54 protein-coding genes, 1 pseudogene and 1 riboswitch (1 of these 56 only partly in view) are annotated in these 56,685 nt (G+C 55.3%); of the genes and pseudogenes, 26 read left to right on the top strand and 29 right to left on the bottom strand.

The features are described from left to right. From rpoD to rpsU, 3 genes are all read right to left on the bottom strand, one after another. Positions 1-1,390 carry the 5' portion of an RNA polymerase sigma factor RpoD gene (gene rpoD / locus QQZ17_RS10335; protein ID WP_046495899.1) on the bottom strand. Its footprint begins 458 nt before the window's first position, so the window shows 1,390 of its 1,848 coding nt (coding positions 1-1,390); the start codon lies at positions 1,388-1,390; its stop codon lies beyond the left edge, outside the window. Between the two features lie 171 nt (positions 1,391-1,561). After that, positions 1,562-3,307: a DNA primase gene (dnaG, locus tag QQZ17_RS10330; RefSeq protein ID WP_152406073.1), complete on the bottom strand. Its 1,746-nt coding sequence runs from the start codon at positions 3,305-3,307 to the stop codon at positions 1,562-1,564. A gap of 241 nt (positions 3,308-3,548) precedes the next feature. Next, a complete protein-coding gene (gene rpsU, locus QQZ17_RS10325) occupies positions 3,549-3,764 on the bottom strand; it encodes a 30S ribosomal protein S21 (protein ID WP_001144069.1) in 216 nt (71 codons plus the stop codon). A 227-nt stretch (positions 3,765-3,991) separates the two neighbouring features. On the opposite strand from rpsU, the gene tsaD reads away from it, so the two are divergent. Then, complete coding sequence (tsaD, locus tag QQZ17_RS10320; protein ID WP_042324318.1) at positions 3,992-5,005, top strand: tRNA (adenosine(37)-N6)-threonylcarbamoyltransferase complex transferase subunit TsaD; 1,014 nt, start codon at positions 3,992-3,994, stop codon at positions 5,003-5,005. 133 nt (positions 5,006-5,138) lie between these two features. Here the strand turns inward: tsaD and ureG are convergent, their stop codons facing one another. The 10 genes from ureG to ttdA form a co-directional block, all read right to left on the bottom strand. Then, complete coding sequence (gene ureG, locus QQZ17_RS10315; protein ID WP_152406072.1) at positions 5,139-5,756, bottom strand: urease accessory protein UreG; 618 nt, start codon at positions 5,754-5,756, stop codon at positions 5,139-5,141. A 9-nt stretch (positions 5,757-5,765) separates the two neighbouring features. Beyond that, positions 5,766-6,440 carry an urease accessory protein UreF gene (locus tag QQZ17_RS10310; RefSeq protein ID WP_152406071.1) on the bottom strand — a complete coding sequence of 225 codons (675 nt, stop codon included), beginning with the start codon at positions 6,438-6,440 and terminating at the stop codon, positions 5,766-5,768. Continuing rightward, positions 6,440-6,898 (bottom strand): urease accessory protein UreE, encoded by a 459-nt coding sequence (ureE, locus tag QQZ17_RS10305; RefSeq protein WP_152406070.1) that lies wholly within the window; start codon positions 6,896-6,898, stop codon positions 6,440-6,442. Before ureE ends, QQZ17_RS10310 begins: the two co-directional genes overlap by 1 nt. Positions 6,899-6,907: 9 nt before the next feature. Further along, positions 6,908-8,611: an urease subunit alpha gene (ureC, locus tag QQZ17_RS10300; RefSeq protein ID WP_152406069.1), complete on the bottom strand. Its 1,704-nt coding sequence runs from the start codon at positions 8,609-8,611 to the stop codon at positions 6,908-6,910. Then, positions 8,604-8,924, bottom strand: a complete 321-nt coding sequence (locus tag QQZ17_RS10295) for an urease subunit beta (protein ID WP_152406068.1) — start codon at positions 8,922-8,924, stop codon at positions 8,604-8,606. The genes ureC and QQZ17_RS10295 overlap by 8 nt, the downstream gene beginning before the upstream one ends. Positions 8,925-8,933: 9 nt before the next feature. Further along, complete coding sequence (locus QQZ17_RS10290; RefSeq protein WP_152406067.1) at positions 8,934-9,236, bottom strand: urease subunit gamma; 303 nt, start codon at positions 9,234-9,236, stop codon at positions 8,934-8,936. Positions 9,237-9,246: 10 nt separating this feature from the next. Continuing rightward, positions 9,247-10,071, bottom strand: a complete 825-nt coding sequence (locus tag QQZ17_RS10285; RefSeq protein WP_152754587.1) for an urease accessory protein UreD — start codon at positions 10,069-10,071, stop codon at positions 9,247-9,249. A 123-nt stretch (positions 10,072-10,194) separates the two neighbouring features. Continuing rightward, positions 10,195-11,658, bottom strand: coding sequence for an anion permease (locus QQZ17_RS10280; protein WP_152406065.1), 1,464 nt, complete (start codon positions 11,656-11,658; stop codon positions 10,195-10,197). 48 nt (positions 11,659-11,706) lie between these two features. Further along, positions 11,707-12,312: a L(+)-tartrate dehydratase subunit beta gene (gene ttdB / locus QQZ17_RS10275; RefSeq protein ID WP_042324302.1), complete on the bottom strand. Its 606-nt coding sequence runs from the start codon at positions 12,310-12,312 to the stop codon at positions 11,707-11,709. Continuing rightward, positions 12,309-13,220, bottom strand: a complete 912-nt coding sequence (ttdA, locus tag QQZ17_RS10270; RefSeq protein ID WP_094464815.1) for a L(+)-tartrate dehydratase subunit alpha — start codon at positions 13,218-13,220, stop codon at positions 12,309-12,311. Before ttdA ends, ttdB begins: the two co-directional genes overlap by 4 nt. Positions 13,221-13,431: 211 nt before the next feature. Between ttdA and ttdR the strand changes: the two genes are divergently transcribed. After that, positions 13,432-14,364 carry an L-tartrate utilization transcriptional activator TtdR gene (gene ttdR, locus QQZ17_RS10265; protein ID WP_152406064.1) on the top strand — a complete coding sequence of 311 codons (933 nt, stop codon included), beginning with the start codon at positions 13,432-13,434 and terminating at the stop codon, positions 14,362-14,364. A 33-nt stretch (positions 14,365-14,397) separates the two neighbouring features. Here the strand turns inward: ttdR and plsY are convergent, their stop codons facing one another. Continuing rightward, entirely contained in the window at positions 14,398-15,015 is a 618-nt protein-coding gene (gene plsY / locus QQZ17_RS10260; protein WP_042324298.1) for a glycerol-3-phosphate 1-O-acyltransferase PlsY, read from the bottom strand. 106 nt (positions 15,016-15,121) lie between these two features. On the opposite strand from plsY, the gene folB reads away from it, so the two are divergent. Together folB and bacA are read left to right on the top strand one after the other, a co-directional pair. Continuing rightward, entirely contained in the window at positions 15,122-15,487 is a 366-nt protein-coding gene (gene folB, locus QQZ17_RS10255) for a bifunctional dihydroneopterin aldolase/7,8-dihydroneopterin epimerase (RefSeq protein WP_042324296.1), read from the top strand. A 231-nt stretch (positions 15,488-15,718) separates the two neighbouring features. Beyond that, complete coding sequence (gene bacA, locus QQZ17_RS10250; RefSeq protein ID WP_042998185.1) at positions 15,719-16,540, top strand: undecaprenyl-diphosphate phosphatase; 822 nt, start codon at positions 15,719-15,721, stop codon at positions 16,538-16,540. Between the two features lie 104 nt (positions 16,541-16,644). Here bacA and QQZ17_RS10245 read toward each other — a convergent pair whose 3' ends face one another. Beyond that, positions 16,645-17,886 (bottom strand): multifunctional CCA addition/repair protein, encoded by a 1,242-nt coding sequence (locus QQZ17_RS10245; RefSeq protein WP_152406063.1) that lies wholly within the window; start codon positions 17,884-17,886, stop codon positions 16,645-16,647. 65 nt (positions 17,887-17,951) lie between these two features. Continuing rightward, the gene (locus QQZ17_RS10240; RefSeq protein ID WP_152406062.1) at positions 17,952-18,572 is read right to left on the bottom strand and encodes a TIGR04211 family SH3 domain-containing protein; all 621 of its coding nucleotides are present in this window, start codon (positions 18,570-18,572) and stop codon (positions 17,952-17,954) included. A gap of 241 nt (positions 18,573-18,813) precedes the next feature. Here QQZ17_RS10240 and QQZ17_RS10235 point away from each other — a divergent pair, with 241 nt between their 5' ends. The 4 genes from QQZ17_RS10235 (at position 18,814) to glgS (ending at position 24,918) form a co-directional block, all read left to right on the top strand. Continuing rightward, positions 18,814-20,115: a CYTH domain-containing protein gene (locus QQZ17_RS10235; RefSeq protein ID WP_152406061.1), complete on the top strand. Its 1,302-nt coding sequence runs from the start codon at positions 18,814-18,816 to the stop codon at positions 20,113-20,115. Between the two features lie 109 nt (positions 20,116-20,224). Beyond that, positions 20,225-23,062, top strand: coding sequence for a bifunctional [glutamate--ammonia ligase]-adenylyl-L-tyrosine phosphorylase/[glutamate--ammonia-ligase] adenylyltransferase (gene glnE / locus QQZ17_RS10230; protein ID WP_152406060.1), 2,838 nt, complete (start codon positions 20,225-20,227; stop codon positions 23,060-23,062). Between the two features lie 51 nt (positions 23,063-23,113). Continuing rightward, complete coding sequence (gene hldE / locus QQZ17_RS10225; protein ID WP_152406059.1) at positions 23,114-24,547, top strand: bifunctional D-glycero-beta-D-manno-heptose-7-phosphate kinase/D-glycero-beta-D-manno-heptose 1-phosphate adenylyltransferase HldE; 1,434 nt, start codon at positions 23,114-23,116, stop codon at positions 24,545-24,547. A gap of 164 nt (positions 24,548-24,711) precedes the next feature. Beyond that, positions 24,712-24,918 (top strand): cell surface composition regulator GlgS, encoded by a 207-nt coding sequence (gene glgS / locus QQZ17_RS10220; RefSeq protein WP_080343280.1) that lies wholly within the window; start codon positions 24,712-24,714, stop codon positions 24,916-24,918. A gap of 33 nt (positions 24,919-24,951) precedes the next feature. Here the strand turns inward: glgS and ubiK are convergent, their stop codons facing one another. Continuing rightward, positions 24,952-25,248, bottom strand: coding sequence for a ubiquinone biosynthesis accessory factor UbiK (gene ubiK, locus QQZ17_RS10215; RefSeq protein WP_152406058.1), 297 nt, complete (start codon positions 25,246-25,248; stop codon positions 24,952-24,954). 132 nt (positions 25,249-25,380) lie between these two features. Then, a riboswitch (FMN riboswitch) is annotated at positions 25,381-25,530 on the top strand. A gap of 105 nt (positions 25,531-25,635) precedes the next feature. On the opposite strand from ubiK, the gene ribB reads away from it, so the two are divergent. Together ribB and QQZ17_RS10205 are read left to right on the top strand one after the other, a co-directional pair. Continuing rightward, positions 25,636-26,289 (top strand): 3,4-dihydroxy-2-butanone-4-phosphate synthase, encoded by a 654-nt coding sequence (gene ribB, locus QQZ17_RS10210; protein ID WP_046496857.1) that lies wholly within the window; start codon positions 25,636-25,638, stop codon positions 26,287-26,289. Positions 26,290-26,501: 212 nt separating this feature from the next. Then, the gene (locus tag QQZ17_RS10205; RefSeq protein ID WP_178824522.1) at positions 26,502-26,678 is read left to right on the top strand and encodes a hypothetical protein; all 177 of its coding nucleotides are present in this window, start codon (positions 26,502-26,504) and stop codon (positions 26,676-26,678) included. Positions 26,679-26,697: 19 nt separating this feature from the next. On the opposite strand, the gene zupT is transcribed toward QQZ17_RS10205, so the two are convergent. Then, on the bottom strand, positions 26,698-27,471 hold the full coding sequence (gene zupT / locus QQZ17_RS10200) for a zinc transporter ZupT (RefSeq protein ID WP_152406057.1): 774 nt from the start codon (positions 27,469-27,471) through the stop codon (positions 26,698-26,700). A gap of 132 nt (positions 27,472-27,603) precedes the next feature. Between zupT and ygiD the strand changes: the two genes are divergently transcribed. After that, positions 27,604-28,392, top strand: a complete 789-nt coding sequence (gene ygiD, locus QQZ17_RS10195; protein ID WP_152406056.1) for a 4,5-DOPA-extradiol-dioxygenase — start codon at positions 27,604-27,606, stop codon at positions 28,390-28,392. Positions 28,393-28,426: 34 nt separating this feature from the next. Here ygiD and QQZ17_RS10190 read toward each other — a convergent pair whose 3' ends face one another. From QQZ17_RS10190 to tolC, 3 genes are all read right to left on the bottom strand, one after another. After that, positions 28,427-29,587 carry a glutathionylspermidine synthase family protein gene (locus QQZ17_RS10190; protein ID WP_152406055.1) on the bottom strand — a complete coding sequence of 387 codons (1,161 nt, stop codon included), beginning with the start codon at positions 29,585-29,587 and terminating at the stop codon, positions 28,427-28,429. Between the two features lie 5 nt (positions 29,588-29,592). Continuing rightward, positions 29,593-30,258: a DUF1190 family protein gene (locus QQZ17_RS10185; RefSeq protein WP_046496880.1), complete on the bottom strand. Its 666-nt coding sequence runs from the start codon at positions 30,256-30,258 to the stop codon at positions 29,593-29,595. Positions 30,259-30,407: 149 nt separating this feature from the next. Beyond that, positions 30,408-31,889 (bottom strand): outer membrane channel protein TolC, encoded by a 1,482-nt coding sequence (gene tolC / locus QQZ17_RS10180; RefSeq protein WP_187696665.1) that lies wholly within the window; start codon positions 31,887-31,889, stop codon positions 30,408-30,410. A 205-nt stretch (positions 31,890-32,094) separates the two neighbouring features. Here tolC and nudF point away from each other — a divergent pair, with 205 nt between their 5' ends. Genes nudF through parE form a run of 5 tightly spaced genes read left to right on the top strand, consistent with a single transcriptional unit; the run spans position 32,095 to position 36,499 of the window. Next, on the top strand, positions 32,095-32,727 hold the full coding sequence (gene nudF / locus QQZ17_RS10175) for an ADP-ribose diphosphatase (protein WP_046496890.1): 633 nt from the start codon (positions 32,095-32,097) through the stop codon (positions 32,725-32,727). After that, positions 32,724-33,146, top strand: coding sequence for a DUF1249 family protein (locus QQZ17_RS10170; RefSeq protein WP_152406053.1), 423 nt, complete (start codon positions 32,724-32,726; stop codon positions 33,144-33,146). The genes nudF and QQZ17_RS10170 overlap by 4 nt, the downstream gene beginning before the upstream one ends. A gap of 24 nt (positions 33,147-33,170) precedes the next feature. Next, positions 33,171-33,998 (top strand): 3',5'-cyclic-AMP phosphodiesterase, encoded by an 828-nt coding sequence (gene cpdA, locus QQZ17_RS10165; protein WP_152406052.1) that lies wholly within the window; start codon positions 33,171-33,173, stop codon positions 33,996-33,998. After that, on the top strand, positions 33,998-34,579 hold the full coding sequence (gene yqiA, locus QQZ17_RS10160; protein ID WP_042324257.1) for an esterase YqiA: 582 nt from the start codon (positions 33,998-34,000) through the stop codon (positions 34,577-34,579). The genes cpdA and yqiA overlap by 1 nt, the downstream gene beginning before the upstream one ends. A 27-nt stretch (positions 34,580-34,606) precedes the next feature. Next, positions 34,607-36,499, top strand: a complete 1,893-nt coding sequence (parE, locus tag QQZ17_RS10155) for a DNA topoisomerase IV subunit B (RefSeq protein WP_152406051.1) — start codon at positions 34,607-34,609, stop codon at positions 36,497-36,499. Between the two features lie 47 nt (positions 36,500-36,546). Here parE and QQZ17_RS10150 read toward each other — a convergent pair whose 3' ends face one another. Next, positions 36,547-37,395, bottom strand: coding sequence for a helix-turn-helix transcriptional regulator (locus QQZ17_RS10150; RefSeq protein WP_371306115.1), 849 nt, complete (start codon positions 37,393-37,395; stop codon positions 36,547-36,549). A gap of 171 nt (positions 37,396-37,566) precedes the next feature. Here QQZ17_RS10150 and QQZ17_RS10145 point away from each other — a divergent pair, with 171 nt between their 5' ends. The 4 genes from QQZ17_RS10145 to QQZ17_RS10130 all read left to right on the top strand — a co-directional run bounded on the left by QQZ17_RS10145 (position 37,567) and on the right by QQZ17_RS10130 (position 43,241). Then, positions 37,567-39,387 carry a DUF2264 domain-containing protein gene (locus QQZ17_RS10145; RefSeq protein WP_152406049.1) on the top strand — a complete coding sequence of 607 codons (1,821 nt, stop codon included), beginning with the start codon at positions 37,567-37,569 and terminating at the stop codon, positions 39,385-39,387. Positions 39,388-39,397: 10 nt separating this feature from the next. After that, positions 39,398-40,666 (top strand): oligosaccharide MFS transporter, encoded by a 1,269-nt coding sequence (locus QQZ17_RS10140; RefSeq protein ID WP_152406048.1) that lies wholly within the window; start codon positions 39,398-39,400, stop codon positions 40,664-40,666. A 23-nt stretch (positions 40,667-40,689) separates the two neighbouring features. Continuing rightward, the gene (locus tag QQZ17_RS10135) at positions 40,690-41,880 is read left to right on the top strand and encodes a glycoside hydrolase family 88 protein (RefSeq protein ID WP_152406047.1); all 1,191 of its coding nucleotides are present in this window, start codon (positions 40,690-40,692) and stop codon (positions 41,878-41,880) included. Between the two features lie 176 nt (positions 41,881-42,056). After that, the gene (locus tag QQZ17_RS10130) at positions 42,057-43,241 is read left to right on the top strand and encodes an aminotransferase-like domain-containing protein (protein WP_152406046.1); all 1,185 of its coding nucleotides are present in this window, start codon (positions 42,057-42,059) and stop codon (positions 43,239-43,241) included. Positions 43,242-43,295: 54 nt separating this feature from the next. On the opposite strand, the gene QQZ17_RS10125 is transcribed toward QQZ17_RS10130, so the two are convergent. From QQZ17_RS10125 to qseB, 4 genes are all read right to left on the bottom strand, one after another. Further along, positions 43,296-43,610 (bottom strand): putative quinol monooxygenase, encoded by a 315-nt coding sequence (locus tag QQZ17_RS10125; protein ID WP_046496927.1) that lies wholly within the window; start codon positions 43,608-43,610, stop codon positions 43,296-43,298. Positions 43,611-43,640: 30 nt separating this feature from the next. Further along, positions 43,641-44,222, bottom strand: a complete 582-nt coding sequence (locus tag QQZ17_RS10120; RefSeq protein WP_152406045.1) for an NAD(P)H-dependent oxidoreductase — start codon at positions 44,220-44,222, stop codon at positions 43,641-43,643. A gap of 108 nt (positions 44,223-44,330) precedes the next feature. Continuing rightward, positions 44,331-45,680 (bottom strand): quorum sensing histidine kinase QseC, encoded by a 1,350-nt coding sequence (qseC, locus tag QQZ17_RS10115; RefSeq protein ID WP_152406044.1) that lies wholly within the window; start codon positions 45,678-45,680, stop codon positions 44,331-44,333. After that, positions 45,671-46,336 carry a quorum sensing response regulator transcription factor QseB gene (gene qseB, locus QQZ17_RS10110; protein ID WP_152406043.1) on the bottom strand — a complete coding sequence of 222 codons (666 nt, stop codon included), beginning with the start codon at positions 46,334-46,336 and terminating at the stop codon, positions 45,671-45,673. The genes qseC and qseB overlap by 10 nt, the downstream gene beginning before the upstream one ends. Before the next feature lie 152 nt (positions 46,337-46,488). Between qseB and QQZ17_RS10105 the strand changes: the two genes are divergently transcribed. From QQZ17_RS10105 to QQZ17_RS10080, 6 genes are all read left to right on the top strand, one after another. Continuing rightward, a complete protein-coding gene (locus QQZ17_RS10105; RefSeq protein WP_152406042.1) occupies positions 46,489-46,881 on the top strand; it encodes a YgiW/YdeI family stress tolerance OB fold protein in 393 nt (130 codons plus the stop codon). Positions 46,882-47,011: 130 nt separating this feature from the next. Continuing rightward, entirely contained in the window at positions 47,012-49,270 is a 2,259-nt protein-coding gene (gene parC, locus QQZ17_RS10100) for a DNA topoisomerase IV subunit A (RefSeq protein WP_152406041.1), read from the top strand. A gap of 267 nt (positions 49,271-49,537) precedes the next feature. Further along, positions 49,538-50,275: a 1-acylglycerol-3-phosphate O-acyltransferase gene (gene plsC / locus QQZ17_RS10095; protein WP_042324229.1), complete on the top strand. Its 738-nt coding sequence runs from the start codon at positions 49,538-49,540 to the stop codon at positions 50,273-50,275. Between the two features lie 122 nt (positions 50,276-50,397). After that, complete coding sequence (ftsP, locus tag QQZ17_RS10090) at positions 50,398-51,810, top strand: cell division protein FtsP (protein ID WP_152406040.1); 1,413 nt, start codon at positions 50,398-50,400, stop codon at positions 51,808-51,810. 109 nt (positions 51,811-51,919) lie between these two features. Next, on the top strand, positions 51,920-54,091 hold the full coding sequence (locus tag QQZ17_RS10085) for a YgiQ family radical SAM protein (protein ID WP_152406039.1): 2,172 nt from the start codon (positions 51,920-51,922) through the stop codon (positions 54,089-54,091). Between the two features lie 120 nt (positions 54,092-54,211). Continuing rightward, positions 54,212-54,616 carry a carboxypeptidase-like regulatory domain-containing protein gene (locus QQZ17_RS10080; protein ID WP_152406038.1) on the top strand — a complete coding sequence of 135 codons (405 nt, stop codon included), beginning with the start codon at positions 54,212-54,214 and terminating at the stop codon, positions 54,614-54,616. 47 nt (positions 54,617-54,663) lie between these two features. Here QQZ17_RS10080 and dkgA read toward each other — a convergent pair whose 3' ends face one another. The 3 genes and pseudogenes from dkgA to QQZ17_RS10065 all read right to left on the bottom strand — a co-directional run. Beyond that, positions 54,664-55,491 (bottom strand): 2,5-didehydrogluconate reductase DkgA, encoded by an 828-nt coding sequence (dkgA, locus tag QQZ17_RS10075; RefSeq protein ID WP_152406037.1) that lies wholly within the window; start codon positions 55,489-55,491, stop codon positions 54,664-54,666. A gap of 104 nt (positions 55,492-55,595) precedes the next feature. Beyond that, positions 55,596-56,570: pseudogene (yqhD, locus tag QQZ17_RS10070) on the bottom strand (alcohol dehydrogenase); the annotation flags it as partial. 3 nt (positions 56,571-56,573) lie between these two features. Further along, a partial coding sequence (locus tag QQZ17_RS10065) for an IS1 family transposase (RefSeq protein WP_001691633.1) occupies positions 56,574-56,685 on the bottom strand: 112 nt, incomplete at its 5' end.

The following is a 56,685-nucleotide window of genomic DNA, read 5'->3' as shown; positions in this document are numbered from 1 at the left end:
TGTTGATGGTCTCAATCATATGCACCGGAATACGGATGGTGCGCGCCTGATCCGCGATAGAGCGGGTGATCGCCTGACGGATCCACCAGGTTGCATAGGTGGAGAACTTGTAACCACGACGGTATTCAAACTTATCGACCGCTTTCATCAGACCGATGTTGCCTTCCTGAATCAGATCCAGGAACTGCAGACCACGGTTGGTGTATTTCTTGGCGATAGAGATAACCAGACGTAAGTTTGCTTCAACCATCTCTTTCTTCGCACGACGCGCTTTCGCTTCGCCAATGGACATGCGACGGTTGATGTCTTTGACCTGCTCGATGGTCAGGCCGGTTTCTTCTTCAATCTGACGCAGTTTCTGCAGACCACGGTGAACGTCATCGGCCACATCATGCAGTTTTTCGGACCACGGCTTGTTCATCGCGATAGCCGCATTGAACCAGGTTTCGCTGGTTTCATTGCCGGTGAACAGGGTGATGAAGTTCTTCTTCGGCATTTTGCACTGCTCAACGCAGAGCTTCATGATCAGACGTTCCTGGGTACGAACCCTGTCCATCATGACGCGCATGCTGTTCACAAGGTAGTCAAACTGCTTTGGTACCAGACGGAACTGCTTGAATACTTCAGACAGCTTCAGGATCTCAGTCTGGGCATCGGCGTGGCTACGACCTTTCGCTTTGATGGTGTCACGCGTGACTTCGTACTGCGTACGCAGTTCGCCGAACTTCTCGCGCGCCAGCTCAGGATCGATGCTGTTGTCGTCATCGCTGCTGTCGTCGTCGCTGTCTTCTTCGTCTTCGTCCTCATCGTCATCCATGTCTTCCTGAGATAACTCAGATCCGACGTGAGTGGCGGTAGGGGCCAGATCTTCTTCCGCGTTTGGATCGACAAAACCGGTGATCAGATCGGACAGACGGGCTTCTTCAGCTTCAACGCGATCGTACTGCTCAAGCAGATAGGTAATAGCTTCTGGATATTCGGCAACGGAGCACTGAACCTGGTTGATCCCGTCTTCGATGCGTTTCGCAATATCGATTTCGCCTTCGCGGGTCAACAGTTCAACGGTACCCATTTCACGCATGTACATGCGAACCGGGTCAGTGGTACGACCGATTTCAGACTCTACGCTGGACAGAACTTGCGCAGCCGCTTCTTCCGCGTCTTCGTCGGTACTGGTGGTGTTTTCAGCAAGCAGCAGATCATCGGCATCCGGTGCTTCTTCCATCACCTGAATACCCATGTCGTTGATCATTTGGATGATATCTTCAATTTGATCTGAATCGACGATATCTTCCGGCAGATGGTCATTGACCTCGGCATAGGTCAGATAGCCTTGCTCCTTACCACGGGTGACAAGAAGCTTCAGCTGTGACTGCGGGTTTTGCTCCATAAGACGGTATCCACACTTAATTCGTTTGATTAGAGTCAGCAAGCCGTTGCTGCCAACATTTAAAGCGAGGGCGTACTTATATTTGTGGCCGCTGCCTCTCAGTGCGGCTGTCGGGGGCTTCCCGATCGCTATTCGGCACTTAAGCCGTTAAATACTTTTGTCTGTTTCAATTCATTTCTTCGCCAGTTCCTGGTTCAGTGTCCAGAGCTCCCGGCGTTCTTCGCTGCTTAAACCGTGTGTGCGCTCGCGGGCGATTAGCTCTTCCTGGCGCAGCTCAAGCATCGAATCAAACATATGGTTGAGTGAGTCGGTGAAGGTTTTTTCAGCAATATCCTTATCTGCTATATCGTCCCACGTCGACAATTTTTCAAGGGTGGCCGCATCATTTGTGCCACGATAGTGTTCTAAAAGCTGTCCGGTGGTTAGCCCTGGCTGGGACAAACAAGTGTTGACCAGTTCTGCGAATAAGCCAAGTCCAGGCAGCTTATTCTGGTCCAGGCCGCTTAACGGGGGCACCAGCGGCGCCAGTTCCGGATTTTGCACCAGCAGTCCTATCAGTATACGCATGGTCGTGCGTTTTAGCTGCGGAGCGGGTCGGGAAGTCCCACTTTCGGACAATTTTGGCATTAATCGTTCAAGCTGGCTGTCATCCAGAATGCCAAGCTTGTTGCCCAATTCCTGTCGCAGATAAATGCGTAACGTTTCACCCGGTACCTGAGTGATGAGCGGTAGCGCCAGCGTACTCAACTGCGCTCGACCGTCCGGTGTGCTCAGGTCCACCTGCGGCAGCAGGCTATTAAACAAAAACGCGGAGAGCGGCAGGGCCTGCTCCATCCGGGCTTCGAATGCCGCTTTCCCCTCTTTACGCACCAGCGTATCGGGGTCTTCGCCATCAGGTAAAAACATAAAGCGTAGCTGACGACCATCCGTCATGTACGGCAGTGCGGTTTCCAGCGCGCGCCAGGCGGCGTCTCGTCCTGCACGGTCACCGTCATAACAGCAAATAACGTTGTTCGTGGCGCGGAACAGGAGCTGAATATGATCGGCGGTGGTTGAGGTGCCCAGCGAAGCCACGGCATAGTTAATACCATACTGCGCCAGCGCCACCACATCCATATAGCCTTCCACCACTAACAAACGTTGCGGATCGGCGTTATCCTGCTGCGCTTCATAAAGGCCATACAGTTGGCGGCCCTTATGGAAAATATCGGTTTCCGGGGAGTTGAGGTACTTCGGTAGAGCATCACCCAGCACACGACCGCCAAAACCTATCACCCGACCACGCTTATCGCGGATGGGGAACATCACCCGTTCGCGGAAGCGATCGTAACTGCGTCCCTGATCGTTGGTGACCAACATACCCGCATCCACCAGTGACTGGCGATTTTCGCTATTGCCGCCAAACCGTTTCAGGACGTTGTCCCAACCGGGGGGCGCAAAGCCAATAGCAAAACGCGCGATCACTTCACTACTGAGTCCTCGCTTTTCCAGATACTGGCGCGCAGGGGTAGCGGCGGGTTGCATCAGAGATTGCTGATAAAACGTGTTCAGGCCATCCATCAGTTGATACAGGCTTTGCCGTTGATGGCGCTCTATCTGACTGGGGCCTGTGCCTGCTTCAAACGGGACGTCAAGGTTATGCATAGCCGCCAGTTCTTCGACGGTTTCCACGAACTCGAGCTTGTCGTAGTTCATCAGGAAGTCGATAGCGTTGCCGTGCGCGCCGCATCCAAAGCAGTGATAAAACTGTTTTTCACCGTTTACGGTGAAAGAGGGGGTCTTTTCGTTATGGAACGGACAACACGCGTGATAATTTTTGCCCTGTTTTTTCAGCTTTACCCGCGCGTCGATGAGATCGACGATGTCGGTTCTTGCCAGCAGGTCATTGATAAATACGCGTGGGATTCGTCCAGCCATATGCCCCGTTTATTTTTTATGACTCATATACACAAAATCATTCAGGTTGCATCAAGGCGGCAAGAGAGCGAATCCTCAGGAGCGTACATCAGTACGTGACTGGGGTGAGCGAGCGCAGCCAACGCAGAGGCAGCTTGAATGATGACGTGTATAAACGAAAATAAGCCGCGCATTCCTTTCGGAAGCACGGCCTTACAACTACAACTCGGTCTGAATCGAGAGCCTCAGCCCCCGACAGAGATTAGTACAGACGAGTGCGGCGTGCGTTTTCGCGAGCCAGTTTCTTCGCGTGACGTTTCACAGCAGAAGCTTTGGCGCGTTTGCGTTCGGTAGTCGGTTTTTCATAGAACTCACGACGACGAACTTCCGCCAGAACGCCTGCTTTCTCGCAGGAACGCTTGAAGCGACGCAGTGCTACGTCGAACGGCTCGTTTTCACGTACTTTAATTACCGGCATGTAACTCTCACCTTTGATAAATTCGGTTTGCCGCTGGCATCAGCGCCAGCTTATTTCAAAATGGTGCGGAATTTTACTGCAATTGCTGCTGCTTTGTAAAGCACCGATGCGATTTTGAAAGGGACTTTTATAAGGGGGAAGAGTATACACGAAATCGGGAGTGAGGGTATACATCTACCCGCATTCGACCTACACTGCGCGGTAATAACGTGAGGTAGAAACAAGTCATGCGTGTACTGGGAATTGAAACATCCTGCGATGAAACCGGCATCGCCATTTACGACGACGAAAAAGGTCTGTTAGCCAACCAATTGTATAGTCAGGTGAAATTACATGCTGACTACGGCGGGGTCGTGCCTGAACTGGCCTCCCGCGATCATGTCCGCAAAACGGTGCCGCTGATTCAGGCGGCGCTGAAAGAGGCGGGACTGAGTGCGAAAGAGATTGATGCGGTGGCGTATACCGCAGGACCGGGTCTGGTTGGCGCGCTGCTCGTCGGCGCAACCGTCGGTCGTTCGCTGGCGTTTGCATGGAATGTGCCCGCTATCCCTGTACATCATATGGAAGGGCATCTGCTGGCACCGATGCTGGAAGATAACCCGCCAGAATTCCCCTTTGTGGCGCTGTTGGTATCGGGGGGACATACCCAGCTTATCAGCGTGACGGGCGTTGGGCAGTATGCGTTGCTCGGTGAATCGATTGACGACGCTGCCGGTGAAGCGTTCGATAAAACCGCCAAGCTGCTGGGACTCGACTACCCTGGCGGCCCGATGCTGTCGAAAATGGCGTCGCAGGGCACCGCCGGACGTTTTGTTTTCCCGCGGCCCATGACCGATCGTCCGGGGCTGGATTTCAGCTTCTCCGGGTTGAAAACCTTTGCGGCGAATACGATTCGTAATAACGGCGATGATGATCAAACTCGTGCCGATATCGCCCGGGCGTTTGAAGACGCGGTGGTGGATACGCTAATGATCAAGTGCAAGCGGGCGCTGGATCAGACCGGCTTTACGCGTCTGGTGATGGCGGGCGGCGTCAGCGCCAACCGTACGCTGCGGGCGAAGCTGGCGGAGATGATGCAAAAACGTCGTGGCGACGTGTTCTATGCCCGTCCGGAATTTTGTACCGACAACGGGGCGATGATAGCTTATGCCGGTATGGTGCGCTTTAAAGCGGGGGCCACGGCGGATCTCGGCGTGACCGTACGACCGCGCTGGCCGCTGGCGGAGCTGCCTGCGGCATAAGCGCTTTCTGTCCTGCCCGGTGGCGCTGCGCTTACCGGGCCTGCGAATCTATTCTCTGCGTTTACCGGATCGACAAGACCGTAGGCCGGGTCAGGCGAAGCCGCCACCCGGCAATACACCGCATACACCCGCACTACACCCGCAGCATTCCTCTGTCTTCCAGAAACGCAATAATTGTCGCCAGACCGTCACCCGATTTTAAATTGGTAAACGTCCACGGGCGCTCGCCACGCATACGCAGCGTGTCGCGTTCCATGACCTCCAGCGACGCGCCTACATAGGGAGCGAGATCGGTTTTGTTGATCACCAGGAAATCCGATTTGGTGATCCCCGGTCCGCCTTTTCGCGGGATCTTTTCCCCTTCGGCCACGTCGATCACGTAGATAGTGAGATCCGCCAGTTCCGGGCTGAAGGTGGCGCTCAGGTTGTCGCCGCCGCTCTCAACAAAAATCAGATCCAGATTGCCGAATTTTTCGCTTAACGCGTCCACCGCGGCCAGATTCATCGAGGCATCTTCGCGGATGGCGGTGTGCGGACAGCCGCCGGTTTCCACACCGACAATGCGTTCCGGTGCCAGCGCGCCAGCTTCGGTGAGAATGCGCTGATCCTCTTTGGTGTAGATATCGTTGGTGACCACCGCCAGTTGCCAGCGGTCGCGCATCGCTTTGCATAGCGCTTCCAGCAGGGCGGTTTTACCGGAACCCACCGGGCCGCCTACGCCAACGCGCAGGGGATGTTTGTACTCACTCATTGTCTCTCCTCAGGAGCGAAATAAACGGCAATATTGCGTTTCATGGCGTGCAGAGGCGATGGCTGCCAGCGGTGTGGCGGAACCCAGACCGTCGTCCGGGCACGCCAGCGCCTGCGCCATGCCCTCGGCATACTGCGAGCAAAGCGTAATAATCAGCCGCTGGGCTGCCTGCTGACCAAACGGCACCAGTTTGACACCGGCCATCACCGCACTCTCAATCCAACTGTATCCGAACGTTAAGGCCAGGTCGGGCAGCGGAATGCGCCACTGCACGCCCAGCCAGGCCATACCGCAGAGCTGACTGTCGGCAAATAGCGTGCGCCATGGCTGCGGGCATTCTGGCTGCCAGTCGACGACCAGTCGGGTGAACGCCGCGCCCCGACTGCGCTCTTCTTCCCGTAGCTCACGGGTTTCCCGACAGGCCAGCAGATACGCCGTCCAGCGTCGCGCGGCATCAATATCATCCTGTTCGCAGGCGTGATACAGCCGGGCGAACAGCGGCAGGTCGACGGTGAAAACGCTGTTTTCCATCTGCCGGGTTTGCCAGCGTGCGAAGGTGTCCACGCTGTTCACCCAGCCGGTCTCAACTACCCACTCCAACCCCTGTGACCAGGTAAACGATCCCACCGGCAGACTGCTGCTGGCGAGTTGCAGTAGACGCAACTGCTGCAGTGCATCACGCATCAGTGCGCATGGCTGTGGTGATGACCATGAGATTCACTGGCATACGCCCCGGCCTCAGGTTCAAACGGCAAATGCGCAAACGTCACCTGCAGTTTGAACTGGCGCAGCATCGTATCCAGCACATGATCGTGGTGATAGCGCAGTTCGTCCGGCAGAATTTGTAATGGGACGTGGCGGTTACCGAGGTGATAACAGGCTTTCGCAAGCAGGAACGGATCGGCACAGCGCACCACCGACACCGCCTCGCTGGCGGCGATGATTTCCACCACTTCCGTGCCGTCTTCAGTGCTCAGGCAGTCGCCGCCGCGCAGCAGCAGGCCACGGGGCAGCATCAGCCCCGCCTCGCGCCCGTCATTGAGTTGTACTTTCGCCCGACTCTTCACGCGGATATCAATTGGCAGCGTCAGCGTGGCGGTGACGTGCGCTGGGGTGTCAACGCGTTGCGTCAATAACAGCATCTCGGCTCCTCAAAATAAAAAGTAACGCTGCGCCATTGGCAGAACGTCAGCGGGTTCGCTGGTGATCAGTTCACCGTCGATACGGACCTCATAGGTCTGGGCATCCACGGTGATATTGGGTTGCAGGCTGTTGTGGATCATGTCGGCTTTTTTCACCGTCCGGCAGCCTTTCACCACGGCGGTTTGGCTTTGCAAATTGAGTTGCTGCGCGACGCTGTTTTCCACCGCCGCCTGTGACAGAAAGGTCAGCCGGGAATGATGACGTGCCGCGCCGAGCGCGCCAAACATCATGCGGTAATGCACCGGTTGCGGCGTGGGGATGGAGGCATTGATGTCACCCATCGGCGCGCAGGCGATCATGCCGCCCTTCACGATTGTGGCTGGCTTCACGCCGAAAAAAGCAGGGGACCAGAGCACCAGATCCGCCAGCTTCCCGGCCTCAATCGAACCGACTTCGTGGGCGATGCCGTGAGTCAGCGCCGGGTTAATGGTGTACTTGGCAATGTAGCGCTTCACGCGCAGATTATCGTTATCACCCGTTTCTTCCGCTAACGGGCCACGTTGCACTTTCATCCGGTGCGCCACTTGCCAGGTGCGCAGGATCACTTCCCCCACGCGTCCCATTGCCTGAGAGTCCGATGAGGTCAGCGAAAACGCGCCAATGTCATGCAACACGTCTTCGGCGGCGATGGTCTCCCGACGGATCCGGGATTCGGCAAAGGCGACATCCTCGGCGATATCCGGATCCAGGTGGTGACAAACCATCAGCATGTCGAGATGCTCATCAATGGTGTTGACGGTGTAGGGCAGTGTCGGGTTGGTGGAAGAAGGAAGAATGTTGGCATGTGCGCAGGCAGTGATGATATCCGGAGCATGCCCGCCGCCGGCCCCTTCGGTGTGAAACGTGTGGATGGTGCGATCGCCAATCGCTGCCAGCGTATCTTCGACAAAGCCCGACTCGTTTAATGTATCGCTGTGCAGTGCCACCTGAATGTCCATCTCATCGGCTACGGTCAGCGCGCAGTCGATAGCCGCAGGCGTCGCACCCCAGTCTTCGTGGATTTTCAGGCCGATGGCGCCAGCGGCAACCTGCTCGCGCAGCGCATCGGGATGGGAACCATTGCCTTTGCCCAGCAGGCCGATATTGACGGGCAATGTGTCCGCCGCCTGTAGCATTCGGGCGATATACCACGGTCCCGGCGTGCAGGTGGTGGCATTGGTGCCGGCAGCCGGTCCGGTGCCGCCACCAATCATTGTCGTCACACCGGAGACCAGCGCTTCTTCCGCCTGCTGCGGACAGATCCAGTGAATATGGGTATCCACGCCACCCGCCGTCACGATCTTGCCTTCGCCGGCGATCGCTTCAGTGGCGACGCCGATTGGGATCGTCACGTCAGGCTGAATATCCGGATTCCCGGCTTTGCCAATCGCAAAGATCCTGCCGTCTTTAATGCCGATATCCGCTTTGACGATCCCCCAGTGATCGACGATTAGCGCATTGGTGATCACCAAATCCACGCAATCCTGAGACGGCATCTGCCCCTGGCCCATGCCGTCGCGGATCACTTTGCCGCCCCCGAATTTGACCTCTTCGCCATAGGTGGTGAGATCGTTTTCCACTTCGATCCACAGCTCCGTGTCCGCCAGACGTACTTTATCGCCGGTGGTCGGGCCGAACATGTCGGCGTAAGCCTGTCGGGAAATTTCAGCCATGTTTCACCTCCAGCGCACCCATGACGTCGCCGCGAAAGCCAAAAATACGCTGTGCGCCCGCCACGCGTACCAGCTCGACCTCTCGCTTTTGCCCCGGCTCAAAACGTACCGCTGTCCCCGCCGGAATATTCAGACGAAAACCCAGCGCGGATTCGCGGGCAAAGCGGAGCGCCGGGTTGACCTCGTAAAAGTGGTAGTGCGAACCCACCTGAATAGGGCGATCGCCATGATTCTCCACCACGATCGTGCGCGTTTCACGCCCTGCGTTGATCGCAATGTTTCCTGTCGCGATCCGGTATTCACCTGGAATCATGGTTGCTCCTTAGACGATCGGACTGTGAACGGTGACCAGCTTCGAACCGTCCGGAAAGGTCGCTTCAACCTGGATGTCCGGGATCATCTCCGGAACGCCTTCCATCACCTGTTCACGGTTCAGAACGTGGCGGCCATCCTCCATCAGCGCAGCGACGCTTTTGCCGTCGCGCGCCCCTTCCATGATGAATGCGCTGATGAGCGCCACCGATTCCGGGTAATTCAGCTTCAGCCCGCGCGCCAGTCGGCGCTCCGCGACCAGCGCGGCGGTAAAGAGCAACAGCTTGTCTTTTTCTCTGGGAGTCAGTTCCATAGGGAGTCTCTTAGGTTTGCCAGATGCGCGGCGGGTGCGGTGGCTTTTGGGTTAACAGCGGGCGCAAAAACTGCCAGATTTCACGCATGACGCGCTGAACGATCAGGTTGTCGTCTGCCAGAAAACGGACCGTCAGCAGCCGGTCGGCGAGCGTTGCCCCGGCATAATCACCGAGCGGAGCCAGACGTTCGCGCACGCCGTCCAGCATCTGTTCCGTGGCCGGATAACAGAGCAGGGTGCCGCACCACGGCTGACTGGCGATGGCCGCGAGATCCCCATCACGCAGCGTCAGGCGCTCGATGAGCAGCGGCTGCCCGTCACGCCAGACTTCCAGGCGGTTATGCAATGCGCCGTGGCTGAACGTCTCTTGCATGACCGGTCGCCCGAAGCAGAGCAGATCCCAGCCCAGCAGGCGGCTTTCGGCGGTGAGATGAAATATGGAGCAGAGGCTGGCGTTAGCGCCCGGGAACAGGATCGTATCCTGCGGCAGCCATTCCAGCGTCGCGTTCGGGGCCAGCGTAAACGTCTGGAGCAGTCGTGCCAGCGGACCTGCGCTGCGATAAAACTTGCCCGCACCGGGCATGGTGATTAATACATGGCTGTTTTCGTCCAGCGTGACGGAAATCTGGAGTTCATCACCGCCGACAATTCCGCCGGGAGGATGGAGTAAATAGAGATGGCAAACATCGTCTTGCGGATAAAACGGCCGTTGAACCGTCAGGGGACCGACGTGGTGTGCGCGAGTGAGCACCGTTTTATGCGCGGTATGGCTAAACCGCAGGTCGAGTTCGGCCTGCCAGCCCCGTGTTGGTGTCTTGTGCGCAACGGTATCCAGAGCGTTTCCCTTATCAGCGTGAGGGTGTTTGCATAGTAAAAAGTATGCCTCAGCAGAGGGGGAAAACGGTCATATGAGACGCTTATGGAAAAAGGGGGCGACAGCCCTGCCGCCCCAACGAGGTTAAAGCAAAACGAGAGGCATCCAGAGCAACCCGGTCGCCAGCAGCAGCACCAGGAAAATCAGACCGAAAATTGCCCCCAGCCGCCAGTAATCAACCGTCGGCAGATAACCGCTACCATAGTAGATAGGGCTTGGACCGGTCGCATACGGGGTGAGAATGCTGCCCAGACCAATAGCCGCACCGACCATCAGGCAGAATACCGGTAATGGAATTTCCGGCATCGCCAGCGCGGCAGCGATCATCATTGGTGCCAGCGCGGAAGTGTAGGCCGTTGCACTGGCAAAGAAGTAACGTAACAGCCAGAACACCACGATCAGCGCGATCATCACCAGCACCGGTGAGTAGCCGCTCAACCCGCTGGCCAGCAGCTTGCCAAACCAGGTGATAAAGCCGGTGTTGTTCAGTCCGGTTGCGAGAGTGATGAGCGAGGCCAGCCAGAAGAAGACGTTCCACGCCGATTTATTACTGACGATGTCATCCCAGGAGATGATGCGCAGCACCAGCATCAGAGCGACGACGCTGTAACCGACCATGGCTGCGTCGATATAGTCTCCGCCGAAGATCCACAGCACCAGTGCGCCTACCATCAGCACCAGCATCTTTTTCTCACGCGAGCAGAGCGGCCCCATCTCTTTCAGTTCCGACTCCGCCCAGCGCGGCACCTGATCGCCCGACTTCAGCACGGGTGGATACAGCACATAGGCAAGCCACGGCACCAGCAGAACCAGCAAAATGCTCAGCGGCAGCATGCCTAAGAACCAGTCACCCCAACTGAGCACCGTATGAGAGGCGGTCTTCATCAGGCCAATCAGCAGTAGGTTTGGTGCCATTGCCGTCAGGAAAATGGCGCTGGTCACACAGTCGGCGGTGATCCCCATCCACATAATGTAAGAGCCGATGGAGCGGGCACTGGGATCGTTGGGTTGTGAGTTATAGAGAGGCGGCAGGTTGCGGATAATCGGGTAGATGATCCCTGCGCCGCGTGCGGAGTTAGAGGGGGTAACAGGGGCAAGGATCAGTTCTGAGAACATCACCGCATAGCCGAGAAACAGCGTGCGGTGCCCCATTTTTTTCACCAGCATCAGCGCGATACGCCGACCGAGGCCGGTTTTTTCATACCCGGTGCCGAACATAAAGGCGGCGAAAATCAGCCAGATAACCGAGTTAGAAAAACCAGAAACCGCCCACGAGAGCGCCTTGGAGGTAAATTTGAAGCCGTCCTGGGCGAGCTGTTCCGGGCTGAACAACAGCCACGGCGAGAGGACTGCGATAATCGATATCCCAATCATCGCCACGACTGCGCCGGGTACAGGTTCCAGAATGAGTCCCACGATGACGCCGGTAAAGACCGCAAAGTAGAGCCAGGTGTGGCTCTCAAGACCGGTGGGGACGGGCAAAACAGCAATAATGGCGATGACCACCAGCGGAGCCAGATATCGCCACCAACCAGATAAAGGTGCCATTGTCGTATCCCTGCGAAAGAGGGAGAGGCGCAGGCCTCTCCGGAAGGGTTATTTGATGTAATGCACGTGTTCACAGATTTCGTCGACGATGGGACCGCGACGCTCGGCGAACTGTTTTTTGTTTTCGGCGATCAGGTTGTTGCCGTGGGTGTCGATAGAGACAATCAGCGGACCGAACTCTTTCACCCGACAAACCCACAGCGATTCCGGCATACCGAGCTCCATCCAGTGCACCTCTTCGATCTCTTCCACCTGGGTGGCGGCCAGCACCGCACAACCGGCCGGGAAGATTACGTGCAGCGCCTTGAATTTCTGGCAGCCTTCTTCCGTCAGCGGTCCCATGCCGCCTTTACCCACCACCAGTTTGACGCCTGTCTGCTCAATGAACTCTTTTTCAAAGGCTTCCATACGCATACTGGTGGTCGGGCCGACGGAGACCATCTCCCATTTTTCACCGTTCTTACGTACGATGGGCCCGGCATGGAAAATCGCTTTGCCATTGAGGTCGTAGGGGATCGGGCGCTTCAGTTCGATCAGTCGGCGGTGGCAGACGTCGCGGCAGGTCACCAGCGTACCGGTCAGATAGATCACATCGCCAACGCGGATGTCTTCCAGGTCTTCGGCTTTGATCGGGGTTGTGAGGATCTTTTTCATAACGCGCTCCGGGTGTGAGACAGGTTTTCGAAGGAGAGGTCAGAATGGACCAGCAGCGTGCCGCGGCGGTGCGCCCAGCAGCCGGTGGAGACGGCAACGCCGATGGTTGACGGGTGACGCGCGGCGGATTCGATATGTACGCCCATCACGGAACTGTTGCCGGTGAGCCCTTGCGGACCAATGCCCAGCCGGTTCAGCCCCTCTTCCAGACGCAGCTCAAGCTCTGCCGCTTTTGGATTCGGATGGCGGGAGCCAATCGGGCGCAATACTGCTTTGCGCGACAGTACGGCGGCGGTTTCAACGGAGGTGGCGATACCCACGCCGACCAGCACTGGCGGGCAGGCGTTGACGGCCAGCGTCGAGATGTTTTCAAAGACGAATTTCACTACGCCTTCATAACCTTCGGAAGGCATCAGTACTTTGGAGCGCCCCGGCAGCGTGCAACCACCACCGGCCATATAGACTTCAATTTCCGCGTCATCGCCGTCGGGCACAATATCCCAGGTTACCCACGGTACGCCGCTACCGGTGTTTTTACCGGTATTCACTTCGTCAAAAATTTCTACGGCGTTGTGGCGCAGCGGCGCTTTCACCGTGGCATCTTCCACCGCTTGCTTGAGAATGCTTTGCAACTCACCCAGCAGTGGAAAACGGGAACCGACCTTCACGAAGAACATGATCTCACCGGTGTCCTGACAGGCCGGACGGTTAAGATCAATCGCTTTTTGCATGTTGTCGAACATCGTGTGGTAGATGATTTGCCCCATCTTTGATGTTTCGGCGTCCCGCAGCTGTTTTAATTTGTCCACCACATCGTCGGGCATACGGGTGGATATCATGGCGGTAAAGTTGGCGACTATTTCCGTCAACGTATTAACCGCATTTTGATTATTTTGATTGCTCATCATGTCAACTCCAGTTCTTTTATTTTTCTGGAAATAAATTCTCTTTCACAAACTACCATTAAATGTGTGGTTTTATATTATTTGCCACTGTGTATATGCAATTAACAGTTCGTGAATGATGCTGAAGAAAGATGATGAAAATTGAGCAAAGGCAGAGATTAACCGTAGATTGCGAATTACACTTGAGGTATCAACTTCATGGATAACCCGAAAAATGCTCAAAAACTGGCCCTTAGCCAAAGACCTTCAGGTGCTGGTGGAAATTGTCCATACGGGCAGCTTTAGCGCAGCGGCATGCACCCTCGGACAAACGCCTGCCTTTGTGACGAAGCGGATTCAGATCCTGGAAACCACGCTCGACACCACGCTGCTTAACCGCTCTGCGCGCGGTGTGGCGCTGACGGAAAGTGGCCAACGCTGTTATGAACAGGCGCTGGCGATCCTCACGCAATATCAGCGCCTGATAGATGAAGTGACGCAAATCAAAACGCGACCGGAAGGGATGATTCGTATTGGTTGTAGCTTCGGGTTTGGCCGCAGTCACATTGCGCCTGCCATTACCGAACTGATGCGCAATTATCCTGAGTTACAGGTCCATTTTGAACTCTTCGATCGGCAAATTGATTTGGTTCAGGATAATATCGATCTTGATATTCGCATTAACGATGAAATCCCTGATTATTATATTGCGCATTTGTTAACAAAGAATAAAAGAATATTGTGTGCCTCCCCCGGATATTTACAGAAATATCCTGAGCCAAAAACCTTGCAGGAATTAAGTCACCACGATTGTCTGGTGACAAAAGAGCGTGACATGACTCACGGAATATGGGAACTGGGAAATGGCACGACGAAAAAATCGGTCAAAGTGAGCGGGCATCTCTCTTCCAACAGCGGTGAGGTCGTTCTGCAATGGGCGCTGGAAGGCAAAGGCATCATGTTGCGTTCAGAGTGGGATGTGCAACCGTTTCTGGCGAGCGGCAAACTGGTGCGAGTGTTGCCGGAGTACGCGCAGAGCGCCAACATCTGGGCGGTTTATCAGGAGCCGTTGTATCGCAGCGTGAAGCTCAGGGTCTGCGTGGAGTTTCTGGCGGCATGGTGCCAGCAACGATTAGGCAAGCCGGACGAAGGCTATCAGGTGCTGTAGGCCGGGCTGGACAACGCCATTTTCCGGCCAACCTTACTCGGGATCTTTCTCGCGTCTCTTGCGCAGTTTGGTCCAGATTTTTGTCTCCTGGCGGCGCCACAGACGCTGGATGTTGTCATGATGACGCAGCAAAATCAGGCACGACAGCATGGAGACCGGGAAGGTGAACTGCGGTTTGAACCACCAGACATAAAACGGTGCAATCAGCGCGCTGACAATTGCCCCCAGCGATGAATAGCCGCTCAACAGAACGGTGAGCAACCAGGTGCCCGCCATCACGCCGGTGAGATCCCAACCGATAGGTGCGATAGCGCCAAAGGCCGTCGCCACGCCTTTCCCACCTTTGAAACCGAAGAATACTGGCCAGATATGCCCCAGACAGGCGGCGATAGCGATAAGGCCCAGCCAGAACGGGCTGACGCCCAGCGCATACGCGCCCCAGACGGGCAACATCCCTTTCAGGACATCGAAAATCAGGACCGCTACGGCTGCTCCCTTGCCACCGATTCGTAACACGTTGGTCGCGCCAGGGTTACCGGATCCGCTGCTACGCGGGTCGGGCAAGCCAGCAATGCGGCAGACCAGAATGGCACTGGAAATGGAGCCGCAGAGGTACGCGAAGAGGATCATTCCAGGCGCGATTGCACTCATAAGCTGTTCCGTTTTGAAAATGTCGTGTAAAACGCTACTTCTGTGGATAATACGCATATTTCGCCGGAAGTGGTATCCGGGTTAGCCAAAAAGCAGGCAGGTCGTGATGGATATTGTATTTATAGAGCAACTTTCGGTAATCACCACTATTGGTGTTTACGACTGGGAACAGACGATTGAACAGAAACTGGTGTTCGATATCGAAATGGCGTGGGATAACCGAAAATCAGCAAAAAGTGACGACGTCGCCGACTGCCTGAGCTATGCGGATATCGCCGAGACGATCGTTAGCCATGTTGAAGGTGGGCGTTTTGCGCTGGTGGAACGTGTTGCCGAAGAGGTGGCCGAGCTACTGCTTACGCGCTTTAACTCGCCGTGGGTGCGCATCAAGCTGAGTAAGCCAGGCGCGGTGGCGCGCGCGGCCAATGTGGGCGTAATCATTGAGCGTAGCAATAATCTGAAAGAAAAATAATTATCTTCATATTTGTTAAACCAAACGGATATAAAAGAGTCCTATACCCGTCATACATCAAGTTGCATGTGCGTTGGCTGCTGAGTTACTCGTCTCATCCTGAGACTCGCCCCTTCGGGGCCAGCGCTAGCGCTGTTCAAAGCCCTTTGGGCTTTGTCCCGCAACTCGAATTATTTAGGTATAAAACGCGATCTTTTTGTGCAGTAGATTTTTCTATTTAGGGGTTTATTGATGAGCGATATGCACTCGCTGCTGATTGCGGCAATTTTGGGTGTGGTCGAAGGATTGACGGAGTTTTTGCCAGTTTCCAGTACCGGGCACATGATCATTGTGGGCCATCTGTTGGGATTTGAGGGCGACACGGCAAAGACGTTTGAGGTGGTGATCCAGTTGGGATCCATTCTTGCGGTGGTGGTGATGTTCTGGCGGCGTCTGTTTGGCCTGATCGGCATTCACTTTGGTCGTCCGCTACAGCGTGAAGGGGAAAGTAAAGGTCGTTTAACGCTGATCCACATTCTGCTGGGGATGATCCCGGCCGTGGTGCTGGGACTGGTCTTCCACGATACGATCAAATCGCTGTTTAACCCGGTGAATGTGATGTATGCGCTGGTGGTGGGCGGTTTACTGCTGATCGCCGCAGAGTGTCTGAAGCCGAAAGAACCGCGCGCGCCGGGTCTGGATGATATGACTTACCGTCAGGCATTCATGATTGGCTGCTTCCAGTGTCTGGCGCTGTGGCCGGGGTTCTCCCGCTCCGGGGCGACCATTTCCGGCGGGATGCTGATGGGCGTGAGCCGTTACGCGGCGTCTGAGTTTTCATTCCTGCTGGCAGTACCGATGATGATGGGCGCCACCGCATTGGATCTCTACAAAAGCTGGTCGTTCCTGACGGCGGCCGATATCCCAATGTTTGCCGTCGGTTTTGTCACCGCCTTCGTGGTCGCACTAGTTGCCATCAAGACCTTCCTGCAGCTGATTAAGCGGATCTCGTTCATTCCATTTGCTATTTACCGCTTTATCGTCGCCGCGGCGGTTTACGTAGTGTTCTTCTGACGGATCTCTCATGCCGGATGACGGCGTAAACGCCTTATCCGGCCGACGCGTTGAGATGCGATACCGTAGGCCGGATAAGCGCATCGCCATCCGGCATTCACGCCTTAACTGACCGCCTTCGGGAAACGGGTCTCTTTCCAGTGGGCCAGCGCCGCAATCCGACGTCGGGTCAGCTCTTCACGAATCTCAATGCCTTTAAATCCGGCCTCGACAACGTCTTTGGTGGGGACAGACTGCGCGACTTCCCACGCTTCGCGCAGTAAACGTCCCTGCGGATAATCCGCGGCTTCAAATCCCGTCCGTCCGCGTACGTCGGCTTCGCTGGTGAGCGCAATCTGTTCCACGCGTTGCGGTTTACGCCAGGCGTCGATCGAATCAAACAGCTTCACGATGATTTTAGGTTGCAGTATCGGGAAGGTGTGGATGAGATCGTGGAACTCCGCCACCAGTTTGGCTAAATCACGAATTTCATTCGGTACGCGCAGGCGCTGGCACAACTGCTCGACCAGCCTGACGCCCGCCGGGCCGTGTCCGTGGTGACGCGGCCAGAGCTCCGGCGGCGTCAGACCTTTACCGAGGTCGTGACACAGCGTAGCGAAACGCACGTCAACCGCTGGGCTGAGCAGCGCCGCCATCGACAGCGTCATCAGAGTATGAATTCCGGTATCGATTTCCGGATGCCACTTCGCCGGGGCCGGGACGCCAAACAGCGCATCGACTTCCGGGAACAACACACGCAGCGCGCCGCAGTCGCGTAAGACCTGGAAATAGACCTGTGGGTTGCGCGTGGTTAACGCGTTTTCGGTCTCTTTCCAGACGCGTTCTGCCGTCAGATGCTCCAGCTCACCGGCGTGCGTCATTTCGCGCATCAGCGCCATGGTTTCGTCAGCAATACGGAAGCTAAGATGTGCATAGCGAGCGGCAAAGCGCGCCACGCGCAGTACGCGCAGCGGATCTTCACTAAAGGCGGGTGAGACATGGCGCAACAGGCGTTTATCCAGATCGCGACGTCCCTGATAGGGATCGACAATCTGGCCGTCATCATCTTGCGCCAGGGCGTTAATCGTCAGGTCACGTCGCTGGAGATCGTCTTCCAGTGTGACGTCGGGTGCGGCATAACAGGTGAATCCGGTATACCCCGAGCCGGACTTACGCTCGGTACGCGCAAGGGCATACTCTTCGTGGGTTTGCGGATGGAGAAAAACAGGAAAATCGCGACCTACCTGCTGGTAGCCCGCGTCGAGCATTTGTTGCGGTGTGGCGCCAACCACCACCCAATCTTTATCTTTAACCGGTAGCCCTAACAGCGTATCCCGAACCGCACCACCGACCAGATAAATCTTCACGCCACACCACCTCTCCAGGGAAATACAATCCCTTAATCATATGACAGTGCGGCGGAGAAGGCGATTTAGTTCATCCAGCGGTCTTTGCGTTTCCGGCTTGGGATCATGTGCGGCAGGATCAAACCAAGAAGCAGGCCGAGTCCCAGCACGCCGCCGCCATACATAAACCACTGCATGATGATGGTACGTTGCTTATCATCAAGCTGCAGATTTGCGGCGCTGACCTTCTTCTGCGCCACAATCAGCTCGTTCTTCAGCTTCTGGTTCTCTTCTTTCAGCCCGTTGATCACGCTGTCGCTCTGCGACACCTTCTGCTGCATGTCAGCCGTGCGTTGATTCCAGGTGGTGTCGATATTGTTGAGCTTATCGGTCAGCGTTTTGACCTGATTTTCCAGATCCGGCACGCGGGTGCGCAGGCTTGGCGTACTGTTCAGCTCTTTCATCGGGATCCAGGCTGTCCGCCCGGTGCTGTCTTTGACCTGCGCGTAGTTCGTGCTGGCGTCAGTTTGTAACAGTATGACTTCTTCGCCCGCATTGACCGTGCCGACGAGGCGATAATTATCCCCCGGACCACTGCGGACCCAGGTGTTCAGTTCATCAGAGACATAGCGCTTTTCTTCGGCGTGTGACACGGCAGTAGCGCTAAGTGCGAGTAACATAAATCCAATCAGGCGTAATTTTGGCATCAGGCTGTCGTTATTGTCATAGAAAGTGGAACGATAGTAGTGGTATCAGTGTCTCTACGCAAAGCATTCGACATCAATCGGAATCATCTGTGTCCGCTTTACCGCTACTTCAAAACTTTTACGCCCGTCAAATTGCCCGTTGCATGGCAATTTGGCGCAAAATACTATCTACTGACAAAAAAGATCACCGTAAGTTCGTCGTGATTCTCTCTTATATGACATAACCGGTAAGTACAAGGCCATGGCTCAGGAAATTGAATTAAAATTTATCGTTAATCACGAGGCAGTGAACGCGCTGCGTGACCATCTGAATACGCTCGGAGGCGAGCATCATGCGCCCAGCCCATTGTTGAATATTTACTATGAGACCGAGGATAAGTGGCTGCGCGGTCACGATATGGGGCTGCGTATTCGTGGGGAGAAGGGGCGCTACGAGATGACAATGAAAATTGCCGGGCGAGTGACCGGCGGTTTACACCAGCGACCGGAATACAATGTCCCCCTGAACGAACCTGTGCTGGATTTAACGCAATTTCCGCCGCAAGTGTGGCCAAACGGTGAGCTACCTGTCGATCTCGTCTCCCGCATGCAGCCGCTGTTCAGCACCGATTTTGAACGTGAAAAATGGCTGCTGACGGTGGATGGCAGCCAGATTGAAATTGCCCTCGATTTAGGCGAAGTGAAAGCGGGTGAACTGGCTGAGCCGATTTGCGAGCTGGAGCTTGAACTACTGAGCGGCGACACCCGAGCGGTGCTGAAGCTGGCAAATCAGCTGGTGAGCCAGACGGGCCTGCGCCAGGGTAGTCTGAGTAAAGCGGCGCGCGGTTATCATCTGGCGCAGGGGAATCCCCCACGCGAGAGTAAACCGACAGCGGTGCTGAAAGTGCCCGCGAAAGCCAGCGTGGAACACGGGCTGGAAGCCTCTCTGGAGCTGGCGCTGGCACAATGGCAGTACCATGAAGAACTCTGGGTTCGCGGCAATAAGGCGGCGAAGGCGGACGTGTTGGCCGCGATGGGTCTGGTTCGTCACACCCTGATGCTATTTGGCGGTATTGTTCCGCGTAAAGCGAGCGCTCACTTACGTGATCTGTTAACCCAGTCGGAAGCTACTATCGCGTCGGCCGTTTCTGCTGTGACGGCGGTTTACACCACCGAAACGGCAATGGCGAAACTGGCGCTAACCGAGTGGCTGGTGACCAAAGCCTGGCAGCCGTTTCTGGACGCAAAGGCGCAGGCTAAAATGGCGGACTCTTTCAAGCGCTTCGCGGATATCCATCTTTCGCGTACCGCCGCTGAGCTGAAAAGCGTATTTGGGCAACCGCTGGGCGACCAGTATCGCGATCAGTTGCCGCGTTTACGCCGCGATATTGATACCGTTTTGCTGCTGGCGGGGTATTACGACGCGGCGGTGGTTCAGGCCTGGCTGGAGAACTGGCAAGGATTGCTTCACGCGATTGCCACCGGTCAACATATTGAAATTGAACATTTCCGCAATGAGGCGAACAACCAGGAACCGTTCTGGCTGCACAGCGGAAAACGATAACTGGAGTGCCTGATGGCGCTGCGCTTATCAGGCCTACGGATCGACATGTTTTGTAGGCCGGATAAGGCAAAATGCCGCTATCCGGCATCATTCAAAGGATACCCCTTAAATGAAGCCGCTTTCTTCCCCGTTACAGCAGTACTGGCCGACCGTTGTCGAGCGGCTGCCAGCGTCCTTACCTGAGACTGAGCTTAGCGCTCAGGCGAAGTCAGTACTTACATTGAGTGATTTTGTGCAGGACGGTGTGATTGCGCATCCCCACTGGCTGGCGGAGCTGGAAAGCGCCCCGCCGCAGGCCGATGAATGGCAACGGTACGGCGAATGGTTACAGGTGGCGCTGGCAACGGTGAACGATGAAGCGGCGTTGATGCATGAACTGCGTCTGTTTCGCCGCCGTGTGATGGTGCGCATTGCCTGGGCACAGGCGCTGTCGCTGGTGGATGATACCGACATTCTGCAACAGCTAAGCCATCTTGCCGAAACGCTGATTGTCAGTGCGCGCGACTGGCTGTACGACGCTTGCTGTCGCGAATGGGGAACGCCATGCAGTCAGGAAGGCATCCCGCAACCGCTGCTGATATTAGGCATGGGCAAACTGGGCGGTGGCGAGCTGAATTTTTCTTCGGATATCGATCTGATCTTTGCCTGGCCAGAGCACGGCTCCACCCAGGGCGGACGCCGTGAACTGGATAACGCGCAGTTTTTTACCCGCATGGGGCAGCGGCTGATCAAGGTGCTGGATCAGCCCACCCAGGATGGCTTTGTCTATCGGGTAGATATGCGGCTGCGTCCGTTTGGCGACAGCGGCCCGCTGGTGTTGAGCTTTGCGGCGCTGGAAGATTACTACCAGGAGCAGGGGCGCGACTGGGAGCGCTACGCGATGGTCAAGGCGCGGATTATGGGCGATACCGATGGGCGCTATGTTGAGGAACTGCGCGCTATGCTGCGCCCGTTCGTCTTCCGTCGCTACATCGACTTCAGCGTGATTCAGTCGCTGCGCAATATGAAGGGGATGATTGCACGTGAAGTCCGTCGCCGGGGGTTGAAAGATAACATCAAGCTCGGTGCGGGCGGCATTCGCGAAATCGAGTTTATCGTGCAGGTGTTCCAGTTGATTCGCGGCGGGCGCGAGCCGTCGCTGCAATCCCGTTCACTGCTGCCGACCTTAAGCGCGATCGCCGCACTGCATCTGCTGTCGGAGAACGATGCTGAGCAACTGCGACAGGCCTATCTCTTTCTGCGTCGTCTGGAAAACCTGCTGCAAAGCATTAACGATGAACAAACCCAGACGCTGCCGGGTGATGAACTTAACCGGGCGCGACTGGCCTGGGGAATGAATGCTGATGACTGGCAGCAACTGACCGAAACGCTTGAGGGGCATATGGCGAACGTCCGCCGCGTGTTTAACGAGCTGATCGGCGATGACGAAACCGAAACGCAGGAAGACGCGCTCTCGGAACAGTGGCGCGAGCTGTGGCAGGACGCCTTGCAGGAGGATGATACGCCACCGGTGCTGTCGCATCTCACGGATGACGATCGTATGCGCGTGCTGGCGTTGATTGCCGATTTTCGTAAAGAGCTGGATAAACGCACTATTGGCCCACGTGGGCGTCAGGTGCTCGACCACCTGATGCCGCACCTGCTTAGCGATGTCTGCACGCGCCAGGATGCTTCCCTCCCGCTGTCGCGCATTACGCCGCTATTGGTGGGGATTGTTACCCGCACCACCTATCTCGAGTTGCTGAGTGAATTTCCCGGCGCACTGAAGCATCTGATTTCGCTCTGCGCGGCGTCGCCGATGGTCGCCAGCCAACTTGCGCGTTATCCGCTGCTGCTCGATGAACTACTCGACCCGAATACGCTCTATCAGCCAACGGCAACCGACGCTTATCGCGACGAGCTGCGCCAGTATTTACTGCGCGTCCCGGAGGATGACGAAGAGCAACAGCTGGAAGCGTTGCGTCAGTTCAAGCAAACGCAACTGTTGCGTATTGCTGCCGCGGATATCGCCGGTACGCTGCCGGTGATGAAAGTCAGCGATCACCTGACCTGGCTGGCGGAAGCGATGATTGATGCCGTTGTGCAGCAGGCGTGGCTGCAAATGGTGTCGCGCTACGGGCAACCGACGCATCTTGCCGAGCGGGAAGGGCGCGGCTTTGCGGTGGTGGGCTACGGCAAACTGGGCGGCTGGGAGCTGGGCTACAGCTCCGATCTCGATTTGATCTTCCTGCATGACTGCCCCATTGACGTGATGACCGACGGCGAGCGCGAAATTGACGGACGGCAGTTCTACCTGCGGCTGGCGCAGCGCATTATGCACCTCTTCAGTACCCGCACCTCTTCAGGCATCCTGTATGAAGTCGATGCCCGACTGCGGCCGTCAGGGGCGGCGGGGATGCTGGTGACCTCCGCCGAATCCTTTGCGGATTATCAGAAGAATGAGGCCTGGACGTGGGAGCATCAGGCGCTGGTGCGCGCACGTGTTGTTTATGGCGACCCGCAACTGACCTCGCAGTTTGACACGGTGCGCCGCGATATCATGACGCTGCCTCGCGACGGCAAAACGTTGCAGACCGAGGTACGTGAGATGCGCGAAAAAATGCGCGCACATCTGGGCAATAAGCATCGCGATCGCTTTGATATTAAAGCCGATGAAGGCGGTATTACGGATATCGAATTTATCACGCAATATCTGGTGCTACGTTATGCCCATGACAAACCCAAACTCACCCGCTGGTCGGATAATGTGCGCATTCTGGAGCTGTTAGCGCAAAACGACATCATGGACGAGCAGGAGGCGATGGCATTGACCCACGCCTATACCACGCTGCGCGATGAACTGCATCATCTGGCTTTACAGGAACAGCCGGGCCATGTGGCGCAAACGTGTTTTGAGGCGGAACGTTCACTGGTACGGGCAAGCTGGCAGAAGTGGCTGGTTGCCTGACGAAGTGTGCTATTATCGCGCGCAAAATTTTGAATCTCTCAGGAGACAGGAATGAAAGTAACGCTGCCAGAGTTTGAACGTGCAGGAGTCTTGGTTGTCGGTGATGTGATGCTGGATCGCTACTGGTACGGTCCCACCAGCCGTATTTCACCCGAAGCGCCGGTACCGGTGGTGAAAGTGGATACCATCGAAGAACGTCCGGGCGGTGCGGCGAACGTGGCGATGAACATTGCCTCTCTGGGAGCGAATTCGCGTCTGGTCGGACTGACCGGTATCGACGATGCCGCGCGTGCGCTCAGCAAAACGCTGGCGGACGTGAACGTGAAATGCGACTTCGTTTCTGTGCCGACCCATCCGACCATCACCAAACTGCGTGTGCTTTCGCGTAACCAGCAACTGATTCGCCTGGATTTCGAAGAAGGCTTCGAAGGCGTGGATCCGCAGCCGCTGCATGAGCGCATCAATCAGGCACTCAGCTCAATTGGGGCGCTGGTGCTGTCTGACTACGCGAAAGGCGCACTGGCCAGCGTACAGCAGATGATTGCCCTGGCGCGTAAAGCCGGTGTGCCGGTGCTGATCGACCCGAAAGGGACCGATTTTGCGCGTTATCGCGGTGCGACGCTGCTGACGCCTAACTTGTCTGAATTCGAGGCGGTAGCGGGAAAATGCAAAAGCGAAGAAGAGATTGTTGAACGCGGCATGAAGCTGATTGCCGATTTCGAACTTTCCGCTTTGCTGGTCACCCGTTCTGAGCAGGGAATGACGCTGCTGCAACCGGGGAAAGCCCCGCTGCATATGCCAACGCAGGCGCAGGAAGTGTATGACGTGACTGGTGCGGGCGACACCGTCATTGGCGTGCTGGCGGCGACGCTGGCGGCGGGCAATTCACTGGAAGAAGCCTGCTTTTTTGCCAATGCGGCGGCGGGTGTGGTGGTTGGCAAACTGGGAACGTCCACCGTTTCGCCTATCGAACTGGAAAACGCGGTGCGTGGTCGTGCGGAAACCGGCTTTGGCGTGATGACCGAAGAAGAACTGAAACAGGCCGTTGCCAGCGCGCGTAAGCGCGGTGAGAAAGTGGTGATGACTAACGGGGTGTTTGACATTCTGCACGCAGGCCACGTCTCCTATCTCGCAAACGCGCGTAAGCTGGGCGATCGGTTAATCGTCGCGGTCAATAGCGATGCCTCGACGAAACGCCTGAAAGGGGAAACGCGTCCGGTGAATCCGCTTGAACAGCGGATGATCGTGCTGGGCGCGCTGGAAGCCGTTGACTGGGTGGTCTCTTTTGAAGAAGACACGCCGCAACGCCTGATCGCGGGCGTATTGCCGGATCTGCTGGTCAAAGGCGGTGACTATAAGCCGGAAGACATTGCGGGCAGTAAAGAGGTGTGGGCCAACGGCGGTGAAGTGCTGGTGCTCAACTTTGAAGACGGTTGCTCAACCACCAATATCATCAAGAAAATCCAGAAAGACAGCGATAAATAATGGCTGAAGGTGATGCCTGGAAATCGGTCATCACCTGTGTTCCTAAAGTGTGAACTCAGGCAACTGATTTGCGCACAATATGTACAAACCTGCTACGCTTCCCGGTAAATACTGGTATCAGAAAAAAGCATATGACCTTAACAGAGATTCACCGACTGGAGGATATGCTAATGAACAACAGTGTTTATTCGATGAACAATTTCGATTTCCTGGCGCGGAGTTTTGCCAGAATGCAGGCTGAAGGTCGCCCTGTTGATATCCAGGCCGTTACCGGCAATATGGATGAGGAGCACCGCAGCTGGTTTTGCAAACGCTACGCGCACTACTGCCAGCAGGCCATGAACGCCAGAAAGTTAGAAGTGGAACATTGATATGTCAACGGGCCTTGCGGCCCGTTGCTGTTTTTACGCTTGCGGTTCTACCGGCGGGATGGCGGGCGCAGGTTTGACTTCTTCAGTGGTCTGACGCGCTTCCAGCTCACTCAAACGTTGCTCCAGCAGCGCCAGCTTTTCACGGGTGCGTAACAGCACCTGAGTCTGAACATCAAACTCTTCTCGGCTCACCAGATCGAGACGCGTCAGCTGAGATTGCAGCGCTTGACGGATCTTCTTCTCGACATCGTCCCCGAACTCCCGGATCCCTTTTGGCATCGATTCGTGAACCTGGCGAGCAATCTGCTCAATTTTTTTCGGGTCAATCATAGTGGTTTCCCTGAACTGGTAAGTGTTACCGCCCATTGTAGTGCGATCTGCGTGAGGCATAAACCAGAATTGTGTGATGTTAATGCGGGTAAAGGCGTTGATGAAGGTAATCAATAGCGTTATAGTTAACCCGCTTATTCTCAGGGCGGGGCGAAATTCCCCACCGGCGGTAAATCAACTCAGGTTGAAAGCCCGCGAGCGCTTTTCACCACGGTGAAAAGGTCAGCAGATCCGGTGTAATTCCGGGGCCGACGGTTAGAGTCCGGATGGGAGAGAGTAACGATCCAGTCGGGCATGGACCCGCTCACGTTATTTTTTTGCCGCTTGTCGGTACTCCTAAGACTGCCCTGATTCTGGTAACCATAATTTTAGTGAGGTTTTTTTACCATGAATCAGACGCTACTTTCCTCTTTTGGTACGCCTTTTGAACGTGTCGAACACGCTCTGTCTGCGCTGCGCGAAGGCCGCGGTGTGATGGTGCTGGACGACGAAGATCGTGAAAACGAAGGCGATATGATTTTCCCGGCAGAGACCATGACCGTTGAGCAGATGGCGCTGACCATCCGTCACGGTAGCGGTATTGTGTGCCTGTGCATCACCGAAGATCGTCGTAAACAACTCGATCTGCCGATGATGGTGGAAAATAACACCAGCGCTTATGGCACCGGTTTTACCGTGACCATTGAAGCAGCGACAGGTGTCACGACCGGCGTTTCGGCGGCCGATCGCGTGACCACCGTTCGCGCGGCAATTGCCGATGGCGCAAAACCTTCCGATCTGAACCGTCCGGGACACGTCTTCCCGCTGCGCGCTCAGCCGGGCGGCGTATTGACTCGCGGTGGCCACACCGAAGCGACCATCGATCTGGTGACGCTGGCTGGCTACAAACCTGCAGGTGTACTGTGTGAACTGACCAATGATGATGGCAGCATGGCGCGCGCGCCAGAATGCATCGAATTTGCGGGCAAACACAATATGGCTGTAGTGACGATCGAAGACCTGGTGGCTTACCGTCAGGCGCACGAACGCAAAGCCAGTTAATTCAGCCTTGCCGGATAGCGGTGCAAGCACCTTATCCGGCAAATTTCGCTTTTTCAAACATCCTGCCGGTTAATAAACATCCAATCTTTTTCTCTATGATCGAAATCATCTTTTCGATTTCATACTGTGCCAGTATATAATCCTACCTACTAATAGGTATGTTAAATTTTAACGCTAAATATTTGTTAATGTTAAATTTAAAGGGTAAAAGGATGTTTATCGCCTGGTACTGGATTGTCTTAATTGTTCTGGTGGTCGTGGGGTATTTTTGCCACATGAAGCGCTACTGTAAAGCGTTTCGGCAGGATCGCGATGCGCTACTGGAAATCCGCAATAAATTACTGCGTCATGATGATGAAAAACGCGTTATGACGAAAGAGCAGGAATAATCGCTTCCTGCCTTCTCCGTTACCCGATCCCCATCGCCTGAAGTACGACCAGACTCAGCCCCATGACTGACATTCCACACAGAACGCCATAGCTGGGGTTGTTATTGGGGTCGATCTCTTTTGCCAGCGGCATCAGTTCATCCACCGACAACGCAACCATGATGCCCGCGACGGCGGCCATTATGGCGGCCATGACGACGGGCGATACCAGGTTGCCAAGAATCAGCCATGCCAGCACGCCGCCCAGTATTTCCGCCATCCCGGAAATGCCCGCCCAGAAAATAGCGGTGCGTTTAGAACCGGTGGCTGCATAGACTGGCCCGGCGACGGCCAGACCTTCCGGGATATTATGCAGGGCAACCGCCAGCGCGATGCCGAATCCCAACTCCAGGTTGCTGCTTGCGGTCACGTAGGTGGCAATCCCTTCCGGGAAGTTGTGCAAACTGATCCCGAGCGTGAGCAGAATGGCCGTGCGTTTGATTGATCCCGGAATTGGCTGCGTCCTTTTTTGCACCAGATCCTGCGGGTGAGCGTGCGGAAGAAGACGATCCAGCCCAAAGTAACCCAGCAAGCCGATGATAAACATGCCGTAGCCCAGAACCGGTGGCATTCCCTTTGTACCCAGCGCGGCGGGCAGCATCTCCATTAAGGAGATCAGCAACATGATTCCGGCGGCAAACCCGAGTGAAAACGCCAGCAGGCGATTGGAGGGCTTCTGCCCCAGTACGCCAAGAAACGCGCCAATAAACGTGGCGGCCCCCGCCAGTAAGGTCAGAATTAAAGGTACTGACATCAATGACTCCTTATACATCTCACTGACCTTCAAAATAACTGATGATGATCATCATGGTTATCAGAGTTCTTCATTCACCGAAAGAGGGTATGGTAAGACCATCAAAATGACTCCCTGAGTAAGGATATCATCATGTCTTCAATTCGTATGCCAGCATTGTTTTTGGGACACGGTAGCCCGATGAACGTTCTGGAAGATAACCTGTATACCCGTGCCTGGCAGCGGCTTGGGGAGACATTGCCGCGTCCAAAAGCGATTGTGGTGGTGTCTGCTCACTGGTACACCCGTGGTACGGGCGTCACAGCAATGGAAGCGCCAAAGACCATTCATGATTTTGGCGGTTTCCCGCAGGCCTTGTACGACACGCATTACCCGGCGCCTGGCTCCCCTGAGCTGGCGCAGCAGCTGGTTGATTTGCTTTCCCCGGTGCCGGTCGCGCTCGACAAAGAGGCCTGGGGGTTTGACCACGGTTCCTGGGGCGTGTTGATCAAGATGTACCCGGATGCTGATATTCCGATGGTGCAGTTGAGCATCGACAGTACCAAACCGGCGGCCTGGCATTTTGAGATTGGACGCAAACTGGCGACGCTGCGTGATGAAGGCATCATGCTGGTGGCCAGTGGTAACGTAGTACATAACCTGCGTACGGCGTGCTGGCACGGCGATAATACTCCGTATCCGTGGGCAACCTCGTTCAATGATTTTGTCAAAGCGAACCTGAGCTGGCAAGGACCGGTTGAGCAGCATCCACTGGTGAATTACCTCGATCACGAAGGCGGTTCACTGTCGAACCCGACGCCGGATCACTATCTGCCGCTACTGTATACGCTTGGCGCGTGGGATGGCAAAGAGCCGGTGACGATCCCCGTTGATGGTATTGAGATGGGCAGCCTGAGTATGCTGTCGGTACAGATAGGATAGCAATGCAGGCCCGGTCACAACCGGGCCTCAGCGATCACTCAACAAAAATATGCGGGTAGAAGCGGGACAGATCCTGGGTGATCAGCGCTCTGTCTTCGCGGATGCCGATCCCGGCAGGCTGATCGTTGACTAACCAACTGCCGATCAGCACATAGCTGTCGCCAAACTTCGGCAGCTGATGGAACTGCTGCACGATCATGCCTTCTTCACCATACGGCCCTTCCACCGCTTCGATCGTTTTACCGTTCTCGATGATGGAGACGTTTGCGCCTTCACGCGAGAAGATCGGTTTCACGACGAATTTTTCCATCTGCGGATAGTCGTCTTCGGCGAAATACGCGGGAAGCAGGTTCGGATGGTTTGGAAACATTTCCCACAGCAGCGGCAACAGCGCCTTATTGGAGATAATGCTCTTCCAGGCCGGCTCCAGCCAGCGCACGCCAGCGTCTTCGAGCTTGGTGGAGAACATCTCGCGCAGCATAAACTCCCACGGATAGAGCTTGAACAGGTTGGCAATCACCTGATCCTGTAGATCCGTGAACTGACCTTTTTCACCGAGTCCAATATCTTCGATATAGAGGAATTCAGTGGCTATCTCCGCCTCTGCTGCGCAATCCTGCAGATACTGAATGGTACCGCGATCCTCAACGGTATCGCGACAGCAGGTTAGATGCAGAAGCTGGAAGCCGTACTGCTCACGCAGCTCGGCGAAGCGCTCGATGAGCTTTTCCTGCAGGCTGTTAAACTGGTCGCTACCTTCCGCCAGATTGCCCGCATTGATCTGATCTTCAAGCCAGATCCACTGGAAAAACGCCGCTTCATACAGCGAGGTCGGGGTATCGGCGTTGTTCTCCAGCAGCTTCGGTTCACCAGTGCCATCCCACGCCAGATCGAGACGCGAGTAGAGCGACGGCTGATGCGTTTGCCAGGACTGACGAACAAAGCCCCAGGTGTGCTTAGGAATACGGAATTTGGTCATCAGCTCGTCGCTGGCAATCACTTTCTCGACCACCTTGAGACACATCTGGTGCAACTCGGCGGTCACATCTTCCAGCTTTTCAACTTGTGCCAGCGTTAGCTTGTAATAGGCGTCTTCACACCAGTACGGTTCGCCGTACATGGTGTGAAAATTGAAACCGTATTCAGTGGCTTTATCGCGCCAGTCCGGACGCTCGGTAATACTCACTCTTTCCATGCGTATCAGCCACCCATTGAACGCGTGGAGGTGCCGCTTGCGCTACGTTGCATGGTGCTCTGTTTGGCAACCGATTCGCCAAAGCCGCCGCGCGTCACGGTAGAGGTGGTCGCAGGTTTCGGTGCCATGGCGGTTTTAGGCACCGTCATCGTACGGCCAGGCTGCGCTGCGCCGTAGTTTTTACCGCCTGCATCGGTGTATTTACCGTAAGCCGGGCTGGCCGGGTTTTTCGAGCTGAACAGCGGCTGCTGCGCAAAGCCCGCGCCGCCGCCCATCATGCGGCCCATCATATAGCCCGCCATCAGCGGCATCCAGAAACTGCCGCTGGACTGCTGGGCCTGCGCTTCTGGCGCCATGCCTGCCTGAGCAGGGGCTTGCTGGCACTGGCCCTCACCGAACTCGGCGACACAATCTTCGCGAGTGGCATATTTCGGCGCGGTACGTTCCGCTTCTTTCAGCGCGTTATTGAACGCCGTGGTACATTCCGCGCTTTTGCCCGGATTGGCTGCCGAGCAGTCATCCGCATTCTGATACAGCGACACGGTTTCATCGCTTTTCTCACAACCCGCCAGCATAAACACAGCGGTAACGGCTAACGCGACAGGCGTCAGATGGCGCGCGCTCCAGCTTTTGCGGAACGAGGCGTGATGGATGGATTTTGTCCGTTTCATTTTCGTCTTTCCTGGACCCAGTGGTTAATACTGCTCAGGATAGAGGATGAGTGGTTGAAAATGAAGCGAGAAGAGGCTGGAATGCGGCCCAATGGTGAGATCTTTACGTTGCCTTACGTTCAGACGGGGCCGAAGCCCCGTCATCGCGTTTAATTACGGAACGGATTGCTACCGTTGCTGCTGGAAGAACGTGCTGACGCCGGTTGCGCGGCGGGCGCTGCTGCGTTAGCGGCATAGCCGTCAGCGTTAGCGTCCATCTGCGGGGTTTCGGGCGCGACGTGTTCCGGCGAAGTGGAAATCGGTTTGCCCAGCGTGTTGTTCAGCGCCACCAGATCCTGCTCGTTCAACGTACCCAGCGCTGACTTAATATTCAGCTGGTTGATCAGGTAGTTATAACGCGCATTCGCCAGTTGTTGCTTAGCGTTGTACAGCGTGGTGGTCGCATCCAGCACATCAACGATGGTACGTGTACCCACGGAGTAGCCCGCTTCCATCGCATCCAATGAGCTCTGGGCGGAAACAACCGCTTGTTTGTACGCGTTAATACTGCTGATTGACGCATTGATGTTATTGAAGGATGAACGTACGGTCTGCACCACGCTGCGGTGGGCGCTTTCCAGTTGCTCGCTGGCACCAACGAAGTTGTATTGCGCCTGTTTCACCTGCGAGTTAACCATTCCACCCTGATAAATCGGCAGCGAGAAGCTCAGGCCGATTTTGTTCTGGCCCATGTTGCTGTCGTCATACTGGGAGCCTGTCGCGCCACGCGTTTTAGAGCCGCTGTACGAGGTGTCAGACACGTCGGTAGAGGCGGTTAAATCCAGCGTTGGCAGGTGGCCATCCTGCGCCTGGCGAATCTGCTCACGCGCCAGATCCTGGCTCAGACGGGCCTGCAACAGCGTCAGGTTGCGGTTTTCTGCTTCTTTCAGCAGGGCGTTCACCGCCTGCGGTTTGTCGGTCTTGAAGCTGTCAACGTTCAGCGATGCCAGTTCCGGATAGTAGTTGCCGGTGACCTGACGCAGTTCTTCTACCGCATTGTCGAGATCGTTACGGGCAGTCACTTCGTTCGCCAGCACGGTATCGTATTGCGAACGGGCGTTTTGCACGTCGGTGATTGCCACCAGACCCACGTTGAAACGCTGGGTGGTTTGATCCAACTGACGATAAATCGCCTCTTTCTGCGCCTGGGTGTAAGAGAGAACGTCAATGGCGTTCAGCACTTTAAAATAGGCGCTCGCGGTGTTGAGGATCAGCGTTTGCTGGTCCGTCTGGAAGGTCACGTCCTGAATACCCGCTGATTTTTCTTGCAGGGTCAGCGCACGCCATTTCGACATATCGAAAAGGGTCTGCGTTAATTGCAGGGACGCGCTGGTGGCGTTCGAGTTCACGCCATTAGCATCGCGGTAGCCGTTGCTGTAGGTGTAATCGGCACCTAAGCCCAGTTGAGGCAGTAAGGGACTACGTGCTTCGTTAATTTTTTCGAATGCAGCATCGCGATCGGCGGCGGACTTACGCAATTCCGGGTTGCTCAGGCGTGCTTGCTGATAAACTTGCATCAGGTTCTCTGCCTGGCTCAGTGTGCTGAACCCCGACAGGCTCAGGCCGATAAGGATGGGGAGCAATTTCTTCATTTGCATTCCTTGTTGTGAAGCAGTATTTAGCGCTGATCAAATTTTAAAAAATAATTGCTGATTCTAGCAGAATCCGCCACTGCAAAAAGTTGGCGTTCTGTGCCATCAGGCGTTAATTTGCACCAATTTACCACAAGGTCGATGAAACGGCAGTCAAACGCCTATGATATTCACATTTAAATCATTATTGGTACAGGACGGCACAATGCGTAAATCAGGCAACTCGCCAGTAACTTTCTCCAAAAACGATGTAGAAATTATTGCACGAGAAACGCTATATCGCGGTTTTTTTTCGCTGGATCTTTATCGCTTCCGCCACCGCTTGTTCAACGGTGAAATGAGCCAGGAAGTGCGTAGAGAAATTTTTGAGCGCGGTCATGCGGCGGTCTTGCTACCCTTTGACCCTGAGCGGGACGAAGTAGTGCTGGTCGAACAGGTGCGCATCGCGGCGTATGACACCAGTGAAACGCCGTGGCTACTGGAAATGGTGGCAGGGATGATCGAAGAGGGTGAAAGCGTTGACGATGTGGCCCGCCGTGAAGCGATGGAAGAGGCTGGCATCGAGGTGAAACGGACGAAACCGGTACTCAGTTTTCTGGCAAGCCCCGGTGGCACCAGTGAGCGCTCGTCAATTATAGTGGGTGAAGTGGACGCCACGACCGCAAACGGGATTCACGGTCTGGCTGATGAAAACGAAGACATTCGGGTTCATGTGGTAAGCCGGGAACAGGCCTACCGTTGGGTTGAAGAGGGGAAAATTGATAACGCGTCTGCGGTCATCGCCCTGCAATGGCTGCAACTGCACTATAAAGAGTTAATAAACGAGTGGAAAAAATGAAGCGCTATACACCTGACTTCCCTGAAATGATGCGTCTTTGCGAAACGAACTTTTCGCAGCTGCGACGCCTGCTGCCGCGCAATGATGCGCCTGGCGAAACGGTAAGTTACCAGGTGGGCAACGCACAATATCGGTTAACGATTGTTGAATCGACCCGATACACCACGCTGGTGAGCATCGAGCAGACGGCACCGACCATCACTTACTGGAGCCTGCCGTCACTGACAGTGCGGCTTTACCATGACGCCATGGTCGCCGAAGTGTGTTCAAGTCAGCAGATCTTTCGCTTCAAAGCACGGTATGATTATCCAAATAAAAAGTTGCATCAACGCGACGAAAAGCATCAAATTAATCAGTTTCTGGCCGACTGGCTGCGATACTGTTTAGCACATGGAGCGATGGCGATTCCGGTTTACTAGCGTCGTGAAACCTAAGGACACCATTTGGAAAGCCTGTTAAACCTTTCTCTGGCTGGTGAGGCCAGGGTCAGGATCTTACAAATTACTGATACTCACCTGTTTGCCGAAAAGCACGAAACGCTGTTGGGCGTAAACACCTGGGAAAGCTACCAGGCCGTGTTGGATGCCATCCATGCCGACAGGCAGGAATACGATCTGATTGTGGCAACAGGTGATTTAGCTCAGGATCAAACCGCTGCGGCCTATCAGCATTTTGCAGAAGGCATCGCAAGCTTTCGCGCGCCTTGCGTTTGGTTGCCCGGTAACCATGACTTTCAGCCCGCGATGTACAGCGCGTTACAAGAGGCGGGGATCTCCCCGGCAAAGTGCGTCATGATTGGCGACCAGTGGCAAATCCTGCTGCTGGACAGTCAGGTTTTTGGCGTGCCTCATGGCGAACTGAGTGAATTTCAGCTCGAGTGGCTGGAGCGCAAACTGGCTGAGGCTCCTGAGCGCCACACTCTGCTGCTTCTGCATCATCATCCATTGCCTGCGGGATGCAGTTGGCTGGATCAACACAGCCTGCGTAACGCGGCAGAACTGGACAACGTGCTGGTGAATTACCCGCGCGTGAAGTATCTGCTGTGTGGGCATATTCATCAGGAACTGGATCTCGACTGGAATGGCCGCCGTCTGCTGGCGACGCCTTCTACCTGCGTCCAGTTTAAACCTCATTGTGCGAACTTTACCCTTGATAACATCGCTCCGGGCTGGCGTACGCTGGAGCTCTTTGCCGACGGTACGTTGAAAACGGACGTCTGTCGTTTGCAGGGTGCTGAGTTCCGACCTGATACCGCTTCTGAAGGCTACTGATGTCTACGCTTCTTTATCTGCACGGCTTCAATAGCTCGCCCCGTTCCGCGAAGGCCTGCCTGCTGAAAAACTGGCTGCGTGAACAGTATCCCCATGTTGAGATGATTGTGCCTCAGTTGCCGCCGTATCCGGCTGATGCCGCAGAGATGCTGGAATCTATCGTGCTGGAGCACGGCGGTGAGGCATTGGGCGTGGTGGGATCGTCGTTAGGCGGTTATTACGCCACCTGGCTATCGCAGTGTTTTATGTTGCCCGCGGTTGTCGTCAACCCGGCGGTCCGGCCATTTGAACTGTTGATCGACTACCTCGGTCAGAACGAGAACCCCTACACGGGGCAGCAATATGTGCTAGAGTCACGCCATATTTACGATCTTAAAGTCATGCAGATCGACCCGCTGGAAGCGTCGGATTTAATCTGGCTGCTGCAACAGACGGGAGATGAAGTGCTGGACTACCGCCAGGCAGTGGCGTATTACGCCTCTTGCCGCCAGACTGTTATTGAAGGTGGAAACCATGCATTCACGGGCTTCGAAGATTATTTCAACCCGATTGTCGATTTCCTTGGACTGCACAGTTGCTGACAATCATTTCGAATTGCTATTAAAACCATGACGCAAACTTATAACGCTGATGCCATTGAGGTACTCACTGGGCTTGAGCCGGTACGCCGTCGCCCAGGGATGTATACCGATACGACCCGCCCCAACCATCTTGGGCAGGAAGTGATTGATAACAGTGTGGATGAAGCACTGGCGGGCCACGCGAAACGCGTGGATGTGATTTTACATGCCGATCAATCTCTGGAAGTTATCGATGACGGTCGCGGCATGCCCGTGGACATTCATCCGGAAGAGGGCGTTCCGGCCGTTGAACTGATCCTCTGTCGGCTACACGCAGGTGGAAAGTTTTCGAACAAGAACTACCAGTTCTCCGGCGGCCTGCACGGCGTAGGGATCTCCGTGGTTAACGCCCTGTCGAAGCGCGTGGAAGTGAACGTGCGTCGTGATGGCCAGGTGTATAACATTGCGTTTGAGAACGGTGATAAGGTTCAGGATTTGCAGGTCGTTGGCACTTGCGGTAAGCGCAATACCGGCACCAGCGTCCACTTCTGGCCTGACGAAACCTTTTTCGACAGTCCGCGCTTTTCCGTCTCTCGCTTAACGCACGTACTGAAAGCCAAAGCCGTGCTGTGCCCTGGCGTTGAAATCACCTTTAAAGATGAAGTCAATAACAGCGAACAGCGCTGGTGCTATCAGGATGGTCTGAACGACTATCTGGGCGAAGCGGTAAACGGCCTGCCTACGCTGCCGGAAAAACCGTTTATCGGCAATTTTTCCGGTGACACGGAAACGGTCGACTGGGCGCTGCTGTGGCTGCCGGAAGGCGGCGAACTGTTGACCGAAAGCTACGTGAACCTGATCCCGACCATGCAGGGCGGGACGCACGTGAACGGTCTGCGTCAGGGGTTGCTCGATGCGATGCGTGAGTTCTGCGAATACCGCAACATTCTGCCGCGCGGCGTGAAGCTTTCGGCAGAAGATATCTGGGATCGCTGCGCCTACGTGCTGTCGGTGAAAATGCAGGATCCGCAGTTTGCCGGACAGACCAAAGAGCGTCTGTCGTCACGTCAGTGTGCGGCATTTGTTTCCGGCGTGGTGAAAGATGCCTTCAGTCTGTGGCTGAACCAGAACGTCCAGTCAGCCGAACTGCTGGCGGAGATGGTTATTTCCAGCGCCCAGCGTCGACTGCGCGCGGCGAAGAAAGTGGTGCGTAAAAAACTGACCAGCGGTCCGGCACTGCCGGGGAAACTGGCGGACTGCACCGCGCAGGATCTGAATCGTACCGAACTGTTCCTGGTGGAAGGGGACTCGGCGGGCGGTTCCGCCAAGCAGGCGCGCGATCGTGAATATCAGGCGATTATGCCGCTTAAGGGTAAGATCCTGAACACCTGGGAAGTCTCTTCTGATGAAGTGCTGGCCTCGCAGGAAGTACACGATATTTCTGTCGCGATCGGTATCGATCCGGACAGCGACGATCTGAGCCAATTACGTTACGGCAAGATCTGTATCCTGGCGGATGCGGACTCCGATGGGCTGCACATCGCCACGCTGCTCTGCGCGCTGTTTGTGCGGCATTTCCGTACGCTGGTGAAACACGGACATGTCTATGTCGCGCTGCCGCCGTTGTACCGTATCGACCTCGGCAAAGAGGTCTATTACGCGCTGACGGAAGAAGAAAAAGCGGGCGTACTGGAGCAGTTAAAGCGCAAGAAAGGCAAGCCGAACGTACAGCGCTTTAAAGGGCTGGGTGAAATGAACCCGATGCAGTTGCGCGAAACCACGCTGGATCCCAACACCCGTCGTCTGGTTCAGCTCATCATTGATGATGAGGACGATCAGCGCACCAACGCCATGATGGATATGCTGTTGGCGAAGAAACGCTCCGAAGACCGTCGTAACTGGTTGCAGGAAAAAGGCGACCTTGCGGATCTTGACGGCTAATGGTGTTGTTGTGCCGGGTGGCGTCATTCGCGCGCCCTCCGGCACTGTCATTTATGCCGTTTACGGTACTGCAACGGCGTTTCACCGATTCCCTTGCCAAACGCGCTGATAAAGTACGTCACCTCTGAAAATCCTACCTTTTTCGCAATCTCCCGCACGCTTGCTTCACTGTGAAGTAGCGCTTCGCAGGCTTTTCTCAAACGTAATGTATTGAGATAGTCGAGAATGCTTTCCCCGGTCTCAACATGGAAGCGCCGCGACACGTAGCTTTTCGATTTTCCCAGTTCATCTGCCAGCACGCTCAGGCTGAATTTGTGCGTGTAATTTTCATCGAGCCAGAACATCACCTGGCTGGCGATGCCGGTGGCGATTTCCTGCATACTGCACTTATCTTCAGGTAACAGGCTGAATAAGCTTAATAACAGGCAGGCAACGTGCTCGGTGTTGAGCGGCTTCAACGCCGCTATTTTCTCGTAACGACTAAAGAGGAAATCGATGTGTGCATGGATCTCACTAGCGTCGATCACCCAGGCTTCACCGCCGCGAATCGTCAGGTTTTGCAGGCGTTGCTGATTGAGCGGGAAATCACGCAGCACCTTCAATACCGCATGCGGGTCGAGATGAATAATGGTGCGTCGGTAGCTATTCTGCGCCTGCTCATCAACCATGATTTTGTGCAGGGTAAACGGTGGGAAAAAGAACATCCGCCCTGGCCGCATGGTGTACTGCTTATGATCGACCGTGACCACGCCGAAACCTTCTTCTACGTACAGCATTTCCAGACATTGATGCCAGTGGTGGTAGCGGACCGTGTTGGCAAACAGGCGACTAAACGACGCGATAGCATCGTTTAGGGTGATAAGCTCCAGACGTTCTGAATACAGCGGTGCGTTCATGCTCATAGTGCAACAGAATTAAATTTTTACCAGGCTGATTACCTTTATAAACTCTATTTTTAAATTTTCTCAATCACTGTTTCAAAAGAATGTGTCGGGTGTGATTGAGGTAACATTTCTGCCAATGCGCGATTCACTATGCTTTAGCCACTTTATTCAGAGGGGCAGAGTATGTGGTCGGCAACTGAAGAAAAATCAAATCCATTGTCATCCCGTGAAGAGGTTACGCGTGCGGTTAACCTCATTTTGGGGGCGCTGGATAAGCAGTTTCCCGCAGGGCAGGCCCAGTTTTCACTGGGCGATACCTGTGCGCATTACAGTGCGGATATTGCCTGTATGGAAGGGCTTTCGAGAGCGCTGTGGGGGCTCTTCCCGCTGATGGCAGGAGGTGCTGAGGCCCCGTTTGCCGACAAGTACATTCAGGCGATCAGGCTGGGTACCGATCCGCAGAGTCCACACTACTGGGGCGACACCGGGCCTTACGATCAGCGTCTGGTGGAGATGGCGGCGTATGGGCTGGGTCTGGCGCTACTACAGACCCGGTTAACGGCGGCGTTCAGCCCGTCGGAACAAGAAAACCTGTATCGCTGGCTGAATCAGATAACCGATGCGCAGATGCCGGACAGCAACTGGAACTACTTTGCCATCATCGTTCAGCTCGGTTTTAAACGTGCCGGACTGCCGTTCGATCAGACGGCTATCGATCGTCGCTTTGCGCTGATGGAGGCCTACTATCTGGGTGACGGCTGGTATTCCGATGGTCCCGGACGACCCCAGGATTACTACATCTCGATGGCCTTCCATTTTTATGGCTTGCTGTATGCCACGCTGAATCCGGAAGATACCGCTCGCGCCGCCACGTTGCGCGAACGTGCCCGGCGGTTTGCCGAAGACTTTATCTATATGTCGGCGGCCGACGGGGCTTCGGTGCCGTTCGGCCGCAGCCTGACCTATCGATTTGCGATGGTCGCGTTCTGGAGTGCGGTGGCGTTTGCTGAGCTGGATGTACTCACGCCGGGCGTCATTAAAGGGGTGATCCTGCGACATTTACGCTGGTGGCAGCAACGGCCTATTTTTGATCGTGACGGGATCCTGACGTTAGGCTTCGCTTACCCGAATCTGGCGATGTGCGAGGACTACAATTCGCCCGGCTCTCCTTACTGGGCGCTGAAGGTCTTTCTGATCCTCGCGCTGCCGGAAAATCACCCGTTCTGGCTGGCAGAGGAGCAACCCCTGCCACCACTGGCGCAAACGCGCGCGATCCCGCACGCTGGACAAATTCTTCAGCACAGTGAGCATTCCGGGCTTGTCACAATGCTGACATCCGGCCAGCTGGAGCTGAATAACTACGTTAATACCGAGGCGAAATACACGAAGTTTGCCTATTCCAGCCGTTTTGGTTTCACCATTGAGCGCGGGCGTTTTGGTATCAAGCATGCGGCGTGCGATTCCATGCTGCTGTTGGCCGACGGCGATAACTACTTCCGGGGTCGCCGCGACTGCGACGAAGTCCGCGTCGATGAGCGCTTCATTTTCTCGCGCTGGTCGCCCTGGCATGACGTGACGATAGAGACCTGGCTGGTGCCGTTCGGTGAATGGCACATCCGTTTGCACCGCATCAACAGCGCGCGGGTACTGCAAACGGTGGAAGGGGGCTTTGCGGTGATGAAAGCGGAGCACCAGTTGAACGGGCGTGGATGTGTGATTGCCGCCAGCAACGGCAGCAGCACGATTGTGGATCTGTCGCCGGTGATGTCGCGCAGTCCGGGCAGCATCATCACGCCGCCAAACAGCAGCATTATGTTTGCCGAATGTGCCGCGATCCCGGTGCTCTCAACAGAGATTGCGCCCGGAGAAAGCTGGCTCTGCTGTGCGGTCAGTGCATCCGGGCAACACAAAGAATACGCCGCCATTCCGCAATTGCACATTAATACTCACCGGGTCGTGATTCGCGAACCTGAATCTGCACGCCAGTTGTCGTTCTCTTTATAGCGAGGGTGGTATGAATATACGTTCACCGGGTTACAGAACGGAATACTATAAAATCAGCAGTTTTATCTTTCTCTATTTCTTTACCTGGTCGGCAAGCATCGGTTTGTTAGCGATTTGGCTGGGGCAGAAAGCACAGCTTAGCGGTACGGTAATAGGCACTGTCTTTGCCGTGAATGGTATTTTCTCGGTTATCCTGAAACCTATTTACGGCTATATTCTCGATAAAATTGGGATGAGTAAATATCTGCTCTATTTTGTCGTGGGCATGTCGGCATTAATGGCACCCTTCTTTATTTATGTTTACCAGCCATTATTACTTTCTCAAACTTTGTTGGGGATTATTGTTGGCGCGATTTACCTGAGTTTTGCCTGGTATGCCGGCGTGGCGGCCTGTGAATCGTATTCCGATCGCTACAGCCGCCTTAACGGTATGGAATTTGGGCAGATTCGGATGTGGGGTTCACTCGGTTGGGCGGTGGCATCATCGTTCTCGGGACTGCTGTTTAACCTTTCTCCGGCTTATAACTTCATTATGGGCAGCGTGACGTCGGTGGTGATGCTGATGGTTCTGCTGAGTCTGAAGGTGAACGTCAATGCCGCCAATGCCGCTGATGTGCTGACCAAAGAGAAAATCGTCCCGGCAGATGTCTACGCTCTGTTGCGAAACCGTAAGTTCTGGGCATTCTGCCTGTATGTGGCGGGCGTCGCGTGGATGATGTTTATCGCCGAGCAGCAGTTCTCCCGCTACTTTGTGACTTTCTTCTCTGACATCCACGAAGGCAATGCGGTCTTTGGCTATCTGGGCACCGTGCAGTCGGGTATGGAATTCGTCATGTACATGGTGATCCCTTTATTTGTTAATGCTATCGGTGCCAAACGCGGACTGCTGATTGTCGGCGCACTGGTAGGCGCGCGACTGGTGATTTCCGGTCTCTGCGATTCTCACCTGTTAATTTCTGTGCTTAAACCGTTATATGGTCTGGAGATCTGTTTATTACTGGTCTCGGTCTTTAAATATATCGCAGAGCATTTTGATAAACGGGTCAATGCAACCATGTATTTACTGGGATATCAGGCGATGCTGTATGTCGGCAATGTGGTGGTCTCTTCACCTGCCGGATTAATGTATGACCGTATTGGTTTTGAGAAAACCTACATCATCATGGGGATTATCGCCCTGGTCTTTACGCTTATTTCGGCATTTACCTTATCGGCATGCCAGAGTAAACGAAAAAATAATACTGCCCTTGATATCGCTGAAAATAACGCGACAAGATAATTTACGTCATAAGGAACCGAAATATGTTAAATCATATCGTTGAGGAACGCCTGCGCGCTTTTCCTGGTTGGCCGATCGATGCCGGGGCATTTCAGGATGAAATGCGCAGCGCGCGTGAACATGTCCTCGAACTGATTCGTCGTCATTTAACGGAATTCGGTGACCACTTTCCTGCCGAAACCTGTGTGAAGGGATATTACCCATTAACGGATAATGTCGAGTGGACGACCAGTTTCTGGACCGGGCAGCTATGGCTGGCCTGGGAGATGAGCGGTGAAGCGGTGTTCCGGGACATGGCGGAAAAGCACGTCCGCTCTTTTGGTCTGCGAATTGCAGGACGTCACGACACCAACACCCACGACCTGGGCTTCCTGTACACCCTTTCCTGCGTGGCGGCCTGGCGCCTGACGGGAAATCGCGATGCGCGCGGGTTTTCGCTGCTGGCAGCAGAAGCGCTGCTGGAACGTTTTCACGAGAAAGCGCAGATCATTCAGGCGTGGGGCGATCTGAGCGACCCGGAACAGGCCGGGCGAATGATCATTGACTGCAACATGAATTTGCCCCTGTTGTACTGGGCGAGCGAGCAGACTGGCGATCCGCGGTTTGCGGACGCGGCGAAGGCGCACGTCTCCCAGGCGCAGACGTATTTAATTCGTGAAGACGCGTCCACCTTCCATACCTACTACATGGATGTGCACAGCGGTGCGCCGCGCTACGGAAACACACAACAAGGCTATGCCGATGACTCGTGCTGGTCGCGCGGTCAGGCGTGGGGTATTTATGGTTTCCTGTTGAGCTATATCTACACCGGCGACCCGCAGAAGGTGGCGCTGTCGAAAAAACTGGCCAACTACTTCCTCAATCGCCTGCCGGAAGACGCCGTCTGCCATTGGGATCTGGCGCTGGTCGGAACCGATGCGCTGCGTGATTCCTCCTCGGCGGCCATTGCGGTCTGCGGCCTGCTGGAATTGATTAAACATCTACCCGTTACCGACCCGGATCGCGAACGTTACCAGCAGTGGGCGATGGCGATCATGTCGTCGCTGACGAAACACTATTTGATGGCGAAAGAGGAAAAGGGTAACGGTTTGCTGAAACACTCGGTGTATCACCTCTCAAGCAATAAAGGGGTGGATGAGTGTGCCAGTTGGGGAGATTACTTCTACGTGGAGGCGCTGGTGCGATTTACCCAGTGCTGGAAGCTGTACTGGTAAGCGTGAATTTCACTGTCGATCAAAAGGGTAAGCCACGGGAGCTTACCCTTTTGCCATTATGATATCTGATTGATCTTGCCAGAGAGGTCTATTAGGCTCAACCGAGGCGAGAACGCGGATTTAGGATAAGGCAACAACCGGGGATGGACGCCAAAAATACATAATAAGGAAACAGGATGAACAACACACATCTGTCTAAGAGCGTCGACGCCCTTAAACCCTCCGCTATCAGGGAATTACTCAAACATAGCAAAATGCCAGGCCTGATCTCGCTAGGCGGCGGCATTCCCAGCCCGGAACTGTTTGATAAAACAGGGCTGGAAATGGCCACACGCAACATGATGGAAAGCCAGTTTCTGAATGCGTTCCAGTACGGCCTGAGCGAAGGTTATCCGCCGCTGCGGGAAGCGATCGCTCAGTTGTGCCAGAAACGCGGCATTCAGGCTACATCTGAAGCGATTCTGGTGACCAATGGTTCACAGCAGTCGCTGGATATTCTGGCGAGAACGCTGATCAATCCGGGCGATAAAGTGGTGCTCGAACGCCCGACGTATCTTGCCGCATTGCAGGTTCTGCAACTGTCACAGGCGGATATGCTGTCTGTTGGCACCGATAAAGACGGCATGATCGTGGACGAGCTGGAAGTGTTGTTACAGAGCAACACGATCAAGTTCGTGTATATCGTGCCGACGTTCGGTAACCCCGGCGGCGTGGTTCTGAGTGATTCCCGTCGTCAGAAGTTGGTTCAACTGGCGAAACAGCATGACTTTGCCATCATCGAGGACGATCCCTACGGCGAAATCAATTTCACCAATGAGACCTATAAAACGTTGTTCCAGCATGCCCAGGAGAGCGGGTGCTCTGAGCAGGTGATTTATACCTCGACCTTTTCCAAGATTCTGGCCCCTGGCCTGCGCGTGGGTTGGGTGGTGCTGCCGGAATGGATCAGACAAAAAGCGACCATTGTTAAACAGGCAACCGATCTGCATACCAGTGCGCATTCGCAGGCGATGGCGGCCAGCTATTTGACGTTAGGCCGTCTGGAAGATCAAATCCAGATCATTCGTCAGGCGTATCGTGAGAAGTGCAATGTGCTGGCGGATGCGATTCGCAGCGAACTGGGTGAGCATATCTCATTCCATATGCCGCAGGGGGGGATGTTCCTGTGGGGGACGTTCCGTTACGATTTCGATACCACGGCGTGGCTTTCCCGTACTTTGCAGGAAAAAGTGGTGTTCGTGCCGGGAGAGTTTTTCTTCTGCAATAATCCGGATAAACGTACGCTACGTATGTCTTTTGCTACGCCAACGGCGGATGAACTGGAAGAAGCGGTGCGGAGACTGAAAAAAGCGCTGCCCTGAGGCCGCTTTTGCCGGGTCTGACATTGATGGCGGACCCGGCACAACGCGGTATGTTTAAATACCGGATTCCAGAATACGAATATTCATATCCAGCACGTCGCCCTTAACGGCTTCGCTGTAGGCTTTCATGTGCGGGGTTTGCAGGTGCGCTTCAAGATGCGCGATGCTTTCCCACTGCTCAATCATGATGATTGAGTCAGGCGCCGTGGTCTGGAAACTCACGTTTGCCGCATGATCAACCATCGGCGCGTAGCCGTGGCAGCCCTCTTCCTTCAGTACGACAGGAACGATTTTCGCAAACTGATCCAGAACGGCCTGACGGTGATGTTGTCCCGGACGGGTACGGATTTCAGCAATAACTGTAAGCATGGTTAACTCCTTCTAATTCCAGGTTACTAGTTAACCAAAAATCGCCTGCAGATGCTCGCGATATTCTGCAACATAACGTGGTACATCCGGCATTTTAATGACGTCATTGGTAATAAAGGTCGGCAGCGCTTCCATTCCAAGGAATTGATTCGCCTTATGGAATGGCAGATAAACGCCATCGACGCCCACGCCGTGGAAGAACTGATCTTTATCGGTGAAGGCTTCCATCGGCGCGTTCCAGGTCAGGGAGAGCATGTATTTTTTCCCCTGAATCAGACCGCCGGAACCGTATTTTTTCGAGTCATCTGAGCGAGTACGACCATCGCTGGCATACAGCGTGCCGTGACCTTCGGTGAACACGTCATCAATGTATTTTTTCACAGTCCACGGCGCACCCATCCACCAACCCGGCATCTGCCAGATAACCACGTCAGCCCAGACGAAGTTCTGCACTTCTTCTTTCACGTCGTAATCGCTGTCAGCACGGACGATTTTGACGCTATGCCCGAGGTCACGCAGGGTGCCGTCAGCGACTTCCGTCAACGTGTCATTCAGTTGACCGTTGGAGTGCGCGAATTTTTTTGCGCCATTGATAATCAGGACGTTGCTCATTTTTTAGCCTCTCGGGAATGCGTTTGAAGCTAATTTTACGTCAACAGGCGATTCGGTGAAATTAGCAAAATGTGCAAAGTCTTTTGCGTTCGGCGCAATAATTGACGATCACCACCGTACTGTCGCGGTAAAACCACCGTCTGGCGCATTGCCAAACGACACCGTCATTCCGTGCAGGGCGGCAATGCGGCGGACAATCGACAGGCCCAGGCCGCTGCCGGTAGCGTGTTGGCCCGGCGGGCGATAAAAGCGCTCGCCAATATGGGGCAGGACTTCCGCAGTGACGCCGGGGCCGTTATCTCTGACGGTAAACTGTCTGGCGTCAAGCGTAACATCAACCACGCTGCCTTTCGGGCTGTAGCGGATGGCGTTATCCAGCAGATTTCGCACCAGCAGACTGAGCAGCAGCGGTTGTCCGGTACGCGTCACATTGGAAGCATTGATCTGCAAACGCACATCAATATGCGCCTGCTGCGCGGGTTGCCAGATGTCCATCACCGCGGACTGAAGGAGCTCTTCAAGAGAAAGCGTGGCGACATCCTGCAGGTTATCCAGCGAGTCGAGACGAGAAAGCGTCAGGAGTTGGTCGACCAGACGCGTGGCGCGATCGATACCCGTATGGAGTTGCATCAGGGCTTTCTGCCGCGCCAGCGGATCGTCATCAGAAAGTTGCGCCACCTCCGTCTGGACTTTCAGCGCCGTTAACGGACTGCGCAGTTCGTGAGCGGCATCTGACGTAAAGCGTCGCTCGCGCACCATCATGTTATGGGTGCGGGTAAAAAGCTGGTTGAGCGATTCGACCAGCGGGCGCACCTCACTCGGAACGCCATGTGAACTGAGCGGTTCGCTGGATTGCGGATCGCGCAGTCGCAACGCCTGTGCCAGCTTTTTCAGCGGCATGAGCTCCCGATGCAACAACATAATCAGCATCAACAGCATCAGCGGCAGGGCGATAAGCCAGGGGACCAGTTGCGCCGTCACAATCTCCAGCGCCATATCTTCACGATATTCCCACTCCTGGCCGACCACGATACGGTACTTACCATCGACGGAGGTCAGCCAGATAAAACGCCATTTGTCGTCATCGCCGTTGAGTTGGCCGTCATCAAACCCTTCCCGACGGTAGCTATAGGGGATGTTCTGACCATTGTCGCCATCGTGCAGCACCATCTTGCCGTCCGTGGTATAGACGGCAAAGGTCAGCACGTCATCATCAACGTGGCCGTGCTTGAATTTCTTCGGGGTATGCGCCATCCGTTCGGTGGCGTGCAGTTCGTTGATATCAAGCGTAATCAGGCGCTTGGCGAAGAGCATCAACTGAGTATCAAACAGTTCATCGACGTTATCGGTCGTCTTCTTCCAGGCGACAAAACTCGATGCCGCCCAGGTAATGGCTGCCAGAATCAGAAAGATGAGGGTAAGCCTGACGCGCAGGCTGAGTTGCCGGGTCACGATGATGCCTCACCAAGCGTATAGCCAATACCGTGAACGGTGCGAATAAAATTGCTGCCCAGTTTGCGCCGCAGATGGTGAACATGCACTTCAACGGCATTGCTGGTGACCTCTTCGTCCCAGTTATACAGCTTCTCTTCGATGAGCTTGCGCGGCAACACGCGCCCGGCATTGCGCATCAGCAACTCCAGCAGCGCGAACTCTTTTGGCTTGAGTATGAGCGGCTCACCCGCCAGCGTCGCGACCCGATCGCCGGGCGTTAAGGTCACCAGCCCGTGGCGCAGTTCGCTGCTGGCCTGACCGCTGGCACGGCGCATCAGCGCATCCAGCCTGGCAGCGACCTCAATCAGCGCAAAGGGCTTACACAGATAATCATCTGCCCCGAGGCGAAGTCCTTCCACACGCTCGGCCAGTGCGTCGCGTGCGGTGAGGATCAGCACCGGTTCGCGCTTTCCCTGTTCACGCCAGTCGCGCAGAATATCGCGTCCGTCCATCCCCGGTAGCGTGAGGTCGAGGATCACCGCATCATAAGGTGCGCTGTAGAGCGCTTCTTTTCCCTGACGACCTTCCGTAAACCAGTCGACGCTAAAGCCCATTTTACTCAACCCGGTTTTAATGCCGTCGCCAATTAACGCATCATCTTCAATCAGTAAAATTCGCATCGTTTCATCCTTGCGCCCGTCGCCATAACGGCAAGTAAACCGCGATGTCGCACGCGATGTACAGCAAAAATGAGACTTTTTTTTGCCTTAAGAACTCGTTAAGGATTAGCCTGTTTAATGGATATCAAGTGACATCAAAGGGAGAAATGATCATGAAAAAACTGGCTACAATTGTTGCCGTTATGGCGCTCTGCTCTGCACCGGTTTTGGCAGCGCAGCAGGGTGGTTTTTCTGGCCCGTCCGCGACACAAACGCAGAGCGGCGGCTTCCAGGGACCAAACGGCAGTAGCACGACGGTAGAAAGTGCGAAATCCTTGCGTGATGACACCTGGGTGACGCTGCGTGGCAACATCGTTGAACGCATTTCCGATGACCTCTATCTGTTTAAAGACGCGACAGGCACCATCAATGTCGATATCGACCACAAACGCTGGAACGGCGTGACGGTCACCCCGCAGGATACCGTTGAAATTCAGGGTGAAGTGGACAAAGACTGGAATTCCGTTGAAATTGACGTGAAGCAAATCAGTAAAGTCAGCAAATAATCCCCGTCAGGGCCGCGTTCGCGGCCCTTTTCTTTGTGACTCAACGCGTCAGATAAGGTAGTATCTGCGGCAATATTGCCTGAAAAGATACCGGGTATCTGGCGGGCTTACAGTTGAGGAATCACGATTAATGAGCGATATGGCAGAGCGCCTTGCGCTGCATGAATTCACGGAAAACGCCTATCTGAATTACTCCATGTACGTCATCATGGACAGGGCGTTGCCGTTTATTGGTGATGGTCTGAAACCCGTTCAGCGCCGCATCGTCTATGCGATGTCAGAGCTGGGGTTGAACGCCAGCGCTAAATTTAAAAAATCCGCCCGTACCGTTGGCGACGTGTTGGGTAAATACCACCCACACGGGGACAGCGCCTGCTATGAGGCCATGGTGCTGATGGCGCAGCCGTTCTCTTACCGTTATCCGCTGGTCGATGGTCAGGGGAACTGGGGGGCGCCTGACGATCCGAAGTCCTTCGCCGCGATGCGTTATACCGAATCCCGCCTGTCAAAATACGCTGAGCTGCTGCTGAGCGAACTCGGACAGGGAACCGCTGACTGGGTGCCAAACTTCGACGGGACGATGCAGGAGCCGAAAATGCTGCCCGCGCGTCTGCCGAATATCCTGCTTAACGGCACAACCGGTATCGCGGTCGGTATGGCGACGGATATTCCGCCGCACAACCTGCGCGAAGTAGCAAAAGCTGCGATCACCCTGATTGAACAGCCGAAAACGACGCTGGACGAGCTGCTGGATATTGTCCACGGCCCGGACTACCCGACTGAAGCGGAAATCATTACCCCACGCGCTGAAATTCGTAAGATTTATGAGAATGGACGCGGCTCCGTGCGCATGCGCGCGGTGTGGAAGAAAGAAGACGGCGCGGTGGTGATTACTGCGCTGCCGCACCAGGTTTCCGGCGCGCGCGTGCTGGAGCAAATCGCGGCCCAGATGCGCAATAAAAAGCTGCCGATGGTTGACGATCTGCGCGATGAGTCAGACCACGAAAACCCGACTCGTCTGGTGGTGGTGCCGCGTTCCAACCGCGTGGACATGGAGCAGGTGATGAACCACCTGTTTGCCACCACCGATCTGGAAAAGAGCTACCGCATTAACCTCAATATGATCGGTCTTGACGGGCGTCCGGCGGTGAAAAACCTGCTGGAGATCCTCACCGAATGGCTGGCGTTCCGTCGTGATACCGTGCGTCGCCGCCTGAACTATCGTCTGGAGAAAGTCCTCAAACGCCTGCATATCCTGGAAGGTTTGCTGGTGGCGTTTCTCAATATCGACGAAGTTATTGAGATCATCCGTACGGAAGATGAGCCCAGGCCAGCGCTGATGTCGCGTTTTGGTATTACCGAAACGCAGGCCGAAGCAATCCTCGAACTGAAATTGCGTCATCTCGCCAAACTGGAAGAGATGAAGATTCGCGGTGAACAGGATGAGCTGGCGAAAGAGCGCGATCAGTTGCAGGCGATTCTCGCCTCTGAACGCAAAATGAATACCCTGCTGAAGAAAGAGCTACAGGCGGATGCCGACGCCTATGGTGACGATCGTCGCTCACCGCTGCGCGAGCGCGAAGAAGCGAAAGCGATGAGCGAACACGACATGCTGCCGTCTGAGCCGGTGACGATCGTGCTGTCGCAGATGGGCTGGGTGCGTAGCGCCAAAGGTCACGACATCGACGCGCAGGGGCTGAACTACAAAGCGGGCGACAGCTTTAAAGCGGCAGTGAAAGGCAAGAGCAACCAGCCGGTGGTGTTTATCGATACCACCGGGCGCAGTTACGCCATTGACCCGATTACGCTGCCGTCGGCGCGCGGTCAGGGCGAGCCGTTGACCGGTAAACTGACGCTACCGCCGGGCGCGACCGTTGAGCATATGCTGATGGAAGGCGATGAGCAGAAACTGCTGATGGCATCAAATGCGGGTTACGGTTTCGTCTGTACGTTCAACGATCTGGTGGCGCGTAACCGTGCCGGTAAGACGCTCATTACGCTTCCGGAAAATGCCCGCGTTATGCCGCCGGTGGTGATTGAAGATGAAACGGACATGCTGCTGGCGATTACCCAGGCTGGACGTATGCTGATGTTCCCGGTCAGCGATCTGCCGCAGTTGTCGAAAGGTAAAGGGAACAAGATAATCAACATTCCGTCCGCAGAAGCGGCGCGGGGTGATGACGCGCTGGCGCTGCTCTATGTGCTGCCGCCGCAAAGCACGCTGACCATTCACGTCGGGAAACGCAAAATTAAGCTGCGTCCTGAAGAGTTGCAGAAAGTGGCCGGCGAACGTGGTCGTCGCGGGACGTTGATGCGTGGTTTGCAGCGCATCGATCACATTGAGATTGATTCGCCGCGTCGTGCCGGCAGTGGTGACAGCGAAGAGTAATTTGCGTGAAATGCCGGATGGCGGCTTTGCCTTCTCCGGCCTACGCAGATGCCCCTTGTGGATCGGATAAAACGTGTGCGTCGTTATCCTGTCCACAAGGGACGTGCCATTCGTTCCTGCCGGATTACAGTAAAATTTCCCGTAAAACCGTTGTTTATTCGTGAGTCGCGATTAACAATACAGTTTTCCAGAGAGCCACATTAACAATACCCTAACCTGATAGCAGGTGACGTAGAATCCCGGGCTCTTAGGCCTTCAGAGGTTGTTATGCTATTTATTTTTCGACTTATTATTACCGTTATCTATTCCATTCTGGTTTGTGTTTTCGGTTCTCTTTACTGCTTACTCAGCCCGCGTAACCCAAAACACGTCGCGACTTTCGGGCACATGTTTGGTCGTCTGTCGCCGGTGTTCGGCCTGAAAGTTGAGTGCCGTAAACCCGCGGATGCGGAAAGCTACGGTAACGCTATCTACATCGCTAACCATCAGAATAACTACGATATGGTGACCGCCGCGAATATCGTGCAGCCGCCAACCGTGACCGTTGGGAAGAAAAGCCTGCTGTGGATCCCATTTTTTGGTCAACTGTACTGGCTGACGGGAAACCTGTTGATCGATCGTAATAACCGTGCGAAAGCGCACGGCACGATTGCCGAAGTGGTGAACCATTTTAAAAAGCGTCGTATCTCCATCTGGATGTTCCCGGAAGGCACTCGCAGCCGGGGCCGTGGTCTGCTGCCGTTTAAAACCGGGGCTTTTCATGCCGCGATTGCTGCTGGCGTCCCGATTATTCCGGTGTGCGTTTCCAATACCTCGAATAAAATTAACCTGAATCGCCTGAAGAATGGTCTGGTGATTGTGGAAATGCTGCCGCCGGTGGATACCAGTCAGTATGGTAAAGATCAGGTTCGTGAACTGGCCGCGCACTGCCGCTCGTTGATGGAACAAAAGATTGCTGAACTTGATCAAGAAGTCGCCGAGCGCGAAGCCGCCGGGAAAGTTTGATTCAGCGATAAATGCTTACTCATTCGCGCTGCAAGCTAACGCACATGCAGCCTGGAGTATGACGAGTTTTTGCAGGAAACGAGTTCCTGCCCGTAATTTAGCCAGTTTTACATGGAGCTTATATGTCATTCAGTCGGCGTCAGTTCATTCAGGCATCGGGGATCGCGCTGTGTGCCGGTGCTGTTCCGCTGAGGGCCAATGCTGCCGGTCAGCAACAGCCGCTGCCCGTTCCGCCGCTACTGGAATCCCGCCGGGGCCAGCCGCTGTTTATGACGCTGCAGCGTTCGCACTGGTCATTTACCCAGGGCACGCGTGCGCCGGTCTGGGGCATTAACGGGCGTTACCTCGGACCGACGATCCGCGTCTGGAAAGGGGATGACGTTAAGCTTATCTACAGTAACCGTCTGGCGGAAAATGTCTCTATGACTATCGCCGGTTTGCAGGTTCCGGGTCCGCTGATGGGCGGTCCGGCTCGCATGATGTCGCCAAACGCAGACTGGGCACCCGTGCTGCCCATCCGTCAGAACGCCGCCACGCTGTGGTATCACGCTAATACGCCGAACCGTACCGCTCAGCAGGTTTACAACGGCCTGGCCGGGATGTGGCTGGTCGAAGATGAGGTGAGTAAATCGCTGCCGATCCCGAATCATTACGGCGTCGATGACTTCCCTATCATTATTCAGGACAAGCGACTGGATAACTTTGGCACGCCGGAGTACAGCGAACCCGGCAGCGGTGGTTTTGTCGGTGATACGCTGTTGGTCAACGGGGTGCAAAGTCCTTATGTCGAGGTATCCCGCGGCTGGGTGCGCCTGCGCCTGCTGAATGCCTCTAACTCCCGGCGTTACCAGCTGCAAATGAGCGACGGTCGCGCGCTGCATGTCATCTCAGGCGATCAGGGCTTTTTGCCCGCGCCGGTGTCGGTAAAACAGCTGTCGCTGGCGCCCGGCGAGCGCCGCGAAATTCTGGTCGACATGACCAATGGCGATGAAGTGTCGATTACCTGTGGTGAAGCGGCGAGCATCGTTGACCGGATCCGCGGTTTCTTTGAACCGTCGAGCATTCTGGTTTCCACGCTGGTGTTAACGCTGCGCCCAACCGGCCTGCTGCCGTTGGTGACCGACAGCCTGCCGATGCGTCTGCTGCCGACCGAGATCATGAGCGGTACGCCGATTCGTAGTCGCGATATCAGTCTGGGCGACGATCCGGGCATCAACGGCCAGTTATGGGACGTCAACCGCATTGATATCACCGCGCAGCAGGGCTCCTGGGAACGCTGGACGGTGCGTGCCGATATGCCGCAGTCGTTTCACATCGAAGGGGTGTCGTTCCTCGTGCGTAACGTCAACGGCGCGATGCCGTTCCCGGAAGACAGGGGCTGGAAAGATACCGTCTGGGTGGATGGGCAGGTAGAGCTGCTGGTCTGGTACGGACAACCGTCCTGGGCGCATTTCCCGTTCTACTTCAACAGCCAGACGCTGGAAATGGCGGACCGCGGTTCTATTGGGCAGATTCTGGTGAATCCAGCGGCGTAATCCTCCTCTCTCTCGCTGATACGCGAGAGAGATTATCCTTCGATTTCTCTTTCGTTCCGGCATATAATCGCCGGCCTTTGATTATTTTTTTACCATTTTTGGAAGCACTATGAGCGCAATATCCCTGATCCAGCCAGACAGAGATCTCTTCTCCTGGCCTCAGTACTGGGCGGCCTGTTTTGGTCCCGCTCCTTTTTTGCCGATGTCACGCGACGAAATGGATCAACTTGGCTGGGATAGCTGCGACATTATTTTGGTTACCGGTGACGCCTATGTCGATCACCCGAGTTTCGGTATGGCGATTTGCGGTCGTATGCTGGAATCGCAGGGCTTCCGCGTTGGCATCATTGCGCAGCCGGACTGGAACAGCAAAGACGATTTCATGCGTCTGGGCAAACCGAACCTGTTCTTCGGCGTAACCGCTGGCAATATGGACTCGATGATCAACCGCTACACTGCCGATCGCCGCCTGCGCCATGACGATGCTTATACCCCGGATAACGTAGCGGGCAAGCGCCCGGATCGTGCCACGCTGGTTTATACCCAGCGCTGCAAAGAGGCGTGGAAAGATGTGCCGGTGATCCTTGGCGGCATTGAAGCGAGCCTGCGCCGTACCGCGCATTATGATTACTGGTCCGATACCGTGCGCCGTTCCGTGCTGGTGGATTCCAAAGCCGACATGCTGATGTTCGGCAATGGTGAGCGTCCGCTGGTGGAAGTGGCGCACCGTCTGGCGATGGGCGAAACCATAAGCCAGATCCGCGACGTGCGTAACACCGCGATTATGGTGAAAGACGCGCTGCCAGGCTGGAGCGGCGTCGATTCTACGCGTCTGGATACGCCGGGGAAAATCGACCCGATTCCGCATCCGTATGGCGAAGATTTGCCGTGCGCCGACAACAAACCGGTCGCGCCGAAAAAGCAGGAAGCGAAAGCCGTTACCGTGCAGCCTGCGCGTCCGAAGCCGTGGGAAAAGACCTACGTTCTGCTACCGTCCTTTGAAAAAGTGAAGGGCGACAAAGTGCTGTATGCGCACGCCTCGCGGATCCTGCACCATGAAACCAACCCTGGCTGTGCGCGTGCGCTGATGCAAAAGCATGGCGATCGCTACATCTGGATCAACCCGCCGGCGATCCCGCTGTCAACCGAAGAGATGGACAGCGTCTTTGCCCTGCCGTATAAGCGCGTGCCGCACCCGGCATATGGCAACAGCCGCATTCCGGCCTATGAGATGATTCGCTTCTCTGTCAACATTATGCGCGGCTGCTTTGGCGGGTGCTCGTTCTGTTCGATCACCGAGCATGAAGGGCGCATTATTCAGAGCCGCTCTGAAGATTCGATCATTAATGAGATCGAAGCGATCCGCGATACCGTCCCGGGCTTCACCGGCGTGATCTCCGATCTCGGTGGTCCGACGGCCAACATGTACATGCTGCGCTGCAAGTCGCCGCGTGCGGAACAGACCTGCCGTCGCCTGTCGTGCGTCTATCCGGATATCTGTCCGCATATGGATACCAATCACGAGCCGACGATCAACCTTTATCGCCGTGCGCGCGACCTGAAAGGCATCAAGAAGATCCTGATCGCTTCCGGTGTGCGTTACGACATCGCGGTCGAAGACCCGCGCTATATCAAAGAACTGGCGAGTCATCACGTCGGGGGGTATCTGAAGATTGCGCCTGAGCATACCGAAGAAGGGCCGCTGTCGAAGATGATGAAGCCGGGCATGGGCAGCTATGACCGCTTTAAGGAACTGTTCGATCTCTACTCGAAGCAGGCAGGGAAAGAGCAGTATCTGATCCCGTATTTCATCTCCGCGCACCCGGGGACGCGTGACGAAGATATGGTGAATCTGGCGCTATGGCTGAAGAAACATCGCTTCCGTCTCGATCAGGTGCAGAACTTCTATCCGTCGCCGCTGGCAAACTCGACCACCATGTATTACACCGGCAAAAACCCGCTGGGTAAAATTGGCTATAAGAGTGAAGATGTGGTGGTGCCGAAGGGCGATAAGCAGCGTCGTTTGCATAAAGCGCTGCTGCGTTACCACGATCCGGCAAACTGGCCAACGATCCGTCAGGCGCTGGAAGAGATGGGTAAAAAGCATCTGATTGGCGGACGCCGCGAGTGCCTGGTGCCTGCACCAACGCTGGAAGAGATGCGCGAAGCGCGTCGCCAGAACCGTAATACCCGTCCAGCGCTGACCAAGCACACGCCGGTAGCGCATCAGCGTCAGACGCCGGCCGCCAACAAAAAGCGGGCAAAAGTCGCCGGGCGATAATGCGATTGCCCGGTAACGTCAAACTTACCGGGTCGGTTACACCGTTTGATAAATGTGGCTGCTGATGCAGCCATTTTTTCATCTGTAGCGGGCAAACAGTATCTGAATCAGGAGACGGAGATGAAAGCAGGGATGATGGCAGGGGTGATGGCAATCGCTCTGCTGCAAAGCGGTTGCGTGGTACATCACCAGATACAGCCTGAAGTGGCAGGACAGCTTGTCGATAGTACCGGCAAACCGGTACAGGGGGCGCAACTGACCCTGGTGAGCAGTGGGGAGTCCGTTCAGACACGCTCTGATGGTGATGGACGTTTTACCTTCCCGGCTGCCTATAAATGGACCTTCTTTGTGCCAATAGGCCCGGTGGACTGGTATTTTCGCTCTGCACTACACATGAGTGCGAATGGCAAGGACTATGAAACCGATCTGGGCGGCGCTTTTGGCGGGCCGCACGCGCTTGAGGGCAGAAAGTTCAACGTGACGTGTACGTTGCCGGACAAACCCGGCGAGGTGTCATGCCTGTAGCGAACAACATGAAAGCCCGACGCTAAGCCGGGCCTGAAAGAAGGGAATCAACCGCCGAACTGATCCGGGTCGGGACCCAGGCGTTTGCCCTGATCGAGTTTCGCAATCTCGCCCAGTTCGTCTTTGTCGAGACGGAAATCCCAGACGTCGAAGTTCTCGGCGATACGCGACGGCGTGACGGATTTCGGGATAACCACCAGACCGTTATCCAGATGCCAGCGGATGACTATCTGCGCCGGGGTTTTACCGTATTTATCCGCCAGGGAACGAATGATTTTTTGATCGAAAACGCCTTCGCCACCCTGCGCCAGCGGGCTCCAGGATTCCGTCTGGATTTTATGCGTCGCATTCCACGCGTGCAGCTGACGCTGTTGCATTAGCGGATGCAGTTCTATCTGGTTAATCACCGGCGTGACGCCCGTTTCGTCAATCAGTCGCTGGAGGTGGTTGACCTGAAAGTTACACACGCCGATGCTCTTAATCAGCCCCTCTTTTTGCAGCTCGATCATGCCCTGCCAGGCGGCAACATAGTGATCGATTGCCGGAACCGGCCAGTGCATCAGATACAGATCGAGATAATCGAGCTGGAGTTTTTCCAGACTCTCCATCAACGCTTCGCGGGGGCGTTTCTGATCGTCATTCCACAGCTTGCTGGTGATGAATAACTCATCGCGGGGGAGACCTGCGCTGGCTAACGCTTTGCCGACGCCGTCTTCATTTTTGTATGCGGCGGCGGTGTCTATGGACCGATAGCCGACGTCCAGTGCTTTATGAATGGCGGAGACGACCTCGTCGTTACCGGCTTTCCATACGCCTAACCCCAGTTGGGGCATTACGTTGCCATCCTGAAGCTTAATTACGGTTTGGTTTGCCATTTTTCCTCCTTCATGTGCTCATCACCGGAGGGGCGCTCCGGTGATGTAGGGTGACTTAAGTCTGGACGAAATGCCCAAAAACGAAAGCCAGAGGTGAAAAAAGCTTAGCGGGCTGCCTCGTAAATGCGGCGGCTGACATCCAGGGTTATGTCTTTATGTTCACCCAGTTGCGTCATGCCGTGTTCTTCCAGTTTCGCCAGCAGGGCCGGGATAGAACTGCCGTCAAGGCCGTAGCCTGACAGGCGAGTCGGAACGCCCAGTTGCTCGAAGAAATTACGGGTGGCTGCAATTGCTGCATCAATACGCTCATCGTCAGAACCGTCGGTGATGTTCCATACGCGCTCAGCATATTGCAGCAGTTTGCCACGTTTGGTATCGCGTTTTTCATTCCACAATGCAGGCAGAACCACCGCCAGCGTCTGGGCGTGATCCAGACCGTGCATCGCCGTCAGTTCGTGGCCCAGCATATGGGTTGCCCAATCCTGCGGCACACCCGCGCCAATCAGGCCGTTCAGCGCCTGAGTCGCTGCCCACATCACGTTCGCGCGAACATCGTAGTTTTCCGGATCTTTCAGCGCTTTCGGACCGTCTTCGATCAGGGTCAGCAGAATGCCTTCCGCGAAGCGATCCTGAATTTTTGCATCAACCGGATACGTAACGTACTGCTCAACGGTATGCACAAATGCATCAACCACGCCGTTGGCCACCTGACGCGGCGGCAGGGTGTAGGTGTAAACCGGATCCAGTACCGCAAAGACCGGCTGCACATGTGCGGAATGGAAGGCCTGCTTGTCGCCCGTGGTTTTACGCGAGATGACCGCGCCTTTATTGGACTCAGAACCGGTTGCCGGCAGCGTTAACACGGACCCCATCGGGATTGCGCTTTTGATGTCGCTACCGCTGGTCTGCAGGATGTGCCACGGGTCAACGCCATCCGCATAGTGAGCGGCAGCGGCGATAAATTTCGTGCCATCAAGGACCGAACCACCGCCGACGGCCAGCAGGAAGGTTACGTTCTCTTCACGGGCGATTTTTACGGCGTTCATCAGTGTTTCATACGACGGGTTGGTAATGACTCCAACTTATTGATAGTGTTTTATGTTCAGATAATGCCCGATGACTTTGTCATGCAGCTCCACCGATTTTGAGAACGACAGCGACTTCCGTCCCAGCCGTGCCAGGTGCTGCCTCAGA

Source organism: Citrobacter sp. T1.2D-1, from assembly GCF_950098555.1.
GTDB classification, from domain to species: Bacteria; Pseudomonadota; Gammaproteobacteria; order Enterobacterales; family Enterobacteriaceae; genus Citrobacter_A; species Citrobacter_A telavivensis.
The sequence above is the reverse complement of the archived record's forward strand: the minus strand, read 5'-3'. Positions and strand labels throughout refer to the sequence as shown.

What these genes read in the sequence shown, in the direction of transcription:
- QQZ17_RS10130 (WP_152406046.1), top strand. Translation starts at nt 42,057, where the DNA reads ATGAACAACACACATCTGTCTAAGAGCGTCGACGCCCTTAAACCCTCC.
- ureC (WP_152406069.1), bottom strand. Translation starts at nt 8,611, where the DNA reads ATGGCTGAAATTTCCCGACAGGCTTACGCCGACATGTTCGGCCCGACC.
- QQZ17_RS10150 (WP_371306115.1), bottom strand. Translation starts at nt 37,395, where the DNA reads ATGAACGCACCGCTGTATTCAGAACGTCTGGAGCTTATCACCCTAAAC.
- glnE (WP_152406060.1), top strand. Translation starts at nt 20,225, where the DNA reads ATGAAGCCGCTTTCTTCCCCGTTACAGCAGTACTGGCCGACCGTTGTC.
- QQZ17_RS10205 (WP_178824522.1), top strand. Translation starts at nt 26,502, where the DNA reads ATGTTTATCGCCTGGTACTGGATTGTCTTAATTGTTCTGGTGGTCGTG.
- parC (WP_152406041.1), top strand. Translation starts at nt 47,012, where the DNA reads ATGAGCGATATGGCAGAGCGCCTTGCGCTGCATGAATTCACGGAAAAC.
- yqiA (WP_042324257.1), top strand. Translation starts at nt 33,998, where the DNA reads ATGTCTACGCTTCTTTATCTGCACGGCTTCAATAGCTCGCCCCGTTCC.
- ttdA (WP_094464815.1), bottom strand. Translation starts at nt 13,220, where the DNA reads ATGATGAGCAATCAAAATAATCAAAATGCGGTTAATACGTTGACGGAA.
- dnaG (WP_152406073.1), bottom strand. Translation starts at nt 3,307, where the DNA reads ATGGCTGGACGAATCCCACGCGTATTTATCAATGACCTGCTGGCAAGA.
- dkgA (WP_152406037.1), bottom strand. Translation starts at nt 55,491, where the DNA reads ATGGCAAACCAAACCGTAATTAAGCTTCAGGATGGCAACGTAATGCCC.
- plsY (WP_042324298.1), bottom strand. Translation starts at nt 15,015, where the DNA reads ATGAGTGCAATCGCGCCTGGAATGATCCTCTTCGCGTACCTCTGCGGC.
- folB (WP_042324296.1), top strand. Translation starts at nt 15,122, where the DNA reads ATGGATATTGTATTTATAGAGCAACTTTCGGTAATCACCACTATTGGT.
- ureE (WP_152406070.1), bottom strand. Translation starts at nt 6,898, where the DNA reads ATGCTGTTATTGACGCAACGCGTTGACACCCCAGCGCACGTCACCGCC.
- glgS (WP_080343280.1), top strand. Translation starts at nt 24,712, where the DNA reads ATGCTAATGAACAACAGTGTTTATTCGATGAACAATTTCGATTTCCTG.
- QQZ17_RS10120 (WP_152406045.1), bottom strand. Translation starts at nt 44,222, where the DNA reads ATGAGCAACGTCCTGATTATCAATGGCGCAAAAAAATTCGCGCACTCC.
- parE (WP_152406051.1), top strand. Translation starts at nt 34,607, where the DNA reads ATGACGCAAACTTATAACGCTGATGCCATTGAGGTACTCACTGGGCTT.
- QQZ17_RS10125 (WP_046496927.1), bottom strand. Translation starts at nt 43,610, where the DNA reads ATGCTTACAGTTATTGCTGAAATCCGTACCCGTCCGGGACAACATCAC.
- tolC (WP_187696665.1), bottom strand. Translation starts at nt 31,889, where the DNA reads ATGAAGAAATTGCTCCCCATCCTTATCGGCCTGAGCCTGTCGGGGTTC.
- rpsU (WP_001144069.1), bottom strand. Translation starts at nt 3,764, where the DNA reads ATGCCGGTAATTAAAGTACGTGAAAACGAGCCGTTCGACGTAGCACTG.
- QQZ17_RS10310 (WP_152406071.1), bottom strand. Translation starts at nt 6,440, where the DNA reads ATGCGTGATGCACTGCAGCAGTTGCGTCTACTGCAACTCGCCAGCAGC.
- qseB (WP_152406043.1), bottom strand. Translation starts at nt 46,336, where the DNA reads ATGCGAATTTTACTGATTGAAGATGATGCGTTAATTGGCGACGGCATT.
- QQZ17_RS10085 (WP_152406039.1), top strand. Translation starts at nt 51,920, where the DNA reads ATGAGCGCAATATCCCTGATCCAGCCAGACAGAGATCTCTTCTCCTGG.
- QQZ17_RS10240 (WP_152406062.1), bottom strand. Translation starts at nt 18,572, where the DNA reads ATGCCAAAATTACGCCTGATTGGATTTATGTTACTCGCACTTAGCGCT.
- hldE (WP_152406059.1), top strand. Translation starts at nt 23,114, where the DNA reads ATGAAAGTAACGCTGCCAGAGTTTGAACGTGCAGGAGTCTTGGTTGTC.
- QQZ17_RS10185 (WP_046496880.1), bottom strand. Translation starts at nt 30,258, where the DNA reads ATGAAACGGACAAAATCCATCCATCACGCCTCGTTCCGCAAAAGCTGG.
- QQZ17_RS10190 (WP_152406055.1), bottom strand. Translation starts at nt 29,587, where the DNA reads ATGGAAAGAGTGAGTATTACCGAGCGTCCGGACTGGCGCGATAAAGCC.
- zupT (WP_152406057.1), bottom strand. Translation starts at nt 27,471, where the DNA reads ATGTCAGTACCTTTAATTCTGACCTTACTGGCGGGGGCCGCCACGTTT.
- nudF (WP_046496890.1), top strand. Translation starts at nt 32,095, where the DNA reads ATGCGTAAATCAGGCAACTCGCCAGTAACTTTCTCCAAAAACGATGTA.
- tsaD (WP_042324318.1), top strand. Translation starts at nt 3,992, where the DNA reads ATGCGTGTACTGGGAATTGAAACATCCTGCGATGAAACCGGCATCGCC.
- ttdB (WP_042324302.1), bottom strand. Translation starts at nt 12,312, where the DNA reads ATGAAAAAGATCCTCACAACCCCGATCAAAGCCGAAGACCTGGAAGAC.
- plsC (WP_042324229.1), top strand. Translation starts at nt 49,538, where the DNA reads ATGCTATTTATTTTTCGACTTATTATTACCGTTATCTATTCCATTCTG.
- ftsP (WP_152406040.1), top strand. Translation starts at nt 50,398, where the DNA reads ATGTCATTCAGTCGGCGTCAGTTCATTCAGGCATCGGGGATCGCGCTG.
- QQZ17_RS10170 (WP_152406053.1), top strand. Translation starts at nt 32,724, where the DNA reads ATGAAGCGCTATACACCTGACTTCCCTGAAATGATGCGTCTTTGCGAA.
- QQZ17_RS10140 (WP_152406048.1), top strand. Translation starts at nt 39,398, where the DNA reads ATGAATATACGTTCACCGGGTTACAGAACGGAATACTATAAAATCAGC.
- ubiK (WP_152406058.1), bottom strand. Translation starts at nt 25,248, where the DNA reads ATGATTGACCCGAAAAAAATTGAGCAGATTGCTCGCCAGGTTCACGAA.
- QQZ17_RS10135 (WP_152406047.1), top strand. Translation starts at nt 40,690, where the DNA reads ATGTTAAATCATATCGTTGAGGAACGCCTGCGCGCTTTTCCTGGTTGG.
- ygiD (WP_152406056.1), top strand. Translation starts at nt 27,604, where the DNA reads ATGTCTTCAATTCGTATGCCAGCATTGTTTTTGGGACACGGTAGCCCG.
- ureG (WP_152406072.1), bottom strand. Translation starts at nt 5,756, where the DNA reads ATGAGTGAGTACAAACATCCCCTGCGCGTTGGCGTAGGCGGCCCGGTG.
- QQZ17_RS10295 (WP_152406068.1), bottom strand. Translation starts at nt 8,924, where the DNA reads ATGATTCCAGGTGAATACCGGATCGCGACAGGAAACATTGCGATCAAC.
- QQZ17_RS10290 (WP_152406067.1), bottom strand. Translation starts at nt 9,236, where the DNA reads ATGGAACTGACTCCCAGAGAAAAAGACAAGCTGTTGCTCTTTACCGCC.
- QQZ17_RS10105 (WP_152406042.1), top strand. Translation starts at nt 46,489, where the DNA reads ATGAAAAAACTGGCTACAATTGTTGCCGTTATGGCGCTCTGCTCTGCA.
- QQZ17_RS10145 (WP_152406049.1), top strand. Translation starts at nt 37,567, where the DNA reads ATGTGGTCGGCAACTGAAGAAAAATCAAATCCATTGTCATCCCGTGAA.
- ribB (WP_046496857.1), top strand. Translation starts at nt 25,636, where the DNA reads ATGAATCAGACGCTACTTTCCTCTTTTGGTACGCCTTTTGAACGTGTC.
- QQZ17_RS10235 (WP_152406061.1), top strand. Translation starts at nt 18,814, where the DNA reads ATGGCTCAGGAAATTGAATTAAAATTTATCGTTAATCACGAGGCAGTG.
- bacA (WP_042998185.1), top strand. Translation starts at nt 15,719, where the DNA reads ATGAGCGATATGCACTCGCTGCTGATTGCGGCAATTTTGGGTGTGGTC.
- ttdR (WP_152406064.1), top strand. Translation starts at nt 13,432, where the DNA reads ATGCTCAAAAACTGGCCCTTAGCCAAAGACCTTCAGGTGCTGGTGGAA.
- QQZ17_RS10280 (WP_152406065.1), bottom strand. Translation starts at nt 11,658, where the DNA reads ATGGCACCTTTATCTGGTTGGTGGCGATATCTGGCTCCGCTGGTGGTC.
- QQZ17_RS10080 (WP_152406038.1), top strand. Translation starts at nt 54,212, where the DNA reads ATGAAAGCAGGGATGATGGCAGGGGTGATGGCAATCGCTCTGCTGCAA.